Below are 57509 nucleotides of genomic sequence, written 5' to 3' on the forward strand. Positions count from 1 at the left end.
GGCGATCACGCGGTAGCCGTTCTGGCCCATGAACAGCATCTGCGGGTCCCAGGCATCAGAGGACAGTGGCCAGCCGTGCGCGAACACGATCGGCTGGCCGTTGCCCCAATCCTTGTAGAAAATGCGGGCGCCATCGGCGACGGTGACGTAATTGCTCATTGCAGGTTCCTTGGCGGAAGGGAGGGAAGGTACTGGCAGCGGTGCCAGTGCCTTCGGCAGTACATCGCAGCGCACATCGGACGGCTTGCACGGCTGTGCTGGATTGCCCGGGCTGTGACGCATATCGCTCTGGCATGAAGCGGCCACCGCGCCGACGATGGCGGCAGCCTGGTCGAGGAGCCCGCGATGCCGAGACTGCGATGCAGCCCGCTGTTGTGCCTGCTGCTGGCCACGGCAGCGCAGGCACAGAGCAATGTCTACAAGTGCGTGGATGGACCGCATGCGGTGTACCAGCAGACGCCCTGCCAGGGACGTGCGGAATGGCGTTGGGAGGTGCCGGCGGAGGCGTCGCTGTCGCGTGGACCGGTGCCAGAGGCAGCCAGGACGGCCAGTGTCGTTCCGGCTCGACCTCGTGCCGCGCGGGTGGGACGGGCACGGGCCGCGCTGATACCCATCAGCGCGGATCCCGGCGCCTGTGAGCGTGCGCGGCAGCAGCGCGGGAAGGTGCTGGCCAAGGCCAAGCGCCTGGACTTCGTACAGCGTCGGCAGCTCGATGACGCGGTGTACGACGCGTGCCGCTGAATCCGCTAATGCTGGAAACGACAACGGCGCCCAAGGGCGCCGTCGTGCGGGACTACTGGGCGTTGGCCTTCAGCGACCGTCGCTGGCAGCGGCGGGTGCCGGCGAGGGCACGCTGTCCGGCTTGGGCAGGCTCAGCTCCGGGTTGCCCTGTTCGGCCTGCAGGATCTGGATGCGGCGTTGCAGGGCGTCCAGCTGGCTGTTGGTGCTCTGCACGTCGCTGCTCAGGCTGACCGCCTGCTGCTGGGCCTGCTGCAGGGCGGCGCTGACCTGCGCCGACTGCGCCTGCTGCTGTTCCATTTCCTGCTGCAGGGTGCGCAGGCGTTCTTCGTTGTAGGCCACCAGGCGCTCGGTGTAGCGCTTGCCGGCTTCCAGGCGGGTGGTGTCGATGTAGACCTGGGCCAGCTGCTCGGACTGCTGCGCGAAGGTGCGGTAGACACGTTCGGCGTTGTCCACCGCGTCGGTCTTGATCACCCGCCAGAAGTTCTTCTCCTGGAACAGCGCGACGTAGTAGGTCAGGGTGTTGGCGTTGAACAGCAGGCTGGCGCCGTAGTTGCCGTTATAGGTGGTGCGCAGCTCGGTCAGCTGGCGCGCATCCATCAGCTGCTTGAGCTCGTCAACGGTGTTGCGCACCACCGGCGCGCTGCGCGTGGCCGGCTCGGCGGCAGCGTCGCGGTCGCCACGTGCGGCCATCACCGCCGGTGCCACCAGCATCATGGCCACGGCCAGCAGTGCCGCGCCGCGCGCGTGCCGGGCGAAGACCGCGCCCCCTGAAGTTTCTCGCATGTCTAGACCATCCACGGATGAGTGTGGGTTGAGATGAAGGTGGTTCCCCGCCGGGAGTCTAGCATGGGCGCGGGCGCCGCCAAGGGCGCCCGTCACGGGTCAATAGACCAGCTGTGCCGCGCTGCACTGGATCGACTGCACATTGACGTCGGTGCGACCCAGTTCCAGCCCCAGCACGCTGGCCAGCAGGTTGGTCAGCAGGGTGCCGACACTGTTGAGGACCGGGCGCAGCGCGGCCAGGATCGGCTTCAGCAGCGTACACAGCAGCCCGCTGCAGCTGACACTGCCATCGGGGTTGGTGACGCCGGTTCCACCGGCACCATCGAGGAAGCCGGCCGGCGCGGTCTGGATGTACGAGGCGAGATTGTTGCGCACGCAGCCGTTGTAGTCGATCAGGTTGCCGAGCAGGCTGTCGCAGCGGTTGATCAGCAGGCCGCCGACCAGTGAGCCGAGCAGCCCGTCGAGCACGCCCAGGCCCTGGCCGGTGACGGTGACCTTGAACGCATCCCAGACCGGCCCGTCCTTGTGGCAGGTGACCAGGTTCAGCAGGCCGCAGGCGTAGGGCAGGCCATCGGGTACGTTCCAGCTGTTCAGCGGCGCCAGCTGCCGGCTGGGGTCGCCATCGCGCAGCAGCGGAATCAGCTTGTTGACGTCATAGCGCGTGTTGGGCGGAAACGTCGCCTGCAGGTAGCGGTCGGCCAGTGCCTTGGCCGTGTCGTTGGCGCTCATGCCCTGTTTGGGCGAGCTGAGCATGCCCGACAGCACCCGCAGCAGTTCATTGACCAGATCCGACACCGCGTTGCCTACTGCCAGCGGGTTGATCCGGGTCGATGCAGTCTCGCCGGCGGCCAGAGTCAGGTTCTGCGAGCTGGTCAGGGCGGGCAGGGTGATCTTGTCATTGATCAAGGGTTGTCCGAGCAGCTTCAGCAACTGCTCGTTCTTCAGGGTGGCGTCGCAGACATTGCTCTTGGAGAAGCGTTGCGCAGGGTCGACATTGCCGACACAGGCGCGCAGCACCGACGAATCGACCTGGATGGTGGCCTTCTGTGGGCTGGCGCCGCATTGGATGCCGGTCAGCGTGCCCATCGCATTGGCGACATCGACATGCAATGGCAGGTGCAGGCGCGTGCCGAGCAGATTCAGCAGCGGGCCCACCGCGAACAGGTTATTGCTGTCCACGTCTACCATCAGCCGCACCTGGGCGTTGTACGCGCGCGTGCCGACGCCGCCGATGGCGATCGAGGGCGGCTCCACCACGCCGGCCTGGATGTTGATGCCCAGCAGATCCAGTCCCTTCACCGCCACGCCATTGCCATCGTTGGCGATGGAGATGGCGGTACTGATCAGGTTGAGCACGTTGACCTTCGTTTCCAGCGCGCTGCCGACGGTGCCATCGGGTGAGACAACCTCCGCGAACAGGCCACCGCCGCCGGACTGGCTGCCCAGCACGATGTTGAGCTTGTTGATGTCCAGCTGGGTGGCGACCAGGTCGGACAGGGCGCGCAGCTGCACGCCCACGGTGGTATCGCGGCCGACCACGGTGGCCGTGGCATCGACCAGCTGCGCCAGCGAGATCTTGTTGACCGACAGCAGGCGATTGAAGTCGGCCACGCTGAGATTGGCGGTGACCGGGATGTTCAACGCCTTGAGCAGGCCCGACGGGGTGATGTTGGCCTGGGCCAGACCGTCATAGGAGAGCACGGTGGCGTTGGTGACATCCAGGCCGACCAGACGCAGGGTCGACAGCAGTACCGAGTCGCCATTGGTGCGCAGCAGCTGCGAACCGACCGCGAATACCGCAGTCGGTTCGGAACGTCGGGCTACCGCCTGCACGCTGACGGTGGGCAGGCTGGTGTTCTGGCCGAAGAACGGCAGCACGCTGCGCTGCGCGACCACCTGCACCGCATTGCGCGGATTGGCGGCGTCGACGCTGGTGATGAAGCGGTTCGTGGTGGCGCGTGTGGCGCTCCAGTTGCCGCAGCGGATCTGCAGGGTGCCCGGGAACTTGTTCTGGGTGACTGCACTCTGCCGTGCTGCGCTGTTGTCGCTGTTGTCCGAGGTGCACAGCTCCAGTCGTTGCGCACCGGCCAGCGCGGCCAGGTCGGCGACCTTCTGCGCGTCACGCTTGGCCCAGAACAGGTAGCCGATCTCGATCAGGCCCAGCATTGCCAGCAATGCCAGCATGACCAGCATCATGGTGACCGACATGCCACCGCGCGGGCGGTTGAAACTGAACTGGCGTGGGCGTTTCATGGCCTACCTCAGTGTCCGGATGAGGATGTTCCCTTGGACTTGGCGACATCGGTTTCAAAGAAGTCCGGGATCTCGTGTTCGAAACTCTTGATGTAGCGGGCATAGCTCAACGTGGCCTGGTCGCCGAGGATCGGCAGGCGCTGGCCGGCCTGCTGGCCCGATGCCTGCAGGCGGAACAGGCTGCGGGCGGTATCGCCGATCTGGCTGCGTGCAGGGCGGACCACCGGTGCGGCGGCATCAGTGGCGGCGATCGCCGCCGGCATCGCGGCAGGTGCCGGCGGGGCTGGCGCGGACAGGTCCACAGTCGTCAGCGCCTCGGACTGCAACGGTTGCGAGGCCGGTGCGGGGTTGCTGCCGCCGAGCATCTGCCCGGTCAACGGCTGTTGCTGCGCCTGCGCGGTGCCTGCAATCAACAGGCAGGCCAGCACTGGCAACAGGCGTCGGGTCAGGAGCGTTGCGGTCATGGTGTGTTCCCGTTCGGGTGATCAGAGGTGCTGAAGCGTTCCAGCATCGAAGGCGGCAGGCGCTGCGGATCGCGCTCATCGCGGGTCTCGCGGCGCGGCTCGACGGCCAGTCGTGTGTTGCCTGCAGTACTGCTGGCGACGGCACGCGGCGGTGGCGGGGCGGTTGCCGAGGTTGCGGTTGTGGCCTGGCGCTGCTGCAGGCGGGTGCGGATCTGCGCGGCCTGCTGCTGGATGCTGCGCCGTGTGTCCTCGTTGAGGTTGGCCTGCTGGGCCAGGCGCTCGGCGGTGGCGGTATCGCCGCGCAGCACGGCCCACAGGGCGAGGTTGGCGGTGGCCTTGGCGTTGCCCGGGGACAGTTCCAGCGCCTTGGCCAGCGGCTCCCGCGCCTGTTCGAACTGGCCGGCCCGCAGGCGCGCGTAGCCGAGGTCGCCCAGGTAGTCGGTGTTCAGCGGTTGCAGTTGCGTGGCACGGGCCAGCGCCTGTTCACTGCCGGCATCGTCATCACGGCGCGCGGCGATCAGGCCAAGCCCGTGTGCGGCCGCGGCGGCCTGGGGGCCACTGGAAAGATCGCGGTACAGGGCGATCGCTGCGTCGGCCTGGCCGGTTTCGCGCAGCGCATCGGCCTGCAGCAGGCGCAGCGCCGGCGGATCGCCGTAGCGCTGGCGGAAAGCGTCCACGTGGGCCAGCGAGGCATACCAGGCGCCCTGCAGCTGCATGCGCCCGATCAGTTCCAGGTAGGCGTTGCGGCTGTCCTGCGGCGCCGGTTCGGGTGCGGCCAGACTGGGTGCACGCAGGTACTTCGGCGTCGTCGACGCGCAGCCGCTGGCAGCGGCGGCGAGCACAAGCAGCAGGCAGGAGGTGCGCAGGGCAGGCATCAGGGCGATCCCATCTTGGACATGGTGGTGGCCAGCGCGACCAGCGCCGGGCCGGCAAGGACCAGCATCAGCGCTGGCAGCAAGGTCAGCATCATCACCACGGTCATCTTCACCGAGAGCTTGCCGACCTTTTCCTTCAGTGTGTTGCGACGCTGTTCGCGCAGCCGGATGCTGAACTGCCGCAGCGGCTCCTGCACCGCGCCGCCATGCGCGTGCACCTGCAGGATCAGCTGCATCAGGCTGGTCAGGTCATCGTCGGCATAGACTTCGCTCAGGCGCCGCAACGACTGCGCGCGCGTGCGGCCATGGGTGTAGGCGACGTTGGCCTCCTGCAGCTCGGTGCCGAGTACCGGCAGCGCATCGCGCAGCTTGTCGCCCAGCGTCTGCAGGCTCTGGTCCATGCTGAAGCCCACGCCCTGCAGCAGGCGCAGCAGGTCGATCAGCAGCGGCAGCTCGTTGTCGACCGCACGCCGGCGCCGCTTTACCCAGGAGGAGAGAATGAACTTGGGCAGCAGCAGGCCCGCGGCGAGCGCACCAATCATCATCATGATCCTGGCCCACCCCGTGACGCTGCTGAACGTCAACGCCAGCACCAGCACCAGCACGGCCAGCAGCAGGCGCAGGCCGAGGTAGATGGCGGTACCACGGCGGGTGTTCCACCCGGCCAGATCCAACAGCAGGCGGTCTTCATTGGCCAGCAATGCCGTTTCCAGGCGACCGCCACTGAGGGCGCGGCCGAAGCGTTCCAGCCAGCCCAGCGAATCGCGCCGTGCAGCTTCGGTGTCACGGGACTCTTCGCGCGGCTGCAGGGCCGTCTTCAGCGTGGCCGTTGTACGCTGCTCACGATGGCTGCGTATCCAGCCGCCGATACCGAGCAGGGCGACGCCGGCGGCCAGTACCAGAAGGGAGAGGGCGAACCAGGCGCTGGCGCTCATCGGTCTTCTCCAGGGGAGTGGTGGTCGTTCATAGCGACTTGGCCAGGCGATACAGCAGGAAGCCACCGGCCAGCTCCATGCCCAAGGCAATCAACAGGATCTTGTGACCGAGTGGGTCGTGCAGCACCGGCTGGAAGAAGTCCGGGCTGGCGATCGCCATCAGTACGGCGCAGGCCGGTGGCAGCAGGCCCAGCACCCAGGCCGACATGCGCGTCTCCGAAGTCGTCGCTGAAAGCTCCTGCTGGGCCTGCTCCAGGTCGCGCATGAAATCGCCCATGCGCTGGAGGATCTGGTCGGAGCGGCCACCGATGCGCACGCTGACACCGATCACTACCGACAGCACCTTCAGCACATCCATGCGATAGGGATGGGCGGCCTGTGCGAGCGCGCGGTCCAGCTCCATGCCACTGCGCGCGAAGCGCACCGTGGTGTCCAGCAGGCCGCGCAGCGGCGCGCTGGTCTGCATCGACGCAACCTGGAAGGCGGCCTGCAGGCTGTTGCCCAGTGCGGTCAGCCGCACCAGGTTGTCGAGGAAGTCCGGCAACTGGTGCAGCAGCTGCGCACGCAGTTTCGTGGTCCGCCGCATCACCCACAGCCAGCAGCCCAGCAGGTACAGCAGCAGGGTCAGCGGGAACATCCATGCGGTGCCGAGCCGCAGTGTTGCCACCACCGCAAGCACCAGGCCGGGTACCAGCAGCATGATCGGCAGCTTCCAACCCGTCTGCAGGCCTGCGCGCTGCAGCAGGCCGTCCAGTGGCAGCACGCGTCGCCCGCTGCCGGCGGGTCGCGCAGGATCGTTGGCCGCGGTGACGGACGGTCCGGCAGGTACCCCGCCGCCGGCACTGCCACGCGCCAGCTGCTGCTCGGCGTGCTGCATCGAGGCCTGGCGCTGTTCGCGGCTGCTGGCCGTGCCCCACAGCCAGACCGCCAGCGCCACCAGCACCGAAATGATGCTCAACACGCCCAGCAGCAGGCCGGTGCCCATGCTCAGAAGTCTCCGTACAACGATTCGCGCAGCTGCTGGCGGAACGGCTCCAGCTTGTGCGAATGCGGATGGAAGCCCAGCCCGATCCAGCGATCGGTCTCCTTGCCGCTGCCGTCGATCTGCAGCTCGTGGCGGAACATCTCCTGGGTGGTGATCAGGTTGTCGCTGACGCCGGTGATCTCGGTGATCGAGACCAGCACACGGCGCCCGCTGCCCAGGCGCGAGATCTGCACGATGAAATCGATGGCACTGGCAATTTGCCGGCGCAGGCTGTCCTCGCTGCCCTGGAACCCGGCGAACCCGGCCAGCATCTCGATGCGGTACAGGCAGTCGCGTGGCGAGTTGGCATGGATGGTGGCCATCGAGCCGTCATGGCCGGTGTTCATCGCCTGCAGCATTTCCAGCACCTCGGCGCCACGTACCTCGCCGACCACGATACGGTCCGGGCGCATGCGCAGGCTGTTGCGGACCAGGTCGCGGATGCTGACCGCACCGTGGCCCTCCGCGCCGCCGATGCGGCTTTCCAGCCGTACTACATGCGGGTGGTTGAGCGACAGTTCGGCGGTATCTTCGACGGTGATCACGCGCTCGTTCGGGGGCACGTAGCTGGCCAGTGCATTCAGCAGCGAGGTCTTGCCCGAACTGGTGCCGCCGGACACCAGGATGTTGCAGCGGCCCAGCACCATGGCCTTCAGCAAGGCCTGCATCGGCGCATCGAAGGTGCCCTTGGCCAACAGTTCGTCGGGGGTGAACGGATCCTTGCGGAACTTGCGGATGGAGACCATCGGCCCGTCCACCGCCAGTGGCGAGATGATCGCATTGAGGCGGCCACCATTGGGCAGGCGCGCATCGACCATCGGATTGGAGTCATCCAGGCGGCGGCCGAGCGGGGCCAGGATGCGGCGCAGGATGCGCAGCAGGTGCGTGTCATCGGTGAAGCGCTGGGTGGCGCGCTTGAGCTGGCCGCCCTGCGAGACGTGCACGTCCTTGAAGCCGTTGATCAGGATGTCTTCGATGGACGGATCGTGCAGCAGGTCGTCCAGCGGCCCGAAGCCGGTCAGTTCCTTGACCAGCCCTTCGGCGACCACCTGCATCTCTTCCTCGTTGATCGGAATGCGCCATTCCTGGATGAAGCCCACGGTCTGCACCTGCACCCAGCGGGCGATGGTGTCAGGGGCCCAGGAATCGATGTCGATGCGCTCGTCCTCGATGCTGTTGAGCAGGTGCTCATGTGCGGCCGACAGCACCTTCTGGTACTGCTCGGTCTGCGCGAACGGCTGGTGGCCCGGTGTACTGTCGGGCAGCACCGGGCGGGTGGCGGCATGCGGGAACGGGGTTACCTTGTCTTCCATTGCGATCCACCCAGGGCAAGGGAGAGTCTTTCCCGCAGGCCTTGCGCCTGGACCGGGCAGGCCGCCGGGTCCAGGCGCGAGACGAGCGGGGCGAGGGCACGCAGATAGGGGTCGCGCGGCGCGTCCTGCAGCAGCAGGTGGCCCTGGCTTGCGGCCAGGCGCACGCGCGGGCGCTCAGGCAGAGTGGCCAGCAGAGGCACCTCGAAGCGGCGCGCGATCTGCTCCGGGCTCATGCCGCTGCTGTCGTCGTGGCGGTTGATCACCAGCTGCAGGCGTTTTTCGCGTTCGCGTTGCCCGGCCAGATGCTTCAGGGCCTGGTCGAGCGACACCAGGGTCGCGATCGAAGCGTCGGTGACCAGCCAGATCTCGTCCGCCTGGTCCAACAGCAGCGGTGGCAGCTGCCGCAAGGGGCAGCCACCGGCATCGCACAACACGCTGGCGAAGACGCCGCGCAGGCGCTGCAGCAGCGCGCCGGGATCGGACGGCGGCACCGCATCGCTACCGCTCGCACGGTCCAGCAGGACCAGCCCGGAATCGTGACGTGCCATCGCGGTGCGGGCGAGGGTGGCATCAATGCGGCTGGCGTTGCGCAGTGCGTCTTCGTAGTGGAAGCGGCTGTCCAGGTTGAGGTACAGCGCCAGATCGCCTGAAGGCTGTGCCAGCTCCATCAGCAGGCCATCCTGCTGCAGGGCCTCGCCCTGGGCGAGCGCGCGCGTCTGTTGTGCCAGCACCGACAGGTGCGCGGCCAGGGTGCTGGTGCCGACGCCGGCACGCACGCCCAGCAGCACGATCAAGCGTGCCTTGTGCGCGTGCTGTGCTGCGGCGGCCGGCCGTGGCGACAGCGCCCGGCGCAACGCTGCTTCGATGCCGATATTGTCGCTGTCCAGGTCCAGCACGTCGCGCAGTCCAACGCGCAGGGCCATCACCACGCCTTCCACCTGGCCTGCGCTGGTGGCGCCGACTGCAACCAGCATCAGGTCCGGTTCGGTCTGCTGCAGCTGCTGTGCAAGCACGCTTGAGGCGGCCGCGTGCTCCGGGCGGAAGTCGAGCAGCACCAGGCTCTGCGGCCCTCGCTGCAGGTCCTGTGCAGAGGTCGGGGTACTGCTGTCCTGCCAGTGCAGGGTGGTGGTCGGCGGCAGCTTTGCCGCCAGCCGGGGCAGCAGTTCGCGATCGATTCCGTACAGGACCAGGTTCATCGGTGGTCCTTGCGGATGCAGCGGCTGGGCGGTGGCGTAGGGCATGGGCGTGGTATCGCAGGCATCATGGAATCAGCGTGAGAAGCCGGGTACCGGGTCCTGGCTGATCGGGCCAAGCAGCCACGCGCCCCATTCGGGCAGGTGCGGCTTGGCCTCGCGCTCGCCAGGCAGCGGCAGCTCGGTGTTGCGGGCCAACGGCTGGACCAGCCGTGGCGTGACGATGATCACCAGCTCCTTGTCCTGGCGCTTGTAGTCGAAGTTGCGGAAGAACGAGCCAATGATCGGAAGGTCGCCCAGCAGCGGGATCTTGCCGACGTTGGAAACGACGTTGGAGCTGACCAGGCCGCCGATCACGAAGCTCTCACCGTCGCCCAGCTCGACCGTGGTGTCGGCGCGGCGCGTGGTGATCGATGGAATCTGCACGCCGTTGAGGGCGATGGCGTTGCTGTAGTCCAGGTCACTGGCTTCCGGCGCCACCTTCAGTGCGATGCGGTTGGGGGCCAGCACCGTCGGGGTCACGGTCAGGCCGATGCCGAACGGCTTGTAGGTGATGGTTGTGGTGCCAAGGCCCTGGGGCTCCAGGATCGGCAGTTCGCCACCGGCGAGGAAGCTGGCGCTCTGCCCGGACAGGGCGACCAGGGTCGGTTCGGCCAGCACGCGTGCCATGCCGTTGCTCTGCAGCAGGTCGACATCGGCGTTCCACAGGCCCTTGGTCGAGCCGAACACCAGGCGGAAGGCCGAGGAAATGGGCGATTCGGCTTCATTGCCGGAGTTGCCTTCCTTCATGCCGGGCAGGATGCCGGTATTGCCCGGCAGCTGGCCGCCAGGTCGGGCGAAGCCATAGGCGAAGTTGCCATTGCGGTTCTGGAAGCTGATGCCGATCTGCTTCAGCGCGGTCTTGTTGAACTCGACCACCTTGACCTCGACCTGGACCACGCCGCCACTGTTGACGGTAGAGGCGTCGGCAAGCAGGCCATCCTTGCCCAGTGCCATGGCAGCGGTCTTCTGTTCCTGCATGTGCGAAAGCACGCTGTCGGTGCTGCCCTGGAGCAGGCCCTGGCTGTCCTGCTGGGTGAACATCAGCCCGCTGGTGCCGGCGTCGGCCGCGCCCTGCACCGCGCTCTGCACGCGTACCTGCAACCGCTGTGGCTCGGCCTGCTTGTGGTGCCAGAGCAGCAGGGTGGTGGTGCCCGGCGCCTTGCCGACCAGCAATGCCTGGCGCCGCCCACGCAGCATCACGACATCGGCGACACCGGGATCGGCGATGGCAACCCGCTCCAGATCAGCCGGCAGGTTCCAGGGGCGTTGCTCACGCGCCTGCAATACCAGATCGTCGGCGGCCACACTCGTTGCCGGAGCCAGCAGCACCAGCAGCAGGGCCAGCCAACGCTGGCGGGGAGAGGGGTGTGGGCGGTGGCGACGTTGGGTCATGGATGCGCTCGATGCAGGTCAAAGGGAACCACGAGGGGTGGAACTGTCACCGCGGATGATCTCGATGCCGGCGGACCCGCGTGGCGCGCTGCGTCGAGGCGCCGGGGCGCGGGCGGGCGCATCCGGGGTGCTGCGGGCAGGCGCGTTGCCGCGACCGGCCAGCGCGTCGCCGTCGATGCCTGCGAAAGCGTTGTTCTCCGGCCGTTGCAGCGCGAGCTGCTGTTCTGCGTCGAGGCCGCGCAGCGGATCGATCACGCCGCGCGCCTGGGGGAACAGGGCGAGGTCGGGAAGGCCGGTGTCGGCGGGATTGCGCAGCGCCAGGAACAGCTTGCCCTGCTGCGCGCCCAGCAGCAGACGGTTGGCATCGGCCACCGGTACGGCCAGCACGGCGCTGCGCGCTGGCTGGGTGGCTTCATTGCCCGCAGCGTGGTTGCTGCTGTTGCCGGTGATGTCGGCAGCGCGTGGATCGTTGCGGGTGTCGCCTTCAGTGTTGGCGACGGCATCACTGGCAACCGGGGCGATATCCTGCTGGCCATAGCTGAGTACGCGCAGGCGTGACAGCAGCAGGCGGGTCTGGGCCGCTTCGGCCGGACCGCTGGCGTTGGGCTGGGCGTTGCGCAGGTTGAGGAAGACGTCGACGAAATCTCCCGGCAGGATGCGGTTGCCGGCACCGACCAGTTCGTCGACGGGTACCGCCAGCGCGCGCTCACCAGGGCGAAGCTGCAGCGAGAAGCCCTGGGCCAGTGCGCTGCTGCTGATCGCAGTGCCTTCAGCGATATCCTGCACCGGCACCTTGCCGACCACCGCGGCGATGCTGCTGGCAGCACCGGCAACCGCCGTGGTCCGCTGCGCCAGGCGCAGCCCGTTGGCGCTGATCGGCTCGCCGGCAGGCAGGCGTGCGACCGCTTCCACCACGGTGATCGCCTGCGCTTCGCTGTGCGCGACCGGTGCGGCCGCGGCAGGTGCGGCCTGCTTGCGCCCGATCATCAATGCGATCACCGCCAGCAGCACGGCCAGCCCGATCAGGGCGACGGCGGCGATGCGGGTCAACTTGAGCATGGAACCGTCTCCTTCAGCGATCGTCAGTTGCCGCTGCCGAGGTCGAGCTGCGCGACCGCGATGCTGCGGATGGGAGCCGTCATCACCCACTTGTAGAGCGTGGCGGTGCCGGGCAAGAAGGGATGGCTGGCGTAGTCGTAGCTGACCGTTACGGTCATGCATTGGGCCGTGGCCAGGCCGGCGCAGGGGGCCTGAGCGGATACAGTGATGGCGTTGCTGCCCCCGTTGCTGCAGTCGACGCTCTGTCCCGAGAAGTTCAGCAGCCACTGCATCGAGCTGCGGGCCGCGACGCAGGCTGCAGTACGGCGCTCATTGGCGGTGCCGTAGCGCAGGGAGGCGCGCGCGCCCTCGGCCGAGGCCGTCGCCAGGGTCTGCTGCGCGGCCATGATCATGACCCCGGAAAAGGTGAACAGCAGCAGCGGCAGCAGGCCCAGCATCAGCATCAATGCGAACTCGATGCTGGCCACGCCGCGTTGCTGCCGTGGACTGTGGATGTTCATGCCACACCTCCGTACGTGCTGATGAGGACCCAAGCGATGGCGGACACTGCCAGGTAGGCGGCGTACGGAATGCCCTGGCGTCCCTGGCGGGCGCTCTGCATCCCGCGCAGCGCCGGGTGCGAATGCCATTGCGAACTCGCCCGGTGCACCTGGGCCTGCAGGCCGATGGGCAGTACCGGACCCAGCCGGCGCGACACCAGCACCAGTGCGGCATGTGCGCCCGCCGCCAGGCTGGCGACGATCCAGATCGGCAGCAGCGCTTTCCAGCCAAGCATCAGGCCCAGCACCGAGAAGAATTTGACGTCGCCAGCGCCCATCCAGCGAAACGCGTAGAACGGGAGCAGCGCGACCAGGCCGAGCGCCGCGCCGGCAACGTGGGAAGCCCACGGCAGGCGCGGCGCGCTGAACTGGCCGGCGATGATCAGTACGATGGCGATGACGGATGCGGACAGCAGCCAGGCGTTGGGCACCCGGCGGGCGTACAGATCGCTGATCGCGATCCGCAGGCATACACCGATGGCCAGCAATCCCAGCAGTGTCATCGCACACTCCATCGTCCGTCAGTGGACGGTCAGCAGCTGTTGTCCCTGATCCAGCCTGGGACGCGGCTCAGGCGGGTGTGGTGCCTGATGCCTTGTTGGCAAGCTTGGTGAGATTCTCAAAGAGCGTGCTGAAGAACGTCTGGATCTGCGTGCTGCCCAGTGCGATCAGCACACCTGCAATCACAGCGGCCAGCAGCCCGTACTCGAGTGCAGTGACGCCATCTTCTTCTTTCAGGAACTTGCGGATCGATGCGTTCATGACGTTTGTCTCCCTCTACCTGTCTGCTACAGGACACCTGTTGGGCGGTGGCCCGGCTCCGCCGGGATCGTCCGTGGGCCTCCGCGCATCCTGGCGGAGGAGGCACGGCGGGATGGACCCGCTGTGCTCAAGCAGGGTGATCGTCTCCAGGCGGGACGCCGTTCGCGCAACCGCGACCGCGCGGCGCGGGGCCGGTGGTCAACGTGTCGAGCGATGCGTGCATGGTCATGCTGTCCCCCTGGGTGCGGTCATTATCAAAGACCGGATCACCGTGTTATCGACTTTGCCTGAATGGCGGCCGGCTGCAACCGGAACCTATATGCAAATTCGGCAGGAAATCGTCGGACCTTAAAACTTCAGTCGGTTTCTGTGACGAAAATCCGTTCCCGAGCAAAACGATTCATCGACGTGCAGATAATGTGATCCCGCTTGCTGGCGCATGCGAAAACCGTGCCAGTGGCAGGGACATTTTCTTCACCTGTGTATCTGTTTTCTTCAGCGGGGGCTTGCGGGTTTACCGGGATGGATTATCGGGCATACTCGTATTCAAGCTCTCGTATTTTCATGGGCGGTTGCGTGGCATTGGCCGCGTCCGCCCCGGCAGCAGCGGCGGTTCCTGGAATGGCGTGGCCCTGTCAGGCAGTGGGGGTCGCGCCGTGTGGCGGATCAACGGGGGGACGACACTGTCATGGTCGATGGTGGGGTAGGAGACAGCGACGACAGCGGCCTGCGGTCGATCGACCTGGCGACGCTGAGCGGCGTGCTTCGTGTATGTGATGTCGAACTGCTTCTGCTCGATGGCAACGGCCCTCGGGCAGCCTTCGCGTCGCGCGTACATGAAGAGGCCTTGTTCTGCAGCATCAGCTGCGGGTTCCATTGCCGTGGTCGTTTCATGCTGCCACCGGACTGGGCGATGCTGGGGTATCTGCACGCAACGGATGAAACGTTGAGCTGGTGCCACGGCGTACCGCTTACCCCTGGCATGGCGCTGACAGTGATGCCGGAAGGCATCAGCGAGTTCACGCTGAGCCCGGGCACGCACATGACCCTGATGCTGGTGCCGGTTGCGCGGGTGCAACGTAAACTGACCGAACTGAGCCTTCGCAGTACGCCACCGGCAGGCCAGGCGTTGTCGTTGTTCAATCTCGCCAGCGAAAGCACGCCTCTTGCACAGCATTACCAGCAGCTCCACCTGCAATTGGGGCAGGGGGCGAACCTGCAGCCGGAAGAAACCGAGAAACTGCTGCACGAACACGTGCAGGCTTTGCTCGGCGCCGGTGCTGCAGACCGGCCTGGATGCAGCCGTGCACGGCGCACCCATTATCTGATCGCGCAGCGGGCGGAGAATTTCATGCGGCTCAACCTGCGCCGCAATATCTACATGAACGAGATCTGCGACGCTGCCGGTGTCAGTGAGCGTGGGCTGCGCTACGCCTTCGAGGACCTGTTCGGCACCTCGCCCAATCGCTACCTGTCGATGCTGCGCCTGTGCGCCGCCTGCCGCAGCCTGTCGATGGCCGATTCCAGCCGCCGTTCGGTCAAGGCCATCGCCCTCAGTTGTGGCCTGTGGGACCTGTCGCGTTTCGCCGACAACTACCGCAAGGTGTTCGGTGAACTGCCGCGTGACACGCTGATGCGCGCGCCCGCGCAGATCGGCCAGCCCGCCTGATCCAGGCCCCGCAAGGGTTTCCCGGCAGTTCCTGCCGGAATTGCATATCCGCTTGCCGATATGGTTGCCGCTTCTGCATAACCGGCTGCCGATTCCGACCGTGGATTTGCCGGAATGCGCGATTGCCGTGCCGGAATGAAGTGCGCAGCCGCCGTTGCAAACGCTGAAATGTCAGTCACCTGCCTAACGGCAAGTCCACTGACATTCCAGTTGTTCGCCTACGGGGGAAATGCTCATGAACCGCATCTACCGGCGTGTATGGAACCGCCAGCTCAATGCTCTGGTTGTGGCCTCGGAACTGGCTACCGGCGATAGCGGCGGCAGCGCTGCCCGCGATCCGCGCAGTGCCCTGCTGATGCCCACCGCTCTGGCCCTGGCCCTGTTGTGCGTGCTGGCCAGCGGGCATGCGGGAGCATCCGAATCCAATCAATCGCTGCGTGACCTGCAGGCGCTCGCAGCCAAGTACGCGCAGCCGATGCCGGTCAAGGTCGATGCCGAAGTGGCGTTGGCCGCCGCCTCGCGCCAGGCGCAGAGCACCCCGGCAATCAGCGCTGATGCGCGTGTCGGCCTGCAGCTGAGCACGAACGCGTTGCCCGTGGTGCGCGACGTGCTGCCGGCCACGGTGCAGGTGAAGCTGGGTGCGAACGCCGCGCCGAAGCAGGTCGCCGTTCCGGCGCTGGGGGCCGATGTCCGTGCCAATGTGGGGTTGGGTCGCGCGGCTGCCAATGGCGCGAAGGTTGATGCATCGCTGGCGGCACAGGTTGCGCCGTCCGCGCATGCGCCGCTCGCTGTCGCTGCGGATGCGAGGGCGAAAGCCCATGTCGGTGTCGCCGGCAGCCAGGTGGCTTCGATCGATGCCGGGGCCAAGGCGGCGGCCGCCATCAGCGGCGCATCCGCCGGCTCCGTGTCTGGCCTGAAGGCCTCGGTTGACGGCACGCTTGATTCGCAGTTGAAGGTGGCGGGCCACCAGATCGATGGCCAGGGCCAGGCCAGGGCAACGGCGGCGGTCACGTTGCCGGCCAAGGAAGAACTGCCGGGTGAGACCCACGATCGTGCGATCACCGCCGCCTTCGATGCCGGCGTGGCCGGCAAGGTACGCGTACAGGCACCGGACGGCCAGGAGGTGGTGGCCGACCGCAACCTCAAGCTTGCGGGCCAGGCTACCGTGGCGGCACAGAACAGTGCGCTGGGTGTCGGTGGCCTGGTGGGCGGCGTCGTTGGCGCCGCTGGCAGTGCAGTCGGCGGCGCGCTGAATGGCACCGTCGGCACGGTTGGCAGCGCGGTGGGCGGTGCACTCAACGGCACCGTTGGCACGGTGGGCAGCGCGGTAGGTGGCACGCTCAACGGTGCGGTTGGCACTGTCGGTGCCGTTGGCAGTGCGGTGGGTGGTGCACTGAACGGCACGGTCGGCAACGTCGGCGGTACGGTGGGCGGCGCGCTGAACGGAACCGTTGGTGCAGTCGGCAGCGCAGTGGGCGGCACGCTCAACGGCGCAGTTGGCACTGCCGGTGCCGTTGGCGGTGCGGTCGGTGGTGCACTGAACGGCACGGTCGGCAACGTCGGCAGCGCGGTTGGCGGCACGCTCAACAACACGGTGGGCGCGGTGGGCAGCACCGTTGGCGGGGTGCTCAATGGCGCTACCGGCGGCAGCAGCGGGGGCCTGGGTGGCCTGCTGGGCAACACGCTTGGCAGCGTGGGCAGCGCCGTGGGCAACCTGCTCAACGGCAATCTCAACGGCACCATCGGCAATCTCGGCAGTGCCGTAGGCGGCCTGGTCGGAGGTACGCTGAGCGGCCTCGGCCTGACCAAGCCCTCGGCGATTCCACCGACCAGCCCGAAGGCGCCGGCTCCGGCTGATCCGAATGCGGGCCTGATCATCGGCACCGGCGGGCTGGTCGGCAACGTCGGCCAGCTGATCGGGCCGACCACCACCAGCCTGTTCGGCGGCAACGGCTACCTGAGCAACGGCAATCTCAAGCTCAGCAACGCCAACGTGATGCAGACCTATTCGACGGTCAACGTGCTGGGCCTGCCGGTGGTGAACCTGTCGCCGGTCGGCAGCACGCTCAATGGCCTGGGCGGTGCCGTCACTGGCGGCAGCTCGCACCTGACCCTGATCGGTGGTGTCACCTCCGACAGCTACATCTACAACATCAACAACGGCAACCCGGGTGGACTGCTCGGCCTGCTGCTGCCGAAGGACTCGCCGGCGTGGGCGGCCAAGTGCCTGGACATCGCCCTGGCCGACATTTCCTGCTGGGCCGTCAACGCAGCGCAGGACTACCAGGTGCTGATGGGCGACGGTGCTTTCGCCAACGGTTCGAAGGAAGTGGTGATCGGTGCCAATGCACGGCACGAACTGCCGAAGGTCGATGCCAACGTGGCCTTCCCGGGTGCAGGCACCAATGACCCGAGCAACCCGACCGGCGTGCCGACCGCGGACTACGCCGCACGCATGGGCCATTCGGTGATCGTCGGCGACAGCGCGGTGGGTACGGCCAACGGGCAGACCCTGCTCGGTGCCGAGGCCACCTCGAACCAGGCCAACTCGGTCGCGCTGGGCTATCGCTCCGCTGCGCTGCGCGGGGCCCAGGCCAGCTACACCGCCTATGGGCTGACCGCACCGCAGGTCTCGGCCGGTGAAGTGTCGGTGGGCACCGCCGGTGGCGGCGAGCGCCAGATCACCAACGTCGCGGCCGGCAGTGTCAACACGGATGCAGTCAACGTGGCGCAGTTGAAGGGCGCGATCAGCCTGATCAACGGCGTGGCCGATGCCGCCGTGACCTACGACCTGGATGCTGGCGGCAACCCGAACTACCGTCGTGTCACGCTTGGCGCGGGCACCGGCACCACCACCATCGGCAACCTGGCCGGCGGCGCGGTCACCGCCGGCAGCCTGGAGGCGGTCAACGGCGGCCAGCTGGCCGCGACCAACGCCGCCATCGCCAGCTTCTTTGGCGGCCGTGCAGCGTTTGATCCGGCCAGTGGCGCCTTCACCGCGCCGCTGTTCGAGATCAGCACCATCTCCACCGGTGGCGCCATTGCCAAGGGCTTGTATACCAACGCCACCGATGCGTTCGCGGCGGTCGACGGCTCGCTGGTCAACCTCAATACGCAGATCACCGATATCCGCAACGGTGGCACCAAGTACCTGCGGGTGAACTCGACCGGCACCGAAGCCCTGGCCAGTGGCACCGATTCGATCGCGGTCGGCACCAATGCCCGCGCCACCGCCGCGAACAGCATCGCGGTGGGTGCCGGCAGCCTGGCCGACCGTGCCAACAGCGTGTCCATCGGTGCGGCCGGTGCCGAACGCCAGGTCACCAACATGGCCGCGGGTACCGCCGCCACCGATGCGGTCAACGTCGGCCAGCTGCAGGCGTCGGAGCAGGGTGCCCTGCGCTATGACCTCAACGGCGACGGCAGCGTCAACTACGCCAGTGCCACGCTGGGCCAGAGCGGCACCGCCACCACGCTGCGCAACCTCGGCCCGGGCCAGGTCAGTGCCACCAGCAGCGAGGCCATCAACGGTGCCCAGCTGTTTGCGGCCAACCAGGCCGTGGCCACCCACCTCGGTGGTGGCGCGGCGGTCAACGCCAGCGGCGTGCTGACCGCACCGACCTACTCGATCAACAACGTCGCCGCCAACGGCACCGTGACCAAGGGCAGCTACAACGACGTCGGTACCGCCTTCGATGCGGTCAGCAATTCGCTGGCCAACGTTGCCGACCAGACCGGCGAGGTCGACAAGCTTGCGGTGAAGTACGACGTCGATGGCGCTGGCAACGTACTCAACAGCGTGACGCTCAAGGGCACCGGCACTGGTGCGGTGAAGATCACCAACGTCGCCGCCGGCAGCATCCTGGCTGGCAGCAGCGATGCCATCACCGGCGACCAGCTGTTCAGCACGAACAGCACCATTGCCAACTACTTCGGTGGCACCACCGCGTACAACGGCACCACCAACGTGTGGACCGCGCCGAAGTTCAGCATCTCCAGCATCGCCACCGATGGCACCTTCACCAGCGGCGACTACAACAATGTCACCGCCGCCTTCACTGCGGTGGACGGCTCGCTGAAGGTCCTCAACCAGCGCATCACCAACGGCGGCGGTGGCAGTGCCTACCTGGCGGTGAACTCGACGGCAGCGGCCGCTACGGCGGCGGGTGCGGAAGCGGTAGCGGTCGGCCCGCAAGCCAGTGCGGCCGGTGCCAACAGCGTGGCGGTCGGCAACGGTGCCAGCGCCAGTGCCGGCAACAGCGTCGCCCTGGGTGCCGGTTCTGTCGCCAGCGTCGGTGCACAGAGTGGCTACACCGGCGCGTACGGCCAGACCGGCGCCAGCAACTCGGCCGGTGAAGTTTCGGTCGGCAGCACCGGCGGCGAGCGCAAGATCACCCATGTTGCCGATGGCTCTGATACGTACGACGCGACCAACGTCGGCCAGCTGAAGAACGGCGTGAACTACGCCATCGACGAGTCGAAGAAGTACACCGACCAGAAGATCCAGAACATCACCAACGTGGCCGGCAGCTTCCGTGCCAACAACACCAACAACCTGGCCGATCCGTCCGCCAGCGGCGCCAACTCGGCCGCCGGTGGCGCAGGCTCTACCGCCGCCGGTGCCAACTCGACCGCGCTGGGCAATGGTTCGCAGGCGCAGGCCGACAACTCGGTGGCGCTGGGTGCGGGTTCGGTGGCGAACCGGGCCAACACGGTCTCGGTCGGTGCCGCCGGTGCCGAACGCCAGGTGGTCAACGTGGCCGACGGTTCGCAGGCCACCGATGCGGTCAACGTGCGCCAGCTGCAGGCTTCGCAGCAGGGCACGATCCGCTACGACACCACGGTGAACGGCGCGACCAACTACAACAGCGTCACCCTGGGCAGCACCAGCAGTGGCCCGACCACGGTGCGCAACGTCGCCGCCGGCACCGCCGGTACCGATGCAGTCAACGTCGACCAGCTGAAGTCGGGCATGGCGCAGACCCTGGACTGGTCGAAGGCCTACACCGACGAGCGCATGGGCGGCTTCGAGCGCGACCTGCGCAAGACCGACAACCGTGCTTCGGCCGGTATCGCTTCGGCGATGGCTACCGCGGCGCTGCCGCAGCCCAGCGAGGCCGGCCGCAGCATGGCCTCGATCGCGGCCGGCAGCTACAACGGCGAGTCGGGCGTGGCGGTGGGCATCTCCGGCGTCTCCGAGGGAGGCCGCTGGATCTACAAGTTCAGCGGGTCGACCAACAGCCGTGGCGAGGCCGGTGTGGCCGTCGGTGCCGGCATCCAGTGGTGATCGCTGTTGCCGGGCCGCACGCGCGGCCCGGCACCGCGCAAACGTCCATAGGGGGAATGACATGAAACAGCATCGCATCGCCCGCAGCGGCCAGATGGCCGCCATGCTGGGCCTGATCCTGGGGATGGGCCTGCTGGCCGCCTGCCGCAGCCATGCGCCGGCCGCCGACGTTCCTGCCGAAGCCACCGCCGTGCACTTCCCGGAGGCCTCGAAGGCCTCGCTGAAGGAAGGCATCTATCCCGACGTCGCCGACCTGCGCCGCTTCGCGCCGGGCATGACCAAGCGGCAGTTGTACACGCTGCTGGGCACGCCGCATTTCAATGAAGGCATGTGGGGCGTGCGTGAGTGGAACTACCTGTTCAACTTCCGCACCGCACAGGGGGCCGAATACTTCACCTGCCAGTTCCAGGTGCGATTCGACAGCAAGGGCATCGCCCAGGGCGGCTACTGGAAGCCTGAATCATGTGCGGCGGTGCTGGACCCGCCGCGGCCTCCGGCGCCACCGCCACCGGCACCGGCACCGCTGCCGGAGCAGCCGTTGCGCCTGTCCGCCGATGCGTTGTTCGGTTTCGACAGCGCGGTGCTCAGCGCTGAAGGTCAGCAGGCGGTGCAGGGCATCCTGGCGCAGGTACGCGAAGCCGCGCAGGTACAGTCGATCCGGGTGACCGGCTACACCGATCGGATCGGTAGTGCCAGTTACAACCAGACGCTGTCGCGGCGTCGCGCCGACGCCGTGCGCAGCGCGCTGGTACAGGGCGGCGTGCCTGCAGCCAGCATCAGTGCCGAAGGACGCGGCGCGGCCGAGCCGATCGTGCAGTGCGAGCAGCGCAACCGTCGCGAGCTGATCGCCTGCCTGGCACCGAACCGGCGGGTGCAGATCGCCGGGGTGGCGCAGCCACGCTGAGTTTCCTGCGCCGGGGCATCGCTCCGGCATCCCGAGTCCCCCCTGACCGTCGGCAGGACGTGGTTACGTCTCCCCCGTTGACCACACCTGCCGGCGGCTCAGGTTTTCCATGGTGCACGCGATGAATGCCCAATTCCTGCCTCTTTCCATGAAGACGGAAACCACACTGAGTGTGTACGGCCAGCTCGGCAATCATGCCGTGGTACGCATTCCCGGGCGGCGCCTGCCGGGGCTGATCCTGCAGGCCGATACCGTGGCCGGGTTCCTGGCCCAGCTGCAGGAGGCCCAGGCCTGCCTGCGCAGTGGCCGCGCACAGCGCACCGACGCCGAACTGGACATGCTGATCGACGTGCTCCAGCAGTGGTATGCGCTGATCGAGTCGCGTCTGGCCGACGCTGGCGAGGCGCTGTAGAAGAAAAAGGGGACGGAGGGGATTAAGTCGTTCTTGCCCCGGCAGTGCCGGAAACGACTTAATCCCCTCCGTCCCTTTTTTTGTATCAGGCGCGGGCGCGGACCAGCCAGCACGCCGCATCCACGCGTACACGGTCGCCCTCGATGAACGGGGTGAATGCCGCCACAGCCTTGTTCCGGAGCGAGGTGGCGCGGTCTTCGGGCAGATTGCGCAGCGCCAGTCCCAGCGGGCCAAGTTGGCCGACATAGGTTGGCAGCTCGTCGCGGGCGATCGAACAGGGCAGGTCGACCGCAACCACTTCGACGTCCTTCCAGCCGGCGGCCTGCAACAGGCGCTGCACGCGCTTGCCATCGGCAAAGGCGAACTGGCCCGGTGCGCCAGGCGCACGGGGTGGTAGCTCGAGTTCATCACCAATAGCGCGTTCGGCCGTGGTCATGAACGGGTTCTCGTCGGCACTGCGCCAGGCGATGAAACGCAGGCCCGCGCCTGGCGTTGCGGCGTGGTGCAGGTTGGCGAAGGCGGCCTCGGTATCTTCGAAGAACATCACGCCCAGCCGCGACTGGATCCAGTCGAAGTGCGCGGAGGGCAGCGGACGCTGCTGCGCATCGGCCACGATGAAGTCCGCGTCCAGTCCTGCCGCTCCGGCGCGCTGGCGGGCCAGCGCCAGCATCGGCGCGGAGATGTCCAGGCCGGTGCAGTGTGCCGCCGGGCGCGCAGCGGCCGCGGCCAGCAGGCTGGCCCCGGTACCGCAGCCGATGTCGAGCAGTTGCGTGACGGTATCCGGAAGTTCGGCCACCAGCAGGTCGGCCATGGGCTGGAACAGGCCGTCGAGAATGGCCTGCTGTGCGACCCAGATCTGGCCGCCTGGGCCATTCCAGAGCGCATGCTGATCAACGGGGGATGTACTGGTCATGGCCTTGTCCTGCCGGGTAGTTGCCCATAGGTTGGCGCTTGAAGGTCACTTGAGGTCAAGCCCGTGCGTGAACTGGATATCGGCGAGGTGGTCAAGCGCAGTGGCGTGCCGGCCTCGACCCTGCGCTACTACGAACAATTGGGCTTGTTGCAGGCCCTGGGCCGTCGCGGTCTGCGTCGGCAGTATGACGAGCAGGTGCTGGAACGGCTGGCACTGATCGGTCTCGGCCAGGCGGCCGGGCTGTCGCTGCAGCAGATTGGAGCATCGCTGCCGCCGCAGCGCGGATGCCTCACGCTGGACCGGGAGGCCCTGCTGGCGCAGGCTGATGTGCTGCAGCAACAGATCAGCCAGCTGCAGCGGGTACGCCGGCACCTGCAACGTGCGGCGGCCTGCCCGGAAGCGCAGGACGCGCGGCAGTGCGGTTCATTCCGCAAGTTGCTGCGGGCACAGCAGCGCATGGCGGGTGGGTGAGAGACGAGCATCCACGCATGGCGTGGATCTGCTGCGCCGCGACCTCGGTAGGTCCACGCCCTGCGTGGATGAATCAGTCGCGGGTGCTGACTTCCCAGGTGGCATGCAGCACGCCCGGCACGTGTTCCATCCGTGCCAGCACCACGTCCAGCTCGTCGGCACTGACGGCGGTACTGACCAGCACCGCGATCACATCGGTGGGCGCGTCGGCATGCTCGACCACCTGTACGTCGCCTACCGGATACTGCGCGGCCTCCAGCGCATCGACCAGGCGCTCGCGCACGCGCGGCACGGCTTCGGCATCCACGCTCAGGCGCACTTCGTAGGTCGCTTCGGTGGCGGCCTCGTTGATCGGGATGCGGTTGATCGCATTCACCAGCGGCCGCAGCAGGGTGTTGCCAGCGATGATCAGCACGGTCAGCAGCACGCCTTCGGCCAGCATGTCCGCGCCGGTACAGCTGCCGACCGCCGCCGAGCACCACAGGGTGGCGGCGGTGTTCAGGCCGCGCACGTTCATGCCTTCCTTCATGATCACGCCGGCGCCGAGGAAGCCGACCCCGGAGACCACGTAGGAGATCACCCGCACCGCCTCGGCACTGCCGGCGATGCGCATGCCCAGGTCGACGAAGGCGGCGGCGCCGACCGCCACCAGCACGTTGGTGCGCAGGCCGGCGGTGCGTTGCCGGTACTGGCGCTCGGCGCCGATCAGCGTGCCGAGCACGAAGGCGGCCAGCAGGCTGACCACGGTGTCGGCGAAGGGGCCGGCCTGGAAGGTTTCAATGAAGCGCATGGCCGGAGTCTACCCGGTCGAGGTGACAGTAGATCCACGCCATACGTGGATTTCGAGGGGGCCAGAAACGACTTAATCCCCTCCGTCCCCTTTTTGCGGGGTCAGTCGGTGTCCTCGACGCGCTCGCCCATCAGTTCGCGCTGGCGCTTGTCCAGTTCCTCGGCGTAGCGCTTGCGCACGAAGGCTTCGGAGACCACGCCCAGCACCTGGCCGTCGGCGGCGACCACGGCCAGTTCGTCGGCCTGGGTCTGGTCGAAGCGTTGCATCACGCTGACCACGTCTGCGGCCGGCGACAGCGACACGTCACGGTTCTCGGCCAGCTCGCCGATCGCGGTCTCCGGCTTCACGCCGTCGCCGTAGACGCGCGGGATCTGCACGATGCCGGCATAATGGCCTTCGCCGTCGATCAGCACCACCCGGCTGCCCGAGCCCAGTGGGAAGCGCTGGCGGAAGGCATCGGCGTCGAGGTCGGCCGGGGCGGTGGCCACGCCCTTGCGCATCAGCCGGCCGGCGTTGAGGTTCTGCACCCAGCCCACGTCGCGGGCGCTCTTGATGGTCTCGCCGCGCAGGTGCATGCGCCAGGTCGAGAACGAATAGCCGAACCACTGCCGCACCAGCGTGCTGGAGACCAGCACCGCGCTCATCACCACGCTGGTCAGCAGGAAGTCGTGGGTGCCTTCCAGCACCAGCATGGCCATGGTCATTGGCGCACCGACCACGGCGGCGGCCAGCGCTGCCATCCCGGCCAGTGCGGCCGAGGTGGCGTCGATCACCGGCACGCCGGTGGCCATGGCGAGCAGGCCGGCGAACAAGGCGCCGACCAGGGTGCCCATGAACAGCGAGGCGAAGAACAGGCCGCCACGGAAACCAAACCCGAGAGAGATGCCGGAGGCCAGGCACTTCAGGGTGAGCAGGCCGCCGATCCAGATCAGTGGCAGATGCGTGGTCAGGTCCAGGTGCAGCGCGCCATGGCCGGACGACAGCACCTGCGGGCTGGCCAGTGCCAGCGGAATCAGCAGCAGGCCGCCCACCACCGGCCGGCCCCACAACGGCAACGGGCTGCGCTTGACCGTGCCCTCGATCGAGGCGATCAGCCGCATCACCGTGATGCCGACCATCGCGCAGCAGCAGCCCAGCAGCCCGTAGATGGCGTAGTCGGCGGCGCGGACATCAATCGTCGAGGCGGCGGGCAGCAGGTAGGCCTCGATGCCGGCCTGGTCGGCGACGAATGCGCCAGCCAATGCAGCGACCGCCACCGGGGCCAGCGCGGCCGGGGTGTAGGCGCCGATGACGATCTCGAAGGCGTAGAACGCACCAGCCAGCGGTGCACCGAAGGCGGCGGCGATGGCGCCGGCGGCACCGGCGCCGACCAGGATGCGCACGTCGTTGCGGCGCAGGCGCATCACCCGGCCCAGTTGCGAGCCGCTGCCCGCGCCCATCTGCGTATACGACGCCTCCAGCCCGACCGAGGCGCCGCAGCCGTTGGACAGCAGGGTCTGGGTCAGCACGATGAGGTTGTCGCGCATCGACATGCGGCCGCCATGCAGGGCATTGGCTTCCACCGCATCGAGCAGGGGCCGCTTGAGCCGGGTCGCGGCCAGGCTGACCAGGCCGACCAGCAGGCCACCCAGTGGCAGCACCAGCAGCGCGGTCCAGGTCAGCGAGGGCAGGGAACTCAGGCGCATGCCGTCGTCCAGCCCGTACAGGGTGCCCTGCAGCCGGCGTGCGATGCCGGACTGCAGCAGGGTCAGGTAGCCGGCGATCAGGCCGACCAGCAGGGCAAGCGCGATGAACCACAGGTCGCTGCCGCGCAGGCGCAGGCGCAGGCCCTGGAAGGCCAGATGCAGGCGCGATGGCGAAACAGGCAATGACATGGTGGCGGCATGATACGCCGCCACCGTGATCGCCGCCGTCACTGCATCGGGCGGTTACTGCGTCAGAAGCGGTAGCGGCCCTGCACGTAGAAGGTGCGCGGGGCAGCCACCATGCGGCCGGCGTTGCCATCGACGTTGCGGGTATACCAGCGCTTGTCGGCCAGGTTGTTCACGCCCAGCGCGATCTCGCTGTCACCCAGTCCCGGCACCTGCCAGGCCACCTGGGCATTCCACAGGCGCACGCCGGGCACGCGGCCCACGCGCGCATCGGCGCTCTCGGCCCAGGTGTTGGCCGCATCGGAGAACTGGCCGCTCTGGTGGGTGCTGGAGACATTGAAGGTCCAGCCGGCCAGTGCATAGCGTGCGCCGACGCTGTCGGTGTCGCGCGAGTAGAACGGCACATCCAGGCCACGGTTGTCGCCGGATTGCTGGATCGCCTTGGTCCAGGTGTAGTTGGCGTACAGCTCCAGCCCGGCCAGCGCACTGTCCTCGGCGAAGTGGTACTCCAGCGCGCTCTCCACGCCCTTGTGGTCGGTGGCGCCGATGTTCTGGAAGGTTGGCGGGGTGATGCCCGGCACCTGCAGGATCTGGTTGTCGAAGCGCATCTTGAACACGGTCACTTCCGCGCGCAGGGCACCGTCCTGCCAGCGTGCGCCGAGTTCGGTGGTCTTGGCCACTTCCGGGTTCAGCGGGTTGCTGGCGGTCTGCGAATTGAGCTGGATGTTCTGCACCGGCCCGAACGAGGTGGTGTAGTTGCCGAACACGGTCAGCTGCGGGGTCAGCAGGTAGGCGATGTTGAGCGAGGGCAGCGCCTTGTCGTTGCGGCTGCTGAAGGTCGCCGCGCCACCCGCCTGGCGGCGGTCCATGTCGATCCACTCCATGCGCACGCCCGGGGTGATCCGCCACTGGCCGATCGCGATGCGGTCGTCGATGTAGAAGGCGTGTGCGTCGGTGGCGTTGTCGAAGCGGGTGGTGGCGCTGGCCGCGCCGGTGCGGCGGGTGACGGTGTAGCTGCGGTCGTTGCCGCGCTCGCGCAGGAACCGGTAGCCGGCGGTGATGTCATGCACCGTGCTGCCCCAGTGCAGGCGCTGGGTATAGCGCGGCTCGATGCCGAGCACGCGGTAGTCGCGCGGCTGCACGGTCAGCTGGGTATTGGCGGCGTTGATCAGCGAGCTGGCACGGCTGCTTTCGTTGTAATAGGCCAGCACCTCGAACTCGCTGTTGGCCGACAGGGTGTTGGTGTAGCCCAGGTCGATGCCGGTGCGGTGGCCCTTCCAGAAGTCGGTGGGGCGGGTGTTCTGGAACGGGTCGGCCTCGTACTGGGCGCGGGTCAGGCCGCCCGGCGTCAGCGAGCGCACATCGTAGTAGGAGAGCTTGGCGCGCAGTTCCTGCTGCGCGTCGATGGCGTAGGCGAACTTCAGCGCGAGGTCGTTGAAACGGTCATCGCTGCCCTGGCGCCAGCCGCGGCCGTCCTGGCCGGAGTACAGCAGGGCCGCGCCCAGGCCGTTGTCGCCGGTGCCGCCGAGGAAAGCGTTGTACTGGGTGCTGTCTCCGCCGCCATGGTCGTAGGCGGTGTAGCGCACGCCGGCCTCACCGTGCAGGCCGGCACCGGTGGGAATGGCGCGGGTACTGAAGTTGATGATGCCGCCCACGTTCTGCGGCCCGTAACGCACCGCGCCGCCGCCACGCACCACATCGATCGATTCGATGTTGGACAGGCTGGTCGGTGCGAACGACAGCTGCGGCTGGCCATACGGCGCCACCGCCAGCGGTACGCCGTCCAGCAGCACGGTCGAGCGCGGCGAGTAGCGCCCGGTCAGGCCGCGCACGCCGATGTTCAGCGACACCGAGCTGCCGGCGGTACCGGAGTTGTCGGTGACCTGCACGCCGGGGATGCGGCGCATGGCATCGCCGATGCTGGCCGCGCCGCTGGCTTCGATGCGCTGACGGTCCACCACGGTGCGCGCGCCAGCGAAGCTCTTCACGCTGTCGTGCAGGCCGGTGCCCAGCCAGCTGCCGGAGACCTGGATGCTGTCCAGCGTGGTGGCGCCGTCCTGGGCGAAGGCGCTGGCAGCCGGGAGCAGGCACAGGGCGAGGGCGGCGGCCAGTGGCAGGCGGGCCGATTGCGGGGCGTGGGTGGGCATCGGTGCAGGTCGCGGAAGGTCGTAAATGAGAATTATTGCTGATTCCATTCGCCAATGGAATGCGTCTCCGGGTCATGCCGATGGCGCGGTGGTAGAGTGGGCGATTGCTTCCTGACTCGCTGAGATCTGCCATGTCCCAAGCCGCCTTCTACCCCGTCGGAACCCCTGGCCAGCCGTGGGGAGCGGCGGAACGGGAGGCGTGGCGTCGCCGCCAGCAGCGCCTGCGTCGCTACGACGAGGAGGTGCTGCCGCGCATCGAAGCGCTGGCATCGCGCTTTGACAAGGTGGCCTATGGCCAGCTCGATTACGCGGGCGAGACCTACACCCTGTACGCCCTGCGCAGCCGCGACTGGAACCCGGCGCTGCCGGCCGCGCTGGTCACCGGTGGCGTGCACGGCTACGAGACCAGCGGCGTGATGGGCGCGCTGGAGTTCCTCGAAAAGCACGCCGCCGACTATGCCGGCAAGGCCAACCTGCTGGTGGCGCCGTGCGTGAATCCGTGGGGCTTCGAGCGCATCAACCGCTGGAACTTCGATGCGATCGACCCGAACCGCAACTTCCGCGTCGATGGCCCGGCCCGTGAGTCGACCGCGTTGATCGAGCTGATCACACCGATCAAGGGCCAGTTCGTGCTGCACATCGACCTGCACGAAACCACCGACAGCGACGAGAGCGAGTTCCGCCCGGCGCTGGCGGCGCGTGATGGCAAGCCGTTCGAGCCAGGCCTGATTCCCGATGGCTTCTATCTGGTGGACGACAGCGAGGCCCCGCAGGCGGCCTTCCAGCAGGCGGTGATCGCCGCTGTGGAAAAGGTCACCCACATTGCGCCGGCCGACGACAAGGGCGAGATCATCGGTTCGCCGGTGGTGGCCTATGGTGTGATCGAGTACCCGCTGGTGAAGCTGGGCCTGTGCGCCGGCATTACCGGCGCGAAGTACACCACCACCACCGAAGTCTACCCGGACAGCCCGCGCGCGACCCCGGAGCAGTGCAACGACGCACAGGTGGCGGCGGTGTGCTCGGCGCTGGATTACGCGCTCGCCCATCGTTGACCGGTAGTGCCGGCCGCTGGCCGGCAACTGAAAAAGGGGACGGAGGGGATTAAGTCGTTTATGCATAAACGACTTAATCCCCTCCGTCCCCTTTTTCGGTTCACCCCAACGCGTCGGCCCACCATAGTGCGGCCGGTCCGGGAGGCGTGTCGCGGCGCCACAGCAGGTCGCTGTGGATGCGCCGTGGCCAGCCGGGCAGTACCAGTTCCACCAGCCGCCCGCGGTCATAGCGCTGCACCAGCGCCCGCGGCAGTTCGGCCCAGCCGATGCCGTCCTCGGCCATTTCCATCACCATCAGGTAGTCGGTGGCGGTCCAGGCCAGGCCGGTGACCACGCGCGCCTGGTCGACTTCGGCGCTCAAGCGTACCTGCCGGTGCCGCGCCAGTTGAGCGGCGGCGCGACGACCGGCACTGGCCAGTGGATGTTCGCGCGCCACGTACACCGACAGTTCGCTGTGATGCGCCAGCGGCCGTGCCACCAGCCCATCCGGATAGTGCTCCTGCCGTGGCAGCAGACCGAGCGCGGCGCGTCCGTTGCTCACCAGTTCCAGCACGTCCTCGCCCTCGGCATCCAGCCATTCCAGCTCGATCTCCGGGAACGCCTCGGCAAAGCGCTGCAACACGCGCTGCTCCGGATCGAGCTGATAGACGTCGGAGAAGGCCACGGTCAGTCGCGCTTCGACCGGGGCGGCCAGCCGCACACTCAACTGCTGCAGGCGGGTATCGGCGGCGAGGATTTCCTGGGCATGACCGAGCACCTGGTGCCCGGCCTCGGTCAGCTGCGGGTAGCGGCCGCTGCGGTTGAACAGGCTGACGCCGAGGTCCGCCTCCAGGTGGGCGATGGCGGTGCTGACCGTCGACTGGGTCTTGTGCAGGCGTCGCGCCGCCGCCGAGAACGAGCCCAGCGCCGCGGCTTCTACGAAGGCCTGCAGGGATTCAGGGGAGTAGGGCATTGATCCATCGCTCCTGTCGATGGAATCCATTTTGATACCACCGTAAAAGACGATGATACTGGCTTCCGTCGTCCCCGTCTGCGGGGCGTTCCGGACCCTCCACGCTCGGCGTGGATCCATTGATGAGGCGGCGTGGTCCCCGCCCTGCAAGGAGCTTCACATGTCCCGTACTGTTCCCGCCCGTGGCGCGCTGGTCGCCTGGGCCTGCCTGACCGTGGCGATCGTTGCCGAAGTGGTCGGCACCTCGTTCATGGCCCATGCCGCCCGCGATGGCGGTTGGACCGGCTACCTGATCATGGCCGGCGCGCTGGCGCTGTCCTACTTCTTCCTCGCGCAGTCGGTGCGCCGCATCGCCGTCGGCGTGGCCTACGCAGTGTGGGAGGGCCTCGGCCTGACCCTGCTGACCGTGGTCGGCCTCACCGTCTTTGGTGAAAGCCTGTCGCTGCAGCAGTTGGCCGGCCTGGTGCTGGCGGTGGTCGGCATCGTCTGCGTCACCCTCGGGGAGGCGCACTGATGAATACCCTGGCCCTGTTTTTCGTGATCTGTTCGGCCTTGATCGACGTCGCCGCCAACATGATGGTGGCCAAGTCGGAAGGTTTCCGCCGCTGGCGTTGGGGCGTCGGCGCGATCGTCATGGTCTGGATCGCCTTCGCCCTGCTGGGACAGGCCGTGCGTTACATGGATCTGGCCACCGCCTATGCGATGTGGGGGGCGATCGGCGTGATCGGCACCGCCACCTGCGGCCGCCTGCTGTTCGGCAACCGCCTGCGTCCGATCGGCTGGGTCGGCATCGGTCTGGTCACTGTTGCAGTGCTGCTGCTGAGTACTGCGAAGTAACGCGTCGCTGTGCCAACCAAGGTTGGCACCTACCAGTGCTGAGCTGCTGTGCCAACCCAGGTTGGCACCTACCAGTGCTGAGTTGCTGTGCCAACCCAGGTTGGCACCTACCAGTGCTGAGTTGCTGTGCCAACCAAGGTTGGCATCTACCAGTGCTGAGTCGCCGTGCTGGGATGTACCAGAGCGTGAGCCGCCGCAAGCAAGCGCCCCGGGGATGATCTGCCCGGGGCGTTGCTGTTTCTGCAGCACTCAGAAGCGTGCGGTGAAGTTCAGTCGCGTGGTGCGGCCCGGGCCCGGCATCAGGCTCATTGCCAGCGTGTCCATGTAGTAGGTGTTGCGCAGGTTGCTGACCACCAGCTCCACTTCGCTGCGCGGGGTGAACTGCCAGCGTGCGTAGAAGTCATAGATCGCGGTGGGCAGGTAGATGTTCTGCAGGCCGGTCGAGCCGGTGGTGTTCCAGGGCTTGTCCAGTTCGTGGGTGGGGCCGCTGTTGTAGGTGCGGCGGATGCCGGTATCCAGTCGCTTGTCGAACAGGCGGAAGCCCAACGTGCTGTGGATCGAGTACTTCGGCGGGTTCTGTGCGTTGACGAACGAGGTGCCGAAGCCGCCGTCCACGCAGTCCGGGGTGGTGTCCAGCTTGCTCCACTTCGCATACGGGTCTTCGCGCAGGCGCTTGGCGGTGGCCGCGTCGCAGGTGCGCGCGCGCTGGTAGTAACTGGCCGACAGGTCCAGGTAGGCGATGCCGGCGTCATAACCGGACTGCAGCTCGTAGCCGGACACCGTGTAGTTGTCGACGTTGTCGACGTAGAACGCCCAGTTGTTGGAATCGAAGCGGCGGGTGATGGCGTTGTCGATATCGTTCTTGAACCAGGCCACCTTGAACGCCAGGCGGTCACCGTCGCGCCACAGGTCCTGCTTGAGCAGGCTGAAGCCGATGTCCCACGAGCGGTTCTTCTCCGGCTTGAGGTCGGCCACCGGCGCCGAGGTGCTGTTGCCCAGCGTCGACTCGAACAGGCTGGGCATCTTCCAGCCCTGCGCGTACTTCACGTAGAAGAACATGTCCTGATCGAGGTTGAAGCGCGCCTCTGCATACGGCGCGAAGCCGTGGCCGGAACGGCGGATCGCCGGCTTGTAGCCCCAGGCGGTGGGAATCTGCTTGGTATAGAAACCGTTGGCGCCGCGCGGATCAGGAATGAAGCCGTCGAAATCGTAGGCCTGGCCCAGCGTGCTGTCGCCATAGGGCGTGGCGCGCAGCGAGTCATAGGTGTAATTGCCCTGGGCATCCGGGTACCACTCCTTGTACCAGCCCGGCAGCAGCTGGCCGCCCTTGCTCAGGCGCGCGAAGGTGTAGCGCAGGTCGCGCGATTCACTGACGAAGGCCACGCGGTTGCGGTCGCGGGTGCGGTAGTCGGTGAAGCGGCCGCCGGCGGTCAGCGACAGCCAGTCCCACGGCTGCCACTGCAGCGAGGCGACGACGCTGGCCTCGCGGCGCGTGCCCGAGCGCAGGTAGCGGTTGTTGTTGAAATCCACCGGCAGCACCGGTGAGTTGGGCGCGGTGTCCTCGTGCTGGAAGGACGCGCCATAGCGCAGCGTCCAGTCGCCCAGAGCATTGCTGAAGCGCGTGGTGTTGCTGCTGTCCACGCCCCAACGCTGGGTCTTCACGTCCGACTGCAGGCCCGGGCCATAGGTTTCGCCCAGCGTATCCGGCATCTGGTCGTTGGGCACGTCCTTGAACAGCGGCGTGTTGGCGATGTTGCTGTTGAACATGCGGCTGGTGGCGGTGGTGAACCACAGGGTGCTGCTCAGGTCCAGCCACGGGTGTGCCTCGGGCCGGTAGCGGTGGCGCAGCGAGGTGGCGTTGACCCGCATTTTTCCCGGCTCGAACTGGAACATGGTGTTGGCCTTGTCCACGTAGGTCACCCATTCATTGGACTCACCCACGCGGCCGATCGCCGACGGCATGATCTCGCCGAAACTCGAATTGAAGTAGCGGTGGCTCAGCTCCAGGCGTTGGTCCGGGTTGGGCGTCCAGGTGAATTTAAGCAGTGCGGATTCGTTGTCGGTATGTGTGTTGAGCACTTCATCGCCCGGATGGAAGAGCTTGGACACCGCCTGGCTGGACATGCCGGTACCGCCGCTGGACAAGTGCTGGTTGTCATAGCGATGCGCACCGTTGCTGCCGGCGAAGAAGTTGCCCTGGCGGCGCCGCGCATAGGCCGCGACCAGCTGCCAGTCTTCGCCGCGCTGGGCGAAGGCCACGCTGCCATTCCAGTCACGCGGGTCGCGCAGGCTGTTGCGGTTATCGCTGCCACGCGCGATCTGCTTGAAGGTGCGGGTGCGATCGATGCTGTTGTCGGCCACGCCGCCGCGTACGCGCAGGCCCCAGGCCTGGCCATCATCGAGGATGTCATCGACGTTCAGCGTTTCCATGTAGACCACGCCGCCGATCGCGCTGGCGGCATTGGCGGCCAGGCTCGGCCCCTTCTCGATGCTGACCGCACTGATCAGATCGGGGTCGAGATAGCTGCGCTGCTGCACGCCGGCATAGCCGCGATACACGTCGATGGCCTGCTGGCCGCCGTCGATGATCACCGGCACCCGGTTCTGGCCCTGCAGGCCGCGGATGTTGACGTCCAGCGCTCCGCCGTTGCGGACGTCAGCGGTGTGCACGCCCACCGCACCGGCCAGCACGTCGCCGATCGACTGGCCGCGGAAGCGTTCCAGCTGCTGGCGGTCCAGGTGCACGCGGGAGCCGCTGTCACGGTAGACCGCGTCCGCATCGGCCAGCCCCCACGGTGAAGCGCCTTCGCCGGCCTGGCCAGCCACGCGCAGGGTGCCGATCTGGCGTACCCCGGCTTCAGCGGTAGGTGCCGCCTGCAGCACCACGCCGCTGGCATCACGCTGGAAGACCAGGCCGGTGCCGGCCAGCAGCTGCGCCAATGCGGCGTCAGTACCGAGCGTGGCCTGCACACCGCTGCTGTGGCGGCCGCGGGTCAGGCGCGCATCGGCAGCGATGGACAGGCCCGACTGCTGGCCGAACGCGGTCAGGGCCTGGTCGAGCGCGCCAGCCGGGATCTGCCAGCGAATGGCGGCCGCAGTGTCCTGTGCATGGGCGGCGGCCGGCAGCAGGCACGGGGAGGCCAGGGCCAGGCACAGCGCGATGGCCAGGGGGCGAGGGGAGGGGCAAGGCAGTTTCATGGGGGCGGCAACATCCGCAATGGGTTCCCTTGTAGGGCCCGGTGTGCGCACAGAAAGGGAACCGCGATTTCAAAGCGGACGCACGACGGTCCACCACGGCCAGCGCTGCTCGACACGGATCGGCAGGGCGCGGGCCAGCAGATGCAGCGCCTGGATGCTGTCCAGGCGTGGCATTACCGCCGTGACTTTCAATGCGGCGAGCGCCGGATCACAACCCAGATAGCCCTGATGGTGGCGGGCCAGCTCATCGATGACACGGATCAAAGGCGTGTCCTGTACCTGCAGACGTCCGTCCTGCCAGTCACCGCGCAGAGGATCGGCAGCGACCGTTGTGAGCCCGCCCATCGGGCCGATCTGCATCGCACGACCGGCAGCCACATCCAGCGCCGCACCGAACAGCGGCAGGCAGCGCACCGCGCCCTCGAATACATCCAACCGGCTGTCCTGCGCCTCACGACCGACGGCGAAGCGGGTGCCGATCGGCTGCAGGCGTGCGCCCGGCACATGCACGGTCAACGGCTGGCCGGCGAACGCAGGGTGATGGCCGGTCTGCAGCAGCAGCTCGCCACGCAGCAGATGCAGGGCGCGGCGGCCGCTGCCGATGTCGATGGTGACTTCGCTGTCCGCGTTGAGCCACAACTGGCTGCCATCCATCAGCGTCCAGTGCCCGGTATGGCCGGCAGCGGTGCGCTGCGTCTGCAGGCCGCGTTGTTCACGCAGCCCGTGCAGGCCCAGCAGTGAAACCGCACCGATGCCGAGGGCGCCGCCGAGACTGCGAAGCGCGCGGCGGCGGCGACGTCCGGCAGCATCCAGCGCCGTGGCAGCAGCCGGTGCCGACAGGGGCGCAAAGGACTGCCAGACCGACTCGACCCGGTGCCACGCATCAGCATGACGGGCATCGGCGTGCAGCCATGCGTGCCATCGCTGCTGGTCGCCGTCACTCCAGCCCTGTTGGCGCAGCGCGAACCACGCTGCCGCCTGCTCCAGTGCCGGGCTGGCCAATGCGGCATTCATGCCGTGGCATCGCCGGACAGGCGCAGGCAATGCAGCATCGCCTGCGCCATGTACTTCTTGACCATGCGCTCGGACACGCCCAGCTGTTGGCCGATCTCCGCATAGCCCAATCCGGACAGTCGTGCCAGCAGGAACGCGCGGCGTGGGCGTTCGGCCAGGCCAGACAACATGTCGGCGATGGCATGCAGCAGCTGCAGTGCCTGTGCGCGTTCCTCCGCAGACGGGTGCACCGGCTCCGGTTGCGCAGCCAGTGCGGCCAGGTAGGCGCGCTCCAGGTCCGCGCGCTGCCAGTGGTTGACCAGCAGGGCGTGCGCGATGGTGCTGAGGTAAGCGCGCGGCAGGCGCAGTTCGGACGGATCGACGCGACGGCTGAGCAGGCGCAGGAAGGTGTCCTGGGTCAGGTCGGCAGCGCAGTCGGCGTTGTGGGTGCGGCGGCGCAGCCAGCCCAGCAGCCAGCCATGGTGTTCGCGGTAGAACCCCGCCAGCGCGGTGCTGGAGGCGGCGGGCACGGCCATCGGCATCGATCATTAATGAGAATGATTCCCATTATAGGGTGATCGAGCGGTGTACGACAAACCCTGCGCACGTGGCAGCAGGCCGGAGGCGTGCATTTGCGATGCCGGCCGGGCTCGCCGACACTGCGGTCTTTCCACAAGGAGTGCCCGCATGTTCAGTCACATCACCGTCGGAACGAACGATATGGACGTCGCGCATCGCTTCTACGATGCCCTGTTCACCGCATTGGGCGCCCGTCCGGGTGTCTTCGATGACAAGGGTCGGCTGGTGTACTTCAAGGACGGCCGCATGTTCATCGTCACTGCACCGATCGATGGGCAGCCGGCGTGCCATGCCAACGGCGGCACGATTGGTTTCACCCTCGACAGCGCCGAGGCCGTGCGTGGCTGGCAGGATGCGGGCGTGGCCCATGGCGGCACCGCCATCGAAGACCCGGCCGGCATCCGCACCATGGCCGGGCGCCAGCTGTTCCTGGCCTACCTGCGCGACCCGGATGGCAACAAGCTGTGCGCGGTGCACGTAATGTCGTGATTGGCCAGTACGCGCGTGGCCGCGATGCACGCGGTCCGCGCGCGGCTGCGCTCGCAGGCACGCTTCGGCGCGCGCGTGATAACACGGAATGGTGGGTCGAGCCTGCGACCACAGGCCGCAACTTCATGCTCTGTCCACTGCGGTTCAGCCAGAATCGGTCGGCTAACCCTTTGATCTACCGGAGAACGCCGCCCCATGGAAGTACTGGAGCCGCAACAATCCCCGGTGCGCACCCTTCGACCTGTGTTCGCCTTCGCGGCGATCGTTGTCGTGGCGTTCGCGCTGTTCGTCAGCCTGTTCCCGCTCGGTGCGGGCCGCCTTCTGGTCAAGGCGCAGGACTGGGCCGCACTCAATGTCGGCTGGTACTACCTGCTGGCGATGACCCTGTACCTGGTGTTCGTGGTCGGCGTGGCGCTGTCCAAGTACGGTGGCATCAAGCTCGGCGCCGACCATGACGAGCCGGAGTTCAGCTACCTTTCCTGGGCCGGCATGCTGTTCGCCGCTGGCATCAGCATCACCCTGTTCTTCTTCTGCGTCTCCGAACCGCTGACCCATTACCTGCAGCCGCCACAAGGCGATCCGGCCGCAGGCGAGGCCGGCGCGCGCCAGGCCATGCAGCTGCTGTTCCTGCACTGGGGCCTGCATGGGTGGGGCGTGTTCGCGCTGGCGGCGATGGCGATGGCCTACTTCGCCTATCGCCACAACCTGCCGCTGGCGCTGCGTTCGGCGCTGTACCCGCTGATCGGCAAGCGCATCAATGGCCCGATCGGCTACACCGTGGACGCGCTGGGCATTGTCGCCACCGTGTTCGGCATCGGCGCCGACATGGGCTTCGGCGTGCTGCACCTCAACGCCGGCCTGTCGCACCTGTTCAACATCCCGCACTCCAACCTGGTGCAGATCATCCTAGTGGTCAGCATGATGGGCGCGGCGGTGGCCGTGGCCGTTTCAGGCGTGGAGAAGGGCGTGCGCTGGATGGCCAACATCAACATGCTGCTGGCGATCGCGCTGGTGCTGTTCATGCTGTTTGCCGGGCCGACGCAGTACCTGTTCAGCACGCTGATGCAGAACCTGGGCGACTACCTGGGCAGCGTGGTCGGCAAGAGTTTCGATGTGTACGCCTATGGCGGCCGCCCCGAATGGCTGGGCGGCTGGACGGTGTTCTACTGGGCGTGGTGGATCGGCTGGGCGCCGTTCGTCGGCCTGTTCATCGCGCGCATCTCGCGTGGCCGCACCATCCGCGAGTTCGTGTTCGGCGTGCTGCTGATCCCGCTCGGCTTCACCCTGGCGTGGCTGTCGATCTTCGGCAACAGCGCGCTGGACCAGGTGCTGCACCATGGCCAGCAGCAACTGGCGCAACTGGCGGTGGATGATCCACCCACCGTGCTGTATGCCCTGCTGGATGGGTATCCGTGGAGCAAGGCGGTGATCGCGGTGACGGTGTTCGTCAGTTTCATTTTCTTCGTGACATCGGCTGACTCCGGCGCGGTGGTGCTGTCCACGTTGTCCTCGCATGGCGGGGCGCCGGAGGATGATGGTCCGCGTTGGCTGCGCGTGTTCTGGGGCACGGTGATCGCGGTGCTGACCGCTGGGTTGCTGCTGGCCGGCAGCATCGATGCGCTGAAATCGGCAGTGGTGCTGGCCTCGCTGCCGTTCTCGGCGGTGCTGTTGCTGATGATGTGGGGCCTGACCCGCGCTTTCAGTGACGAATCGCACCGCAAGCGCGCGCTGCAGTACCGGCCTTCGCCGCTGATCGGTGACGACCGCCACCACCAGGGCTGGCGCCAGCGCCTGAGCCAGGCCATGCACTTCCCGGTGCGCGACCAGGTCTACCGCTTCATGGACGATACGGTGAAGCCGGCGATGGAAGCGGTGGCCGAACAGCTGCGCGGGCAGGGCTGGGACGTGGCGACGCGCTTCGAGGCTGGCGACATGGAGTTGACGGTGAATCACGGCGAGCAGCAGGACTTCCTGTACCGGGTGATCCTGAGTGGCTACCTGACGCCGTCGTTCGCCGCACAGCAGCTGCGCAACCAGCGCTACTACCGCGCTGAAGTGCACCTGTTCGAAGGCAGCCAGGACTACGACCTGGTCGGCTACAGCCGCAAGCAGATCATCAACGACATCATCAGCCAGTACGAACGGCACCTGCAGTTCCTGCACCTGAGCCGCTGATGCACGACCGTCGGGCATCCCCCCCGGCGGTCGGTGGTAGTGCCGGCCGCTGGCCGGCAGCACAAATGGGGCGGCGCATTACCGCCGCCCCGATATCGCATCAGAACCGGTAGCGCGCCCCCAGCGAGACGAACTGCCCGCGCAGGTTGTACTGGCTGATGTCGAAACCATTGGAGCCACCGGCCGGGTCGAACGGCGGGTCCTTGTCGGTCAGGTTCAGCACCGACAGCGACAGCGTGGTGTTGGGAATACCGTCGTAGGCCACGTAAAGATCCAGCTGGTGATACGGCTTGATGCGGTCGCGCAGCCCCGGATTGCTGGTGGCCGTCGCCACACGCTGGTCGTAGCCACTCACGTACTGCAGGCTCAGCGTGCTGCTCCAGTCGCCCGCCGCCCAGTTCAACGACGTGGTGCCGCGGGTGCGCGGCAGTGCGCCGTGGCGGTTGTTGCCAGCGCCGTCATAGGGTGCCTGGCCGGCCACCAGCGGCTGCTTGAAGCTGAGCAGGTGGGTCCAGCTGCCGGCCACGGTGAAGTTGCCCCAACCGTCGGTGCGGAAGGTGCGGCTGGCATCCAGGTCCAGCCCCGAGGTGGTCAGTTCGCCCTGGTTGGCGTACTGGTTGGTGATGAACTGGATGCGTCCGTTCTCGCGTTGTACGCGGCCCGGGAACAGGGTCGGGTTGTCGACGATGAACTGCGCACTGTCCGGCTTGACCAGGTTGTCCTGTTCGATGCGGTACCAGTCCAGGCCGATGCTGGTATCGCCATCCGGCGACCACACCGCACCCACGTTGAAATTGCGCGAGCGCTCGGCCTTCAGGTCCGGGTTGCCGGTGCGGATGTTGGTCACGCCGCGGCTGCCGCCCGGTTGCAGTGGGTCGAACGGATCGATCACCGAGCCGTAGCTGACGGTCTGGCCCGGCGCGATCTCCGGCAGCGACGGCGCACGGAAGCCACGCGAGAACGAGCCGCGCAGCAGCAGGCTGTCCAGCGGCTGCCAGCGCAATGCCACCTTGGGCGAGAACGCCTTGCCGAAGTCATCGTAGCGGTCGCCGCGACCGGCCAGCTGCAGTTCCAGCGTGCGGTGCAGCGGCACGCTCAGTTCGGCGTAGGCGGCACTGACCTGGCGTTCGCCGTTGACCACGTTGATGGCCGGGCGCAGCTCGGTGCCCGACAGCACCTGCGCGCTGGTACGCGCGTCCAGTGATTCCTTGCGGAACTCGGCGCCCCAGGCGAAGCCGACCGCACCGGCCGGCAGCTCCCACAGCGTGGTCGACGCCTTCACGTTCAGCGAGTGCAGCTTGTACCAGCCGGGGCGTTTGGTCTGCAGGCGCAGTGCATCCAGCGCCTCCGGCGTGCTGGACGGATTGAGGAAGTTGTAGCTGCCATCGCGCAGGATCTGTTCGAAGGCGTAGCGGTTGACGAAGTTGTCGACGTACTCGCGCTGTGCACTCTGCGAGGTCAGCGCCGCCACTTCCCAGTCCCAGCGCTCGCCACTGCCACGCACGCCGGCCAGGGCACGGTAGAACACCTGGGTGTTGTCCTTCAGGCGCGGGCCGAGGTCGAAGAAGGTGTACTCGAACGGCAGCGGGGTGCTGCCCGGGTTGTTCGGGTGGCCGACCGGCAGCACCGCCGGCACATCGATCAGGGTGCCGGTGGCCGGGTTGTAGGCACGCAGGCCCGGCCCGACGGTCAGTGGCGCGCTGAAGATCTGGTCGGCCTTGTTGTGGCTGTACAGCACATCGGCGAAGGCCTCGACGCTGTCATTGAAGCGGTAGGTCGCGCTCAACGACGCCTGCAGGCGCTCGGCGCCGGGCTGCAGGGTCTTGAACGGCTGGGCATTGAAAGCGCAGGCCTGGCCGGGCAGGGTGCTGCCGAAGTCGCTGTACGGGCGCAGCTGGCTACCGTCGGGGCAGTTGGCGAACGGCTGCGGTGCACGGGGGTTGCTCAGCCAGTTGCCACCGGCAGTGGACCAGCCGGCCAGGCGACCACCGGGCTTGTCGCGGAAATCGCCGCTGCGGGTATAGGCACGGTCGTCGCCATCGAGGCGGTCGCGCTTGAGCAGGTCCAGTCCGAACAGCACGTTCCAGCCCTGCTGTTCCAGATCACCGAAGCCGGCCAGCAGGTTGGCCTTGCGTTCGTCCAGGCCACCCTGGGTGGCGGTGCCGAAGCCGCCGCCGACTTCCACGCCCTGGAAGTTCTTGCGCAGGATGATGTTGATGACGCCGGCGATGGCGTCGGAGCCGTACACCGCCGAGGCACCGTCCTTCAGCACTTCGATGCGCTCGACCGCACTGATCGGCAGCGCATTGAGGTCGACGAAGGTGTCCTGGGTGTTGAGCGCGAAGCCGAAGTTGGAGACGCGGTAGCCGTTGACCAGCACCAGCGTGTTCTTCGGCGACAGGCCGCGCAGGCCGATCGAGGCCGAGCCGGCGGCGAAGCTGCCGGTGTACTGCTCGTCGAAGCTGTTGCCGGCATTGGCCGACAGGTTGCGCAGCACGTCGGTAAGGGTGGAACGACCGGTCTGTTCGATCTGTTCGCGGCTCACGATCTGCACCGGGTTGGGCCCGGCGGTATCGCTGCGCTTGATGTTGGAGCCGGTCACCAGCACGGTGCCGAGGGTGGTGCTGTCCTTGCCGGTGTCGGCGGTTTCAGCGGCGCCGGCAGCGCCGGCGGAGAGGCCCAGCGCGATCGCGCCGGCAAGCAGGTTCAGGGTGGTGCGGTACATGGAAGCGACAACGCCAAACGGGGGAGGAGCCGTCAGTACCGCACGCAGCCACGTGCGCCTTCCAATGACGAAAGCGCATTCAGTTATACATCACAGGTTCTTAACGAAAGTCTGTGGCCTCGGTGGGGCGGTCTGTGCTTCGGTGGGTGCGGACCGTTGGTCCGCACTCCTGCTGCGGGTCAGATCCCTTTCCAACGGAAAGGGATCTGACCCCGGTTGTCCGGCCATCAAGGCCGCAGCAGCACCTTGCCGTTGCGGCCTGAACCGGCACCGGCCTTTGCTGCCTGGGCGATGTCGTTCAGTGCGAAGATCTGCTCCACAGGCAGGGTCAGTTCGCCGCTCGCCGCACGCTTCAGCAGCTCGCCAACCAGCCGGCGCTTGTCCTCCACTGCCATCGCCTGGCTGACCTTGCTGCCCCAGAAGCCCTTCACCGTGGCTTCCTTGTAGATCAGGCCGCCGGCGGGAATGCGCATCGGCTCGCCGCTCATTACACCGAACGACACCAGGGTGCCGTGGTGGCCAAGCAGGTCGACCAGATCGCCGCTGGCGTCGCCGCCAATGGAATCCACCGCGGCCGCGGCCTGCGCTTCGCCGGTCGCCTCACGCACGCGATCCTTCCAGCCGTCCACCGAGGTGTCGAACACATGATCGATGCCCAGCGCTTTCAACTGTGCGACCGCATCGGCATTGCGCACCAGGTTGGCTACATGCACGCCACGCGCCCGCGCCAGCATCGCCAGCGATTTGCCCACCGCGCCGTTGGCGGTGTTCTGCACGATCCACTGGCCCGCCTCGACGTGCAGGAACTCCAGCAGCATCAGCGCGCTCAGCGGCATCGCAATCAGCTGTGCGGCCATTTCGTGCGGGATCGCCTCCGGCATCGGAATCACCATGCGTGCCGGGGCGATGAAGGCCTCGGCCCAGGTGCCGTGCACCGAGGCGGCGGCAACCCGCTGGCCGATCTGCAGGCCGTCGACGCCGTCGCCAAGTGCATCGACCACGCCCAGTGCTTCACTGCCCCCGATCGCCGGCAGCGTTGGCTTGTAGCCATACAGGCCGCGCACGGTCAGCAGGTCGTGGTTGTGGATCGAGGCCAGCACGGTGCGGATGCGCACCTCGCCCGGGCCGGGCTCGGGCAGGGTTGTTTCGCCGACGGCCAGGACATCGGCCGGATCGCCGAAGGAAGAATAAAGGGCAGCGCGCATGGGCGGTGTTCCGGGGAGAGTTGATGTTGTACCGAACTGGGGACGCAGGCGTTGTCGACAAGGCGCCGCAGGTGCAACACGGCATCCTGCGACTGATCGTCGCGACAGGTATTGATTACCGCATCTTGTGTTGACGGGTTGGAATATCCCCACTATGTTGTGTCCGTCACTCCCGGTCAGCCGCCGCCGCCGGACATGCAGCAAACGTCCCGCGGCCCGCCCCTGAAGGCTTGCCGTGTCGACGCGGCCGCCATCGTGCGGACCCAGATCGCCCCCACGGCCCGGATACCGGCCGCAGGCGCAGGCTGTTGCCGACGATCTGGTGTTCCCGCGCTTTGGCATCCCACCCCGACCGCCCCGTGCGCCGGTATCGCGTGCAGGGCCGCCATGGCATCGACCGCCAACGCGCGTGCGAGCCTGGAGTTTCACCACCATGACCGACAGTACCTTCCGCGTGGCCGACCTGGCCGGCGCTGGCGACGCCTTGCGCGCCGGTGGCGAGCGCGTGCCGACCTGGATCACCAAGGAGGCCGGCAACCGCCGCCTGCCGTTCGACGCCGAGCGCCTGCAGCGCAGCATCGATGCCGTGCATGCCGAGTTCCCGCAGCTGGATGTGAGCGACTACCGCCGCGTGGTGCAGGCGATGGTCGAGCGTAAGCCCAGCATCAGCGCCGATGATCTGGTCGATCTGCTGATCCGCGAGGCCGAATCGCGCGTGGACCTGGTCGCGCCGGAGTGGGAGCAGTTCGCCGCGCGCATCTACCTGCGCCGCCTGTACAAGCGCGCCAGCCGCAACCGCTTCTACGACGTGGGCCTGAAGTACGGTTCCTACGTGGGCCTGCAGGAAAGCCTGGCCGACCGCGGCATCTACAGCAACGACATCCTGCGCTGCTACTCGAAGGAAGAATTGCAGCAGGCCGGCGAGATGATCGATCCGGAACGCGACCGCCTGTTCGCCTACAACGGCCTGTATCTGCTGGCCACGCGCTACCTGGCCAGCGACCGCAGCCGCGAGGTCTATGAACTGCCGCAGGAGCGCTGGCTGACCATCGCGCTGTACCTGATGCAGGAGGAAAAGCCGCGCGAGCGGCGCATGCAGCTGGTCGGAGAGGCGTACTGGGCGCTGTCCAACCTGTACATGACGGTGGCCACACCGACCCTGGCCAATGCCGGCAAGGTGGGTGGGCAGTTGTCCAGCTGCTTCATCGACACGGTGGACGACAGCCTGCAGGGCATCTATGACTCCAACACCGACATCGCCCGCGTGTCCAAGCACGGCGGTGGTGTGGGTGCCTATCTGGGCTATGTGCGCAGCAGCGGCGCGCCGATCCGTGGCGTGGCCAATTCCTCCGGTGGCGTGGTGCCGTGGATCAAGCAGCTCAACAACACTGCGGTGTCGGTTGATCAGCTCGGCCAGCGCAAGGGCGCGGTGGCGGTGTACCTGGACATCTGGCACCGCGATATCGAAGCCTTCATGGACCTGCGCCTCAACAACGGCGACCAGCGCCTGCGCGCGCACGATGTGTTCACTTCGGTCTGCGTGCCGGACCTGTTCATGGAAGCGGTCGAACGCCGCGCCGACTGGTACCTGTTCGATCCGCACGAGGTGAAGCAGGCCAAGGGCTGGTACCTGCAGGACTTCTACGACGAGAAGCGTGGTTCGGGCAGCTTCCGTGACCGCTACGCCGAGCTGGTGGCCGATGAGCGCATCAGCCGCCGCACGGTGAAGGCCATCGATCTGTTCAAGCGGATCATGCTCAGCCAGCTGGAGACCGGCAATCCGTTCCTGTTCTACCGCGACGAGGTCAACCGCAGGAACCCGAACAAGCACGCGGGCATGATCTATTCCAGCAACCTGTGCACCGAGATCCTGCAGAACATGAGCCCGACGCGGATGATCCAGGAGATCGTCAGCGGCGACCAGATCGTGACTACGCGCCGCGCCGGTGACTTCGTGGTCTGCAACCTGTCCTCGATCAACCTCGGCCGTGCGATCAGTGCGCCGGATGACCTGCTGGCCACCGACGTGCTGGAGCGCCTGATCCCGATCCAGGTGCGCATGCTCGACAACGTGATCGACCTCAATGCGCTGCCGGTGCCGCAGGCCACCATCACCAACCGCAAGTACCGCGCCATCGGTCTGGGCACCTTCGGTTGGCACCACCTGCTGGCGCAGCAGGCGATCCAATGGGAATCGCCGGATGCCGAAGCGTTGGCCGACCGTCTCTACGAGCGCATCAACTTCCTGACCATCCAGGCCAGCGCGCAGCTGGCGAAGGAGAAGGGCAGCTACCCGATGTTCGCCGGCAGCGACTGGCACAACGGCCGCTACTTCAGTGACCGCGACTACAGCGGCGCCGCGTGGGACAGCCTGGCCCGCGAGGTGGCCACGCACGGCCTGCGCAACGGTTGGCTGCTGGCGGTGGCGCCGAACATGAGCACGGCGCAGATTGCCGGTTCCACCGCCTCCATCGACCCGATCTACAGCGCGTTCTACTACGAGGAAAAGAAAGACTTCCGGCGTCCGGTGGCCGCTCCGGGCCTGTCGCTGGAGACCTGGCCGTACTACGAGAAGGGTGCCTACAAGGTCGACCAGTTCGCCAGCGTGCGCCAGAACGCGCGCCGCCAGCGCCACGTCGACCAGTCGATCAGCTTCAACCTGTACGTGCCCAGCACCATCCGCGCCAGCACCCTGCTGGAGCTGCACCTGAGTGCCTGGCGCGAGGGCCTGAAGACCACCTACTACGTGCGCTCCAACGACATCGACATCAGCGAATGCGAGTGGTGCTCCAGCTGATCAATGGTAGTGCCGGCCGCTGGCCGGCAACCGCGCGATCTTCGGTAGTGCCGGCCGCTGGCCGGCAACACGATAGAAAGAGAACGAAGGCAGAAACCCATGGCAACCCCCCTCGACCGCATCAAGATCCTCGAACCGCGCCATCCCAACCGCAGCACTGGCATCATCAACGGCCGCACCAGCGGCATCCTCAACTGGAACGACATTCCGTACCCGTCGTTCTATCGGGCCTACAAGGAGCTGTCGACCAACTTCTGGATTCCCGATGAGGTCGACATGAAGCTCGATGCGCGCCAGTACGGCGAGCTCAATGCGCGCGAGAAGAACGCCTACGACTCCATCATCGGCCTGCTGGCCACGCTCGATTCGCCGCAGACGCGCTTCATCTACAACGTCGCCGAGTACATCACCGACCCGGCCGCGCACGCCAATGCGGCGATCATCGGCCAGCAGGAAGTGATCCACAACGAAAGCTACAGCTACGTGCTGGCCTCGATCACCGACCTGCCGAACCAGAACCGCGTGTTTGAACTGGCACGCACGCATCCGACCATCATCAAGCGCAACGCACCGATCATGGGTGCGTACGACGACTTCATGCGCGAGAAGACCGCCGAGACCCTGCTGAAGTCGTTGATCCAATCCTCAATCCTGGAAGGCATCAACTTCTATTCCGGGTTTGCATACTTCTACAACATGGTGCGGCAGAACCGCATGACCGGCACCGGCAAGATCATCAGCTTCATCAACCGCGACGAGCTGGCGCATACCAAGTTCATCAGCGAGCTGATCCGCGCCATCATCGGCGAGAACCCGGAGCTGCAGACCAACGAGCTGACCGCCTATGTGCACCAGGCGTTCGAGCACGCCATCGAACTGGAAACCCAGTGGTCGTCGGAAGTGCTGGATGGCATCGACGGCATCGACGTGGAGGAAATGACGCGTTATGTGAAGTACCGCGCCAACAAGATGGCCGGCATGCTCGGCATCGAACGCCTGTACAGCGATACCACCGACAACGTGATGCCGTGGATCAAGGCCTACGCCGACAACTTCACCGAGACCAAGACCGACTTCTTCGAGATGCGCAATGCAAGTTACAAGAAGACCAACGTCGACAACGGCTTCGACGACCTCTGAGCCCGGCGCGGCGCTGCACATCCTGCTGGTGGTGGCCTCATTGAGTGGCAACACCCGCGAGCTTGGCCGGCAGATTGCCGAGCGTTGCCGTGCCGCAGGGCATGCCGTGCACTGGCAGGAGGCCGACGATCTGCGCCAGGCCCCGCCACTGGCCGCCGATGAGGCCGATCTGGTGCTGCTGGGTTGCTGGACCGACAACGCCGGCCGCACGCCGGCGGAGATGAAGGCGTGGGTGGCCGGTATTGCGGAGCGCGGCGAGCGGCCACGGCAGCTGGCGGTGTTCGGTACCGGCGAAACGCAGTGGGGGCAGGAGTACTACTGCGGCGCCGTGCACCGGCTGATCCGCTACTTCCACAGCGACTACCCGCCGCTGGAGATCGAACAGATGCCGCATGGCGTTCGCCATGCCGCGGCCATCGAGGCCTGGACCGACGCGGTCCTGGCCCATTACTGGAGCAACACCGATGCAGATCATCGACGCCACCACGCCTGAGCAGTTCCAGCAGCTGCTGGCCGAACACCCGCGGGTGCTGGTGGATTTCCACAAGGACCAGTGCCCGGGGTGCCGGATGCTGGAGATGTCGTTGCACCGCGTGGCCAACAGCGTGGCGGGGCAGGGCACGACCCTGCTGCGCGTGCAGCTGGAAGTGCTGGGTGAAGCGTTCTTCAGGGAACTGGGGTTGCGGCAGACGCCGACGCTGTCGCTGTTCCGTGACGGCGACGAACGCACCCGCCTGGCCGGGTTCCAGTCGCCGCAGCAGATCGAGGCCGCGATCGCGTTGCATCTGTAGCGTGGAGATGGCGGGGTCGGATCCCTTGCCAGAGGCAAGGGCTCTGACCCCACATCGTGAAGGCATCCACGCATGGCGTGGATCTACTGGTGGAACCCGCTTCCTGTAGAGCCGAGCCCACGCTCGGCTGCTGTTCGTGCGGTGTGCGATGAGTCGAGCATGGCTCGACTCTACAACGGCGTCCCAGGCATTTCGCGCTATGCGCCGCTGAAGGTATCCACCAGCAGCTTCACGTTCAACACCACGATCACCAGCGCGATCACCCAGGCGATGCTGCCCAGCCAGCGCGGGGCCACCAGCGCGCCCATCGTCACCTTGTCGGTCACGATCCGCACCAGCGGGATGATCGCGAACGGCAGCTGCATCGACAGCACCACCTGGCTCAGCACCAGCAGCTTTACCGCGCCCTGGTCGCCGAACAGCATGATCACCACCACCACCGGAATGATCGCCAGCGCCCGCGTGATCAGCCGACGCAGCCACGGCGGCAGGCGCAGGTGCAGGAAGCCTTCCATCACGATCTGGCCGGCCAGCGTGGCGGTCACCGTCGAGTTCAGGCCCGAGGCCAGCAGCGCAATCGCAAACAGCGTCGCCGCGGCGCCCACGCCCAGCATCGGCGCCAGCAGCTGGTGCGCCTGCTCGATGTCTTCCACATCAAATCGGCCATTGGCATGGAACACCGCCGCCGCCAGGATCAGGATGCTGGCGTTGATGAACAGTGCCAGGGTCAGTGCAAGGGTGCTGTCGGTCACTGCCCAGCGCAGCGCGCTGCGCCGGCCTTCATCGGTGCGCGGGTAGGCACGGGTCTGCACGATGGACGAGTGCAGATAGAGATTGTGCGGCATCACCGTGGCGCCAATGATGCCGATGGCGATGTACAGCGCATGCGGATCGGTCACCACCTGCGCGCGCGGAATGAAGCCGCCCAGCACCGCCATCACCGGTGGTGCGGCCATCGCGATCTGCACCACGAAGCAGGCGAAGATCACCATCAGCAGCGCGATCACGAAGGCTTCCAGCGCACGGAAACCGCGGTTCATCAGCAGCAGCACCAGCAGCGTGTCCAGCGCGGTGATCACCGCGCCCCACAGCAACGGCAGGTCGAACAGCAGCTTCAGCGCGATCGCGGTGCCGATCACTTCGGCCAGGTCGCAGGCGATGATCGCCGCCTCGCACAGCGCCCACAACGCCAGGTTCACCGGCTTCGGGTATCGGGCACGGCAGGCCTGGGCCAGGTCCATTCCGGTGGCGATGCCGAGCCGCGCCGACAGCGCCTGCAGGATCACCGCCATCAGGTTGGAAATGAGGATGACCGACAGCAGCAGGTAGCCGAAGCGCGAACCGCCGGCGAGGTCGGTGGCCCAGTTGCCCGGGTCCATGTAGCCGACCGAGATCATGTAGCCCGGGCCGAGGAAGGCCAGCAGGCGGAACCACCAATGGCCCTTGTCGGGCACCGCCACCGAGGCGTTGAGCGCACCCAGGCTGGCCGGGGTGGAGGCCGAAGGGTCGCGGGGTGCCAGGGTGTTCATGGCTCCGAATATAGCTCCTGCTATAGTCATTAGCAATGTGAAACAATCGTCTTTATCGCGTTACTGGTCCAGAATTCAGGTTCAACACCGGAACAACCGGAAGGACAGGCGCAGGCGTGGGCAAGACCGACGATTCGACATCGCTGAAAAGCACCCCCTTGATCGAGGCCGAGCGCCAGGTCGAGAGCTTCCGGCAAGTGCGCGAGGCGCACCGGATGGAGCTGGTGGAGGACTATGTCGAGCTGATCTCGGACCTGCTGGCCGACGGCGGCGAGGCCCGCCAGGTCGACATCGCCACCCGCCTGGGCGTGGCCCAGCCCACTGTGGCGAAGATGCTGCGGCGGCTGGCCCGGGATGGCTGGGTGGTACAGCGGCCGTACCGCGGCGTGTTCCTGACCCCGGAAGGCGAGGCGCTGGCGCATGCCAGTCGCCAGCGTCATCAGACCGTGGAGCGTTTCCTGCTGGCGCTGGGCGTGGACCCGGATACCGCGCGGCGCGATGCCGAGGGTATCGAGCACCATGTAAGCGAGCAGACGCTGGCGCTGTTCGAAGCGTTCGTGCGCAAGGCCGAGGGCGAGGCGCCGTAACGGTAGCGCCGGGCCATGCCCGGCGGCCGTAATGTTGCGTCACGCATTTCGCCGGGCATGGCCCGGCGCTACCGCGATTGGATGCCGGCGTTGGGACAACGGGCCTGTTGCTGCGCACACGCCTGCTTCGCCCATTCCTTCAACACCGGCTGCAGGCCTTCATAACGCCGGCCTTGCCAGCCATTGGCCAGCACGGCGCCGTCGGCATCGATCAGCACCAGATTCGGCGGTGCCAGCCCCGCCAACGCCTGGAGTGCCGGCATGCGCGCGGCGCGGCGCGGGTCCAGCACCGGCCACGGCATGTCCTGCGCGTGCATGTAGCGGCGCAGCGCGGCCTCGCTCTCGTCCAGGCTGACGTACACCACTTCGGTATCGGCGCCGGCCTCGCGCAACGCGTCACGCACGCTGCGCAGGGTGGGTACGAAGGCATGGCAGGGCGCGCACCAGTCGGCGCCGAAGTACAACGCCACCAGCTTCGGTGGCGATGGCCACTGCATCGGGCGCAGCGAGCGCTGTTCCGGCCGCATCAGCGAGGCCGAGACCTGCGCATGCAGGTCCGCAGCCATCGCCGGTGCGGCCAGCAGCACGGCACAGGCCAGCAACAACGCTCGATGCAGCTCAGAACGCATAGCGCAGGTTGACGTACCACGAGCGCGCGAAACGCGGTCCGTAGACATAGTCGCTGTCACGCAACGCACCCACCTCCAGATCCTTCTGGCGCCGGTCGAACACGTTCTTGACGCCTGCGGCCACCGACACTTCCTGCTGCGCCTGAGCGCCCAGGTGACGGTGCCAGCGCGCACCCAGATCGGTCACCAGGAATGAACGCGTGCGGTGCAGTTCGCCCAACCGGTTGTTCAGCACCGACATCGGGCCGGTGTGGCGCAGCGCGACGAAGGTCTCCCACGGCTCGGCCGGCATCCAGCTGAGCTGGGCCAGGCCGGTCCAGCGTGGGGTCTTCAGGTAGTCGCGGCTTTCGATCACGGTGTCGCCGCCGTCGCCGGTGTCGTCGAAGATGCGCTGCCGTTCGCGGAAGCGCGAGCGGTACCACGAGGCACCCGCGGTCAGGCGCCACTGCGGCGACGGCTGCCAGCCGAGGTTGGTTTCCGCGCCCAGCACATTGGAACCGGACGCGTTGTAGCGCAGCTGGCTGAGCTGGCCGTCGTCGCCGCGTTGGATCTCGCCCAGTGCGAAGGTATCGCGGATGCGCGCATACGAGGCGGTGGCATCCCAGCTCCACACCGGATTGGCCGGGTCCGAGCGCCAGTCGAAGCCGAACAGGGTGGTCAACGCGCGTTCTTCCTTCAGGCCGTCGGTGTTTCGCACGCGCACCTGTTCGCCACCCAGCGTATCGACATGTACGTCCTCGACGAAGATTTCCGGTGCACGGAAGCCAGTGGCAACGCCTGCCCGCCACTTCAGGTTGGGCGTGGCCTGCCAGGCCAGCGCGATGCGCGGCGAGAACACTGCGTTGTCCAGCTCCGAGCTCTTGTCCACGCGCGCACCCAGCACCAGGTCAACGTTGTCGCGCAGGCTCCATTCGTCCTGGATGAAGGCGCCCAGGTTGTGGAAGGTGGCATCTTCCAGCACCGCCAGCCGCTGCCCGTCACCGCTGCGGTTGTCGTCGCGCAGCGCCTCGTGCTTGTACTGCACGCCGAAGGCCAGCGCGTGCGCGCCCAGCCGCCAGTTCAACTGGCTGTCGATGTAGTGCAGCGGGTTGTGGGTGCGGCCGTACTGGCGCCACGACCGCGAGGCCACGCTGCCGGCCACGTTGGGGTCCAGCTGCGACGGGTCATAGCCCGGCGCCGACGGATCGGTGACCACGTCGCCCAGGCCGCCATAGAAGCTGTCGCGGTCGATGTCGGCGAAGGCATAGGCCAGGCGGAAATCGACGTCGGCATTGATCTCCTGATCCCACGACACGCTGCCGCGCCGGTACTTCGTATCCAGCGATTCGGCGATGTTGGCCAGGTATTCCGGCTGGTCCAGGCGGTTGCCGCCGCGGCGGGTTTCATCGGTCACCTGCAGGTCCAGGCGCAGCCGTGTGCCCGGCGTGGGGGCGTACCAGGCCTGCAGCCCGCCGACCTTGAGGTTCTTGCGGGTGATCTCGGTGTAGCCGTCGCCGTTGTAGTCGATGCCACTGTTCCAGTTGCGCTGGGCGATCACTGACAGGCCCGCGTCTGCGTCCTTGGCGACCAGGTCCAGCCGCACGTCGGCGTTCTTCTGCGGCGTACCCTTCAAGACATCCACGCCGGCCTGCACATGGCCACCGCTGCGCGCCGGCAGCGGCGGGATCAGGTTGATCACACCGGCCACCGCGCCCGGGCCGTACAGCGCCGAGCCGCCGCCCTTGACCACTTCGATGCGGTCGACGAAGCCTGCCGGGATCTGTTCCAGGCCGTACACACTGCCCAACGTGGACAGCAGCGGGATGCCATCGAACAACAGCTGGTTGTAGGCGCCGGGCAGGCCCAGCAGCTGTACTTCGCTGGTGTTGCAGTTCTGGCAGTTGCTTTCCACGCGCAGGCCATTGATCAGCTCTGCGGCGCGCGAGAAGTCGGTGGCCGCGCGCAGCGCGATGTCTTCCTTGCGCAGCACTTCGGTGCGGATCGGCACGTCCGACAGCAGGCGTTCGCTGCGAGTGGCAGTGCTGACCTTGACCTGCACACGGTCCAGCTCGGTCGGCTTCGGTGTGGCTGCCAGCGCGGGCAACGGCAGGGTCAGGGCGATGGCGGCAGCCAGAGGCAGCCGGCGGGATAGGGGTCTGGAAACGGGCATGAGGGCGTCGTCCTTGGGAGAGGAAAGGCGGCGAGGGCGACCTGGCTGACGCATATGAAAGCAGAGGGTCATAGATATAGCAAATGCTATATAGATGAGTCCTGGCAATCATGAGGACGAGGGCTCAGGTCAGATCATCGCGGACGACAGTGTTATAACATTACATTGCGTCAGCAAAACCCTGCCGGATGTCATGCCCGGCAGGGTGCGATGGAGAATCGAGAGACGCCGCCCCGGCTGGTCCCAGGGCGGCGAGGGGGCTTACCAGGCGGCGCGCAGGCCGACCTGGGCGCCGTGGTTGCGATAGCCGCTGTCGCCACGCTGCACACGCAGGTCACCCCATGCGCTCCAGCGCTGGCCCAGCTGCAGCTGGGCACCGGCCTGTACCTCGTAGCGGTTCTCCGGCGTCTTCGCGTTCAGCGACTCGCTGTTGAAGCGCATCGACGCGTCGCGCTGGCCACGCAGCCAGTTCGCCGCCAGGAACGGCTGCACGCGGTTGCCCTGCAGTGTGCCCTGGCCAAAGAGGCGTACGCCGAGGCGGCTGTTGAGGCCGCCGCCGCGACCATCCTCGACCGTGGTGCCATTGTTTTCGACCAGGCTATCGCCGTCGTAGTCGGTCCAGGTCAGCTGCGCCTGCGGCTGCAGGTACAGCGTGCTGGCCTCACTGCTGCGGATGGCCCAGGCATAACCGGCTTCCAGCGATGCGCTCCGAGTCCTGGAATCGTAGGTCTCGCGGGCGATGCCTTCGCCCTGCACCTCGTTGTCGAAGCGTGCCGCCTGCAGCCAGCCGTCCACATACAGGCCGGCACTGCTCTGTGCATCCTGCACCCAACCCAGGTAGACACCGGCCGACTTGCCCTTGACCTTGCCGCGGGTGCCATAACCGCTCAGCGTCGACACCGCCTGCGTGGTCGCCCCGCCGGTGCCCAGCATCACGCCGACTTGGCCACGGCCATCGCCCCAGCGCCAGACATCGCTGCCCAGCTGCAGGGTGTTGATGTGGGTACGGGCATCGACCTGGCCGGCCACGTTCGCCTGCAGCTGGTCACGCCCGGCGCGCACCCAGGTGCCGATGCGGGCGCGGTCGAAGCCGGGCTCGCCGCGGTCGTGGCGGCGCAACTGGAACATCTGCACGGCCGCGGCCTGGTTGGCCAGGTACGCTCCGGGCTCCGGACGCAGCACGGGGACCGGGTCGACCGGCACTTCCGGGTCCACCGGATCAACCGGGTCGGTCGGGTCGGTCGGGTCCACTGGCTTGCACTCCGGCAGCGCCGGATTGATGTCGCACGGATTGCCGGTGTAGGCCGAGGTCAGGTACCAGTTGCCGTTGGTCGCGCCGGGTGTGCCCTTGCGCAGGAAATACTCGTACATGCCACCGATGGCGCGGCCCTGCAGTGCGAGGTGGCCATTGCTGGCACCGTCCACCTGCACCAGCGGAATGCCGTTGACGGTCTGTGCGCCAGCGCCGGCAATGTTGTTGACGGTGACCTGGGTGGTGCCGCTGGTATCACCGGTCACGTGCATGCGCGAACTCGCTGCGTCGTCGCCGGCCAGTACCGTGTTGAAGTGCAGGGTGCCGCCATTGCCGGTGTAGTTGCCGTTGACGGTCAGCTGCGGATAGGCCGCACTACCCGCAGCACCGAGGAAGATGTCGCTGCCCGCACCCAGGGTGAGGTTGCCGGTGTTGCTGTCGCCGGACAGCGTCCAGCGGCCGCCCTGATCGACGATGACATTCGCCGGGCCGAGGATGCGGCCGGTCAGGTCGAGGCCGTCGAGCAGGCTGATCTTTGCGGTGGCGGTATCGGCAATGGTGATGTCGCCGCTGAGCGTCGAGGTGCGCGCGGCGAAGTCGAGCAGGGCGTTGTCGCGCGCTTCGATCATTACGCCATTGCCGCCGATGAGGCTTGCGCCGTTCTGTGCGGTGATGCGGACGGTTTCGTTGATGTCACTGCGACGGACGAGGATGGCCGGGCCGCTACCCGACTCCACGCGAGAGGCGTCGATGAGGACGCCCCAGGTTGCCTGATTGTCGGTACGTCCGGATGCGGTCGAGTTGTAGGAGATGTTGAGGCCCGACGTGTCTCCGATGACCGTTGATCCTGCGCGCAGGTTGACCACGGCACCGCCGATGGAAATGCCACTGGTACCGCGGAATGTGCTTCCCTGCGACTCCAGTGTGGCGCCCGCGTTGGCGCCCAGCCCAAGCAGCCCCGAACGGCCGAAGCTGCTGCGGATGGCGGTCAACTTGCTGCGTGGGAGCGAGTTGGCACCGACATCGGTTGCAAGCGCGAACCGGCCATTGATGGTGGAATCCTGGATGATTGCCGTGCTATTGCGGAGCCCGTTGGTCACGGTGCTCCCCGCCGTGTTTACCGTTGCATTGCTCAGCAGCAGCTGGGCCGGATTGCCGCTGCTGTGGGCGGCCTGAATCTCTCCGATGGCGGCACCGTTGACGATGAGCATACCGCCCGAGACCTGTGCAGCGTCCCCTTCGCGTGGATCTCCTGGGTTGAGGGTCACGGTCTGGCCGTTGCCAACAAGGATGATGGCCTGTGCGTTTGGCGTGGCGGCCAACAAAAGGCTTGTGGCAATGGCCAGCCCCAGCGGGGCGCAGGTGAAAGAAGTCGACGGCGTGAACTGCATCATGCGCATGGGTGTGTCTCCTTGGAACGTTGGGTGGGACCTGCATCCGCAGGGCCGGAGGCGGCACTGTGCGAATCGGGTCTTGCCTGGGCCATGCAATTAATCTGAAACGCCTGCAGCGACACCGATTGGGTTCAAACGCCGTTCACTGACGTATTCAGCTGAATGGGTCGCCGTGCTGGAATAGTGCACGGCAGGTGAGGGCGTCATGAAGATCGTGTCGGAACCACGCGAAACCCTATTCACATATGTAGATATGTGACGGGTGATCCAGTTCATGCAGGCGCGTGGCCGTCCGTCGCTGCGCCGCGACAATCGAGGTGAAGGCCCGCTGGGGAGCGCAGCGTCTGCCGCCAGGGCCGGACGCCATCGATCCGGCAATCGGGCAGGAATCAGCCGCGGCGGAACGCGGCGGGGGTACGGGCGCCGACGATGATCATGCGGATCATCGTGGAGATCTGTTCGACCAGCTCCGGATCCTTCTCCGGTGGCAGGTCCATGGCGGTGGCACCCATCGCGAACACCAGCCGGGTGATGGCCTTGGCCACCAGTTCCGGGGCATGCAGTACGGCGCCATCCAGTGCGGCCAGGCGCACCAGGTCGTGCTGCAGCTCTTCCTCGAAATAGTGCAGCTCGCGTTCGACCGCATGCTTGAAGTCGTCCGAGCCGACCGCGCCCTCGCGCAGCAGCACGTGCAGCAGCTTGTCGTCGGCGCGCAGCTGTTCCATGAAGGTCTCCACCGAGACCCGCACCACGCTGGTGGCGGTGGAGGTGGCGCGCTGCCGGGCCTCGCCGATGATGGTGCGCAGCGAGCGGCCGGCCGCATCGATCAGCGCCACGGCCAGTTCGTCCATGTCGCGGAACTGCCGGTAGAAGCTGTTCGGCGCGATGCCGGCCTCACGTGCCACTTCGCGCAGGCTGAGCGTGGACAGGCTGCGGTGCGGCCCGATCAGTTTCAGGGCAGCAGCCAGCAGATCCTCGCGGCTCACCGTACGGCGGGCCGGGCTGTTGGCATCTTCGGGCGTCGACAAGGCGGTGGCGGCGGCCATGGGGGTTCCGGTGGGGCGAGGCTGAATCATACCCAATCCGGTTCAATATACACATGTATACACAGGTGTATGTGCGCCCGTATAGTGCGCCCATGAGCGCTGTCGTCCGTCCGTCCCTGTTCTCTCCGTACCGCTGGGTCTCGCCGTCGCTGTTCGATTTCTGGGCGGGCCAGCTCAATCCCCTGTGGACCCTGCGCGAGCCGGTGGCCCGCCTGGTCCGGCGCGAGCCGGCCGGCGAGGGCGCGGCGACCCTGGTCCTGCGCACCAACCGGCACTGGGCGGGTATGCGTGCCGGCCAGCACGTCACCCTCGGCGTCGAGATTGAAGGACGCCTGTGGCAGCGCAGCTACAGCCCCACCGCACTGGGTCGGCGCGAGCTGGCGATTACCGTCAAGGCGATCGACGGCGGCCGGGTCAGCCAGCATCTGGTCAACCATGCGCAGCCGGGCGAACTGTTCCGTCTCGATGCCGCTTTCGGCGAATTCCATATGCCGGCCGCGGCGCCGGTGCTGCTGCTGGCGGCCGGCAGTGGCATCACGCCGATGCGCAGCCTGCTGCGCGAGGCCTGCCAGCGCCCGCTGGCGGCGCCGGTGGACCTGTTCTACTGGGAGCGCACCGCCGCCCATCTGCAGTTCCGTGATGAACTGCAGGCGCTGGCCGCAGCGCATTCGAACCTGCGCGTGCACCTGCTGACCACCCGAGAAGGCGAAGCACCGGCCGCGCGCATCGATCGCCATGATCTGCAGGTGGCCGGCGATGACACGCCGTTGGCGCAGCGCCATGTGCTGGCCTGCGGCCCGGACGGCTTCGTTGCCGCCGCGCGCGAGCGCCTGGCGCACCAGGTGGCCGGTTTCCAGGCCGAAGCCTTCACCCCGCCAGCGCCGCTGCGCGATGCCGACAGTGAAGGCGAAGTGTCGCTGACGCTTGCGCGCAGTGGTCGCCAGCTGAGCGTGCCGCGTGGCCGCTCGCTGCTGGAAAGCCTCGAAGCCCATGGCATCAAGCCCAAACACGGCTGCCGCATGGGTATCTGCAACACCTGCTCCTGTGACCGTGTAAGTGGTGCGACCCGCCACCTGCGCACCGGCGACCTGCAGTCCGAAACGGCGCAGCCGGTACGGATCTGCGTGAGCGCACCGACCACCGACCTGACCCTGGATCTCTGAGGACGCCTGCCATGACCCGCGCTACCGACCGTGCCCTGAGTACTGCCGAGATGCATGCCTTCGGTGAGGAACTCGACGCGATCCGCGACCGCGTGATCGGCAGCCTCGGCGCCTCCGATACCCGCTACATCCGCCGCGTGGCCGCCGCCGTGCGCTGGTTCGGCGTGGGTGGCCGTGGCCTGCTGTTCCTTGCGGCGTTCTCGCCACTGTTCTGGATGCCGCTGCTGTGGCCGGCCGCGATCACCGGCACGCTGCTGCTGGCGCTGTCGAAGATCCTGGAGAACATGGAGCTGGGCCACAACGTCATGCACGGCCAGTTCGACTGGACCGGCGACCCCAAGCTCAACGGCAACACCTACGAGTGGGACATCGTTGCCACCGCCGACAACTGGCGCAAGACCCACAATTTCCGCCACCACACCTACACCAACGTGCGTGGCATGGACGATGACATCGGCTACGGCCTGCTGCGCATCTTCCCGGAACAGCGCTGGAAGCCGTTCTACCTGCTGCAGCCGATCATCGCGCCGATCTTCGCGCTGCTGTTCCAGTGGGGCGTGGCCGCGCAGGACCTGCGCCTGGGCCGCTGGCTGAAGGGCCGCATGAGCAGCCGTGCGATGTGGCTGCAGACCCGTCCGGTGGCGCGCAAGATGCTGCGCCAGGTGCTGAAGGACTACGTGTTCTTCCCGCTGCTGGCCGGTCCGTTCTTCCTCACCGTGATGCTGGGCAACCTGGTCGCCAACGGCCTGCGCAACATCTGGACCTATGTGATCATCTTCTGCGGCCACTTCACCGCTGAATCGGAAACCTTCCCGAAGGAGTGCCTGCGCAATGAGTCGCGCGGTCATTGGTACCTGCGCCAGCTGCGCGGTTCGTCGAACATCAGTGGTGGCTTCCTGATCAATGTGCTGTCGGGCAACCTCAGCCACCAGATCGAGCACCACTTCTATCCGGACCTGCCGGCCAACCGCTATGCGGCCATCGCCAA

Annotated in this window: 47 protein-coding genes (2 of these 47 running past the window's edge); 18 read left to right on the forward strand and 29 right to left on the reverse strand. The window is 67.0% G+C overall.

Annotated features, from left to right (window positions below; all coding sequences use genetic code 11):
- Nucleotides 1-159 carry the 5' portion of an alpha/beta hydrolase gene (locus N5D91_RS07980; RefSeq protein ID WP_110712608.1) on the reverse strand. Its footprint begins 666 nt before the window's first position, so only the first 159 of its 825 coding nucleotides appear in the window; it begins with the start codon at nucleotides 157-159; its stop codon lies off the left edge, out of view.
- Between the two features lie 186 nt (nucleotides 160-345).
- Here N5D91_RS07980 and N5D91_RS07985 point away from each other — a divergent pair, with 186 nt between their 5' ends.
- Nucleotides 346-741, forward strand: a complete 396-nt coding sequence (locus N5D91_RS07985) for a hypothetical protein (protein WP_110712607.1) — start codon at nucleotides 346-348, stop codon at nucleotides 739-741.
- A 69-nt stretch (nucleotides 742-810) separates the two neighbouring features.
- Here the strand turns inward: N5D91_RS07985 and N5D91_RS07990 are convergent, their stop codons facing one another.
- From N5D91_RS07990 to N5D91_RS08050, 13 genes are all read right to left on the reverse strand, one after another.
- The gene (locus N5D91_RS07990) at nucleotides 811-1524 is read right to left on the reverse strand and encodes a DUF2968 domain-containing protein (RefSeq protein WP_110712606.1); all 714 of its coding nucleotides are present in this window, start codon (nucleotides 1522-1524) and stop codon (nucleotides 811-813) included.
- A 99-nt stretch (nucleotides 1525-1623) separates the two neighbouring features.
- Nucleotides 1624-3777: a TadG family pilus assembly protein gene (locus N5D91_RS07995; RefSeq protein WP_180854470.1), complete on the reverse strand. Its 2154-nt coding sequence runs from the start codon at nucleotides 3775-3777 to the stop codon at nucleotides 1624-1626.
- Nucleotides 3778-3785: 8 nt separating this feature from the next.
- Nucleotides 3786-4241: a DUF3613 domain-containing protein gene (locus tag N5D91_RS08000; protein WP_180854469.1), complete on the reverse strand. Its 456-nt coding sequence runs from the start codon at nucleotides 4239-4241 to the stop codon at nucleotides 3786-3788.
- Entirely contained in the window at nucleotides 4238-5116 is an 879-nt protein-coding gene (locus tag N5D91_RS08005) for a Flp pilus assembly protein TadD (protein WP_164161982.1), read from the reverse strand. Before N5D91_RS08005 ends, N5D91_RS08000 begins: the two co-directional genes overlap by 4 nt.
- The gene (locus tag N5D91_RS08010; protein WP_110712602.1) at nucleotides 5116-6051 is read right to left on the reverse strand and encodes a type II secretion system F family protein; all 936 of its coding nucleotides are present in this window, start codon (nucleotides 6049-6051) and stop codon (nucleotides 5116-5118) included. The genes N5D91_RS08005 and N5D91_RS08010 overlap by 1 nt, the downstream gene beginning before the upstream one ends.
- A gap of 28 nt (nucleotides 6052-6079) precedes the next feature.
- A complete protein-coding gene (locus N5D91_RS08015; RefSeq protein ID WP_110712601.1) occupies nucleotides 6080-7036 on the reverse strand; it encodes a type II secretion system F family protein in 957 nt (318 codons plus the stop codon).
- 2 nt (nucleotides 7037-7038) lie between these two features.
- A complete protein-coding gene (locus N5D91_RS08020) occupies nucleotides 7039-8388 on the reverse strand; it encodes a CpaF family protein (RefSeq protein ID WP_110712600.1) in 1350 nt (449 codons plus the stop codon).
- Entirely contained in the window at nucleotides 8373-9629 is a 1257-nt protein-coding gene (locus tag N5D91_RS08025) for a fimbrial protein (protein ID WP_110712599.1), read from the reverse strand. Before N5D91_RS08025 ends, N5D91_RS08020 begins: the two co-directional genes overlap by 16 nt.
- A gap of 27 nt (nucleotides 9630-9656) precedes the next feature.
- Nucleotides 9657-11015 (reverse strand): type II and III secretion system protein family protein, encoded by a 1359-nt coding sequence (locus N5D91_RS08030; RefSeq protein ID WP_110712598.1) that lies wholly within the window; start codon nucleotides 11013-11015, stop codon nucleotides 9657-9659.
- An 18-nt stretch (nucleotides 11016-11033) separates the two neighbouring features.
- Nucleotides 11034-12074: a Flp pilus assembly protein CpaB gene (gene cpaB, locus N5D91_RS08035; RefSeq protein WP_180854467.1), complete on the reverse strand. Its 1041-nt coding sequence runs from the start codon at nucleotides 12072-12074 to the stop codon at nucleotides 11034-11036.
- Nucleotides 12075-12097: 23 nt separating this feature from the next.
- The gene (locus N5D91_RS08040; protein WP_110712596.1) at nucleotides 12098-12574 is read right to left on the reverse strand and encodes a TadE/TadG family type IV pilus assembly protein; all 477 of its coding nucleotides are present in this window, start codon (nucleotides 12572-12574) and stop codon (nucleotides 12098-12100) included.
- Nucleotides 12571-13116, reverse strand: coding sequence for a prepilin peptidase (locus N5D91_RS08045; protein WP_180854466.1), 546 nt, complete (start codon nucleotides 13114-13116; stop codon nucleotides 12571-12573). Before N5D91_RS08045 ends, N5D91_RS08040 begins: the two co-directional genes overlap by 4 nt.
- Nucleotides 13117-13183: 67 nt before the next feature.
- Nucleotides 13184-13375 (reverse strand): Flp family type IVb pilin, encoded by a 192-nt coding sequence (locus N5D91_RS08050; protein ID WP_049448369.1) that lies wholly within the window; start codon nucleotides 13373-13375, stop codon nucleotides 13184-13186.
- Nucleotides 13376-14063: 688 nt separating this feature from the next.
- Between N5D91_RS08050 and N5D91_RS08055 the strand changes: the two genes are divergently transcribed.
- The 4 genes from N5D91_RS08055 (at nucleotide 14064) to N5D91_RS08070 (ending at nucleotide 21647) form a co-directional block, all read left to right on the forward strand.
- Nucleotides 14064-15044: a helix-turn-helix domain-containing protein gene (locus N5D91_RS08055; RefSeq protein ID WP_110712594.1), complete on the forward strand. Its 981-nt coding sequence runs from the start codon at nucleotides 14064-14066 to the stop codon at nucleotides 15042-15044.
- A gap of 235 nt (nucleotides 15045-15279) precedes the next feature.
- Nucleotides 15280-20331: a YadA-like family protein gene (locus N5D91_RS08060; RefSeq protein WP_180854465.1), complete on the forward strand. Its 5052-nt coding sequence runs from the start codon at nucleotides 15280-15282 to the stop codon at nucleotides 20329-20331.
- Between the two features lie 61 nt (nucleotides 20332-20392).
- Nucleotides 20393-21235, forward strand: coding sequence for an OmpA family protein (locus N5D91_RS08065; RefSeq protein WP_180854464.1), 843 nt, complete (start codon nucleotides 20393-20395; stop codon nucleotides 21233-21235).
- Between the two features lie 121 nt (nucleotides 21236-21356).
- Complete coding sequence (locus tag N5D91_RS08070; protein WP_019659952.1) at nucleotides 21357-21647, forward strand: hypothetical protein; 291 nt, start codon at nucleotides 21357-21359, stop codon at nucleotides 21645-21647.
- 85 nt (nucleotides 21648-21732) lie between these two features.
- On the opposite strand, the gene N5D91_RS08075 is transcribed toward N5D91_RS08070, so the two are convergent.
- Complete coding sequence (locus N5D91_RS08075) at nucleotides 21733-22560, reverse strand: class I SAM-dependent methyltransferase (RefSeq protein WP_180854463.1); 828 nt, start codon at nucleotides 22558-22560, stop codon at nucleotides 21733-21735.
- A gap of 63 nt (nucleotides 22561-22623) precedes the next feature.
- Between N5D91_RS08075 and N5D91_RS08080 the strand changes: the two genes are divergently transcribed.
- Nucleotides 22624-23031, forward strand: coding sequence for a MerR family transcriptional regulator (locus tag N5D91_RS08080; protein WP_110712590.1), 408 nt, complete (start codon nucleotides 22624-22626; stop codon nucleotides 23029-23031).
- Between the two features lie 73 nt (nucleotides 23032-23104).
- Here N5D91_RS08080 and N5D91_RS08085 read toward each other — a convergent pair whose 3' ends face one another.
- From N5D91_RS08085 to N5D91_RS08095, 3 genes are all read right to left on the reverse strand, one after another.
- Nucleotides 23105-23821, reverse strand: a complete 717-nt coding sequence (locus tag N5D91_RS08085; protein ID WP_005409984.1) for an MgtC/SapB family protein — start codon at nucleotides 23819-23821, stop codon at nucleotides 23105-23107.
- A 101-nt stretch (nucleotides 23822-23922) separates the two neighbouring features.
- Entirely contained in the window at nucleotides 23923-25695 is a 1773-nt protein-coding gene (locus N5D91_RS08090; RefSeq protein ID WP_219635017.1) for a chloride channel protein, read from the reverse strand.
- Nucleotides 25696-25757: 62 nt separating this feature from the next.
- Entirely contained in the window at nucleotides 25758-27839 is a 2082-nt protein-coding gene (locus N5D91_RS08095) for a TonB-dependent siderophore receptor (RefSeq protein ID WP_180854461.1), read from the reverse strand.
- 131 nt (nucleotides 27840-27970) lie between these two features.
- Between N5D91_RS08095 and N5D91_RS08100 the strand changes: the two genes are divergently transcribed.
- Nucleotides 27971-28891, forward strand: a complete 921-nt coding sequence (locus N5D91_RS08100) for a M14 family metallocarboxypeptidase (protein ID WP_180854460.1) — start codon at nucleotides 27971-27973, stop codon at nucleotides 28889-28891.
- Nucleotides 28892-28991: 100 nt separating this feature from the next.
- Here the strand turns inward: N5D91_RS08100 and N5D91_RS08105 are convergent, their stop codons facing one another.
- Nucleotides 28992-29843 (reverse strand): LysR family transcriptional regulator, encoded by an 852-nt coding sequence (locus N5D91_RS08105; protein WP_180846325.1) that lies wholly within the window; start codon nucleotides 29841-29843, stop codon nucleotides 28992-28994.
- A 160-nt stretch (nucleotides 29844-30003) separates the two neighbouring features.
- Between N5D91_RS08105 and N5D91_RS08110 the strand changes: the two genes are divergently transcribed.
- Entirely contained in the window at nucleotides 30004-30357 is a 354-nt protein-coding gene (locus N5D91_RS08110; protein ID WP_010485170.1) for an SMR family transporter, read from the forward strand.
- Nucleotides 30357-30680, forward strand: coding sequence for an SMR family transporter (locus N5D91_RS08115; RefSeq protein WP_110712584.1), 324 nt, complete (start codon nucleotides 30357-30359; stop codon nucleotides 30678-30680). The genes N5D91_RS08110 and N5D91_RS08115 overlap by 1 nt, the downstream gene beginning before the upstream one ends.
- 249 nt (nucleotides 30681-30929) lie before the next feature.
- Here the strand turns inward: N5D91_RS08115 and N5D91_RS08120 are convergent, their stop codons facing one another.
- The 3 genes from N5D91_RS08120 to N5D91_RS08130 form a co-directional block, all read right to left on the reverse strand.
- On the reverse strand, nucleotides 30930-33878 hold the full coding sequence (locus tag N5D91_RS08120; RefSeq protein ID WP_180854459.1) for a TonB-dependent receptor: 2949 nt from the start codon (nucleotides 33876-33878) through the stop codon (nucleotides 30930-30932).
- A 69-nt stretch (nucleotides 33879-33947) separates the two neighbouring features.
- Nucleotides 33948-34892 carry a FecR domain-containing protein gene (locus N5D91_RS08125; RefSeq protein WP_180854458.1) on the reverse strand — a complete coding sequence of 315 codons (945 nt, stop codon included), beginning with the start codon at nucleotides 34890-34892 and terminating at the stop codon, nucleotides 33948-33950.
- Nucleotides 34889-35407: a sigma-70 family RNA polymerase sigma factor gene (locus N5D91_RS08130; RefSeq protein WP_110712581.1), complete on the reverse strand. Its 519-nt coding sequence runs from the start codon at nucleotides 35405-35407 to the stop codon at nucleotides 34889-34891. Before N5D91_RS08130 ends, N5D91_RS08125 begins: the two co-directional genes overlap by 4 nt.
- A gap of 151 nt (nucleotides 35408-35558) precedes the next feature.
- Here N5D91_RS08130 and N5D91_RS08135 point away from each other — a divergent pair, with 151 nt between their 5' ends.
- Together N5D91_RS08135 and betT are read left to right on the forward strand one after the other, a co-directional pair.
- On the forward strand, nucleotides 35559-35939 hold the full coding sequence (locus N5D91_RS08135) for a VOC family protein (RefSeq protein WP_106468284.1): 381 nt from the start codon (nucleotides 35559-35561) through the stop codon (nucleotides 35937-35939).
- Nucleotides 35940-36134: 195 nt separating this feature from the next.
- Nucleotides 36135-38114: a choline BCCT transporter BetT gene (gene betT, locus N5D91_RS08140; RefSeq protein WP_180854457.1), complete on the forward strand. Its 1980-nt coding sequence runs from the start codon at nucleotides 36135-36137 to the stop codon at nucleotides 38112-38114.
- A gap of 100 nt (nucleotides 38115-38214) precedes the next feature.
- Here betT and N5D91_RS08145 read toward each other — a convergent pair whose 3' ends face one another.
- Together N5D91_RS08145 and N5D91_RS08150 are read right to left on the reverse strand one after the other, a co-directional pair.
- Complete coding sequence (locus N5D91_RS08145) at nucleotides 38215-40839, reverse strand: TonB-dependent receptor (RefSeq protein WP_180854456.1); 2625 nt, start codon at nucleotides 40837-40839, stop codon at nucleotides 38215-38217.
- A 227-nt stretch (nucleotides 40840-41066) separates the two neighbouring features.
- Nucleotides 41067-42044 (reverse strand): zinc-binding dehydrogenase, encoded by a 978-nt coding sequence (locus N5D91_RS08150; RefSeq protein ID WP_180854455.1) that lies wholly within the window; start codon nucleotides 42042-42044, stop codon nucleotides 41067-41069.
- A gap of 433 nt (nucleotides 42045-42477) precedes the next feature.
- Between N5D91_RS08150 and N5D91_RS08155 the strand changes: the two genes are divergently transcribed.
- From N5D91_RS08155 to N5D91_RS08170, 4 genes are all read left to right on the forward strand, one after another.
- Nucleotides 42478-44841 (forward strand): ribonucleoside-diphosphate reductase subunit alpha, encoded by a 2364-nt coding sequence (locus tag N5D91_RS08155; protein ID WP_180854454.1) that lies wholly within the window; start codon nucleotides 42478-42480, stop codon nucleotides 44839-44841.
- A 99-nt stretch (nucleotides 44842-44940) separates the two neighbouring features.
- Nucleotides 44941-45981, forward strand: a complete 1041-nt coding sequence (locus tag N5D91_RS08160) for a ribonucleotide-diphosphate reductase subunit beta (RefSeq protein ID WP_087922822.1) — start codon at nucleotides 44941-44943, stop codon at nucleotides 45979-45981.
- 25 nt (nucleotides 45982-46006) lie between these two features.
- A complete protein-coding gene (locus N5D91_RS08165) occupies nucleotides 46007-46474 on the forward strand; it encodes a flavodoxin (RefSeq protein WP_180846338.1) in 468 nt (155 codons plus the stop codon).
- The gene (locus N5D91_RS08170; RefSeq protein WP_005409967.1) at nucleotides 46446-46772 is read left to right on the forward strand and encodes a thioredoxin family protein; all 327 of its coding nucleotides are present in this window, start codon (nucleotides 46446-46448) and stop codon (nucleotides 46770-46772) included. Before N5D91_RS08165 ends, N5D91_RS08170 begins: the two co-directional genes overlap by 29 nt.
- 197 nt (nucleotides 46773-46969) lie before the next feature.
- On the opposite strand, the gene N5D91_RS08175 is transcribed toward N5D91_RS08170, so the two are convergent.
- Nucleotides 46970-48301, reverse strand: a complete 1332-nt coding sequence (locus N5D91_RS08175; RefSeq protein ID WP_180854453.1) for an Nramp family divalent metal transporter — start codon at nucleotides 48299-48301, stop codon at nucleotides 46970-46972.
- A gap of 116 nt (nucleotides 48302-48417) precedes the next feature.
- Between N5D91_RS08175 and mntR the strand changes: the two genes are divergently transcribed.
- The gene (gene mntR, locus N5D91_RS08180; RefSeq protein ID WP_006372477.1) at nucleotides 48418-48888 is read left to right on the forward strand and encodes a manganese-binding transcriptional regulator MntR; all 471 of its coding nucleotides are present in this window, start codon (nucleotides 48418-48420) and stop codon (nucleotides 48886-48888) included.
- A 68-nt stretch (nucleotides 48889-48956) separates the two neighbouring features.
- Here the strand turns inward: mntR and N5D91_RS08185 are convergent, their stop codons facing one another.
- The 4 genes from N5D91_RS08185 to fabR form a co-directional block, all read right to left on the reverse strand.
- Nucleotides 48957-49517, reverse strand: coding sequence for a thioredoxin-like domain-containing protein (locus N5D91_RS08185; protein WP_180854452.1), 561 nt, complete (start codon nucleotides 49515-49517; stop codon nucleotides 48957-48959).
- The gene (locus N5D91_RS08190) at nucleotides 49507-51666 is read right to left on the reverse strand and encodes a TonB-dependent receptor (RefSeq protein WP_180854451.1); all 2160 of its coding nucleotides are present in this window, start codon (nucleotides 51664-51666) and stop codon (nucleotides 49507-49509) included. Before N5D91_RS08190 ends, N5D91_RS08185 begins: the two co-directional genes overlap by 11 nt.
- 261 nt (nucleotides 51667-51927) lie before the next feature.
- On the reverse strand, nucleotides 51928-54318 hold the full coding sequence (locus N5D91_RS08195; RefSeq protein WP_180854450.1) for an autotransporter outer membrane beta-barrel domain-containing protein: 2391 nt from the start codon (nucleotides 54316-54318) through the stop codon (nucleotides 51928-51930).
- Between the two features lie 383 nt (nucleotides 54319-54701).
- Entirely contained in the window at nucleotides 54702-55358 is a 657-nt protein-coding gene (gene fabR, locus N5D91_RS08200) for an HTH-type transcriptional repressor FabR (protein ID WP_005409961.1), read from the reverse strand.
- A 92-nt stretch (nucleotides 55359-55450) separates the two neighbouring features.
- Here fabR and N5D91_RS08205 point away from each other — a divergent pair, with 92 nt between their 5' ends.
- Together N5D91_RS08205 and N5D91_RS08210 are read left to right on the forward strand one after the other, a co-directional pair.
- Nucleotides 55451-56521: a ferredoxin reductase gene (locus N5D91_RS08205; protein ID WP_180854449.1), complete on the forward strand. Its 1071-nt coding sequence runs from the start codon at nucleotides 55451-55453 to the stop codon at nucleotides 56519-56521.
- A gap of 11 nt (nucleotides 56522-56532) precedes the next feature.
- A protein-coding gene (locus tag N5D91_RS08210; protein WP_071229068.1) for an acyl-CoA desaturase crosses the window boundary here: on the forward strand, nucleotides 56533-57509 show its 5' portion. 172 nt of this gene lie beyond the right edge of the window; the window shows 977 of its 1149 coding nt (coding positions 1-977); the start codon lies at nucleotides 56533-56535; the stop codon falls past the right edge of the window.

The sequence above is a fragment of the Stenotrophomonas sp. GD03794 genome (assembly GCF_029842145.1).
GTDB classification, from domain to species: domain Bacteria; phylum Pseudomonadota; class Gammaproteobacteria; order Xanthomonadales; family Xanthomonadaceae; genus Stenotrophomonas; species Stenotrophomonas riyadhensis.

Bases quoted from the DNA above. Each gene is read 5' to 3' on its own strand.
- N5D91_RS07985 (WP_110712607.1), top strand. From the start codon at position 346: ATGCCGAGACTGCGATGCAGCCCGCTGTTGTGCCTGCTGCTGGCCACG.
- N5D91_RS07990 (WP_110712606.1), bottom strand. From the start codon at position 1,524: ATGCGAGAAACTTCAGGGGGCGCGGTCTTCGCCCGGCACGCGCGCGGC.
- N5D91_RS07995 (WP_180854470.1), bottom strand. From the start codon at position 3,777: ATGAAACGCCCACGCCAGTTCAGTTTCAACCGCCCGCGCGGTGGCATG.
- N5D91_RS08000 (WP_180854469.1), bottom strand. From the start codon at position 4,241: ATGACCGCAACGCTCCTGACCCGACGCCTGTTGCCAGTGCTGGCCTGC.
- N5D91_RS08005 (WP_164161982.1), bottom strand. From the start codon at position 5,116: ATGCCTGCCCTGCGCACCTCCTGCCTGCTGCTTGTGCTCGCCGCCGCT.
- N5D91_RS08010 (WP_110712602.1), bottom strand. From the start codon at position 6,051: ATGAGCGCCAGCGCCTGGTTCGCCCTCTCCCTTCTGGTACTGGCCGCC.
- N5D91_RS08015 (WP_110712601.1), bottom strand. From the start codon at position 7,036: ATGGGCACCGGCCTGCTGCTGGGCGTGTTGAGCATCATTTCGGTGCTG.
- N5D91_RS08020 (WP_110712600.1), bottom strand. From the start codon at position 8,388: ATGGAAGACAAGGTAACCCCGTTCCCGCATGCCGCCACCCGCCCGGTG.
- N5D91_RS08025 (WP_110712599.1), bottom strand. From the start codon at position 9,629: ATGCCCTACGCCACCGCCCAGCCGCTGCATCCGCAAGGACCACCGATG.
- N5D91_RS08030 (WP_110712598.1), bottom strand. From the start codon at position 11,015: ATGACCCAACGTCGCCACCGCCCACACCCCTCTCCCCGCCAGCGTTGG.
- cpaB (WP_180854467.1), bottom strand. From the start codon at position 12,074: ATGCTCAAGTTGACCCGCATCGCCGCCGTCGCCCTGATCGGGCTGGCC.
- N5D91_RS08040 (WP_110712596.1), bottom strand. From the start codon at position 12,574: ATGAACATCCACAGTCCACGGCAGCAACGCGGCGTGGCCAGCATCGAG.
- N5D91_RS08045 (WP_180854466.1), bottom strand. From the start codon at position 13,116: ATGACACTGCTGGGATTGCTGGCCATCGGTGTATGCCTGCGGATCGCG.
- N5D91_RS08050 (WP_049448369.1), bottom strand. From the start codon at position 13,375: ATGAACGCATCGATCCGCAAGTTCCTGAAAGAAGAAGATGGCGTCACT.
- N5D91_RS08055 (WP_110712594.1), top strand. From the start codon at position 14,064: ATGGTCGATGGTGGGGTAGGAGACAGCGACGACAGCGGCCTGCGGTCG.
- N5D91_RS08060 (WP_180854465.1), top strand. From the start codon at position 15,280: ATGAACCGCATCTACCGGCGTGTATGGAACCGCCAGCTCAATGCTCTG.
- N5D91_RS08065 (WP_180854464.1), top strand. From the start codon at position 20,393: ATGAAACAGCATCGCATCGCCCGCAGCGGCCAGATGGCCGCCATGCTG.
- N5D91_RS08070 (WP_019659952.1), top strand. From the start codon at position 21,357: ATGAATGCCCAATTCCTGCCTCTTTCCATGAAGACGGAAACCACACTG.
- N5D91_RS08075 (WP_180854463.1), bottom strand. From the start codon at position 22,560: ATGACCAGTACATCCCCCGTTGATCAGCATGCGCTCTGGAATGGCCCA.
- N5D91_RS08085 (WP_005409984.1), bottom strand. From the start codon at position 23,821: ATGCGCTTCATTGAAACCTTCCAGGCCGGCCCCTTCGCCGACACCGTG.
- N5D91_RS08090 (WP_219635017.1), bottom strand. From the start codon at position 25,695: ATGTCATTGCCTGTTTCGCCATCGCGCCTGCATCTGGCCTTCCAGGGC.
- N5D91_RS08095 (WP_180854461.1), bottom strand. From the start codon at position 27,839: ATGCCCACCCACGCCCCGCAATCGGCCCGCCTGCCACTGGCCGCCGCC.
- N5D91_RS08100 (WP_180854460.1), top strand. From the start codon at position 27,971: ATGTCCCAAGCCGCCTTCTACCCCGTCGGAACCCCTGGCCAGCCGTGG.
- N5D91_RS08105 (WP_180846325.1), bottom strand. From the start codon at position 29,843: ATGCCCTACTCCCCTGAATCCCTGCAGGCCTTCGTAGAAGCCGCGGCG.
- N5D91_RS08110 (WP_010485170.1), top strand. From the start codon at position 30,004: ATGTCCCGTACTGTTCCCGCCCGTGGCGCGCTGGTCGCCTGGGCCTGC.
- N5D91_RS08115 (WP_110712584.1), top strand. From the start codon at position 30,357: ATGAATACCCTGGCCCTGTTTTTCGTGATCTGTTCGGCCTTGATCGAC.
- N5D91_RS08120 (WP_180854459.1), bottom strand. From the start codon at position 33,878: ATGAAACTGCCTTGCCCCTCCCCTCGCCCCCTGGCCATCGCGCTGTGC.
- N5D91_RS08125 (WP_180854458.1), bottom strand. From the start codon at position 34,892: ATGAATGCCGCATTGGCCAGCCCGGCACTGGAGCAGGCGGCAGCGTGG.
- N5D91_RS08130 (WP_110712581.1), bottom strand. From the start codon at position 35,407: ATGGCCGTGCCCGCCGCCTCCAGCACCGCGCTGGCGGGGTTCTACCGC.
- N5D91_RS08135 (WP_106468284.1), top strand. From the start codon at position 35,559: ATGTTCAGTCACATCACCGTCGGAACGAACGATATGGACGTCGCGCAT.
- betT (WP_180854457.1), top strand. From the start codon at position 36,135: ATGGAAGTACTGGAGCCGCAACAATCCCCGGTGCGCACCCTTCGACCT.
- N5D91_RS08145 (WP_180854456.1), bottom strand. From the start codon at position 40,839: ATGTACCGCACCACCCTGAACCTGCTTGCCGGCGCGATCGCGCTGGGC.
- N5D91_RS08150 (WP_180854455.1), bottom strand. From the start codon at position 42,044: ATGCGCGCTGCCCTTTATTCTTCCTTCGGCGATCCGGCCGATGTCCTG.
- N5D91_RS08155 (WP_180854454.1), top strand. From the start codon at position 42,478: ATGACCGACAGTACCTTCCGCGTGGCCGACCTGGCCGGCGCTGGCGAC.
- N5D91_RS08160 (WP_087922822.1), top strand. From the start codon at position 44,941: ATGGCAACCCCCCTCGACCGCATCAAGATCCTCGAACCGCGCCATCCC.
- N5D91_RS08170 (WP_005409967.1), top strand. From the start codon at position 46,446: ATGCAGATCATCGACGCCACCACGCCTGAGCAGTTCCAGCAGCTGCTG.
- N5D91_RS08175 (WP_180854453.1), bottom strand. From the start codon at position 48,301: ATGAACACCCTGGCACCCCGCGACCCTTCGGCCTCCACCCCGGCCAGC.
- N5D91_RS08185 (WP_180854452.1), bottom strand. From the start codon at position 49,517: ATGCGTTCTGAGCTGCATCGAGCGTTGTTGCTGGCCTGTGCCGTGCTG.
- N5D91_RS08190 (WP_180854451.1), bottom strand. From the start codon at position 51,666: ATGCCCGTTTCCAGACCCCTATCCCGCCGGCTGCCTCTGGCTGCCGCC.
- N5D91_RS08195 (WP_180854450.1), bottom strand. From the start codon at position 54,318: ATGCGCATGATGCAGTTCACGCCGTCGACTTCTTTCACCTGCGCCCCG.
- fabR (WP_005409961.1), bottom strand. From the start codon at position 55,358: ATGGCCGCCGCCACCGCCTTGTCGACGCCCGAAGATGCCAACAGCCCG.
- N5D91_RS08205 (WP_180854449.1), top strand. From the start codon at position 55,451: ATGAGCGCTGTCGTCCGTCCGTCCCTGTTCTCTCCGTACCGCTGGGTC.